55 protein-coding genes (1 of these 55 cut by a window edge) are annotated in these 42,704 nt (G+C 38.4%); 12 read left to right on the forward strand and 43 right to left on the reverse strand.

Annotation, left to right across the window (positions count from 1 at the left end; translation table 11 throughout):
- Both ACFE6N_RS16580 and ACFE6N_RS16585 read right to left on the reverse strand, forming a co-directional pair.
- Window positions 1–804: the 5' portion of an ATP-binding protein gene (locus ACFE6N_RS16580; protein WP_378938261.1), read on the reverse strand. The gene continues 273 nt to the left of window position 1, outside the view; the window shows 804 of its 1,077 coding nt (coding positions 1–804); the start codon lies at window positions 802–804; its stop codon lies off the left edge, out of view.
- Window positions 805–1,130: 326 nt separating this feature from the next.
- Window positions 1,131–2,195, reverse strand: coding sequence for a Gfo/Idh/MocA family protein (locus ACFE6N_RS16585; protein WP_378938263.1), 1,065 nt, complete (start codon window positions 2,193–2,195; stop codon window positions 1,131–1,133).
- Between the two features lie 209 nt (window positions 2,196–2,404).
- On the opposite strand from ACFE6N_RS16585, the gene ACFE6N_RS16590 reads away from it, so the two are divergent.
- The 6 genes from ACFE6N_RS16590 (at window position 2,405) to ACFE6N_RS16615 (ending at window position 9,787) form a co-directional block, all read left to right on the forward strand.
- On the forward strand, window positions 2,405–2,821 hold the full coding sequence (locus ACFE6N_RS16590; protein ID WP_378938265.1) for a DUF1801 domain-containing protein: 417 nt from the start codon (window positions 2,405–2,407) through the stop codon (window positions 2,819–2,821).
- Window positions 2,822–3,076: 255 nt separating this feature from the next.
- Window positions 3,077–5,494 (forward strand): prolyl oligopeptidase family serine peptidase, encoded by a 2,418-nt coding sequence (locus tag ACFE6N_RS16595; protein WP_378938267.1) that lies wholly within the window; start codon window positions 3,077–3,079, stop codon window positions 5,492–5,494.
- A gap of 412 nt (window positions 5,495–5,906) precedes the next feature.
- Complete coding sequence (locus ACFE6N_RS16600; protein ID WP_293744737.1) at window positions 5,907–6,803, forward strand: J domain-containing protein; 897 nt, start codon at window positions 5,907–5,909, stop codon at window positions 6,801–6,803.
- 5 nt (window positions 6,804–6,808) lie between these two features.
- Window positions 6,809–7,114, forward strand: coding sequence for a chaperone modulator CbpM (locus ACFE6N_RS16605; RefSeq protein ID WP_378938269.1), 306 nt, complete (start codon window positions 6,809–6,811; stop codon window positions 7,112–7,114).
- A gap of 95 nt (window positions 7,115–7,209) precedes the next feature.
- Window positions 7,210–8,772 carry a helicase HerA-like domain-containing protein gene (locus tag ACFE6N_RS16610; protein WP_378938271.1) on the forward strand — a complete coding sequence of 521 codons (1,563 nt, stop codon included), beginning with the start codon at window positions 7,210–7,212 and terminating at the stop codon, window positions 8,770–8,772.
- 115 nt (window positions 8,773–8,887) lie between these two features.
- The gene (locus ACFE6N_RS16615; RefSeq protein ID WP_378938273.1) at window positions 8,888–9,787 is read left to right on the forward strand and encodes an NDP-sugar synthase; all 900 of its coding nucleotides are present in this window, start codon (window positions 8,888–8,890) and stop codon (window positions 9,785–9,787) included.
- 555 nt (window positions 9,788–10,342) lie between these two features.
- Here the strand turns inward: ACFE6N_RS16615 and dnaK are convergent.
- Window positions 10,343–12,250: a molecular chaperone DnaK gene (gene dnaK, locus ACFE6N_RS16620; RefSeq protein ID WP_090984225.1), complete on the reverse strand. Its 1,908-nt coding sequence runs from the start codon at window positions 12,248–12,250 to the stop codon at window positions 10,343–10,345.
- Window positions 12,251–12,745: 495 nt separating this feature from the next.
- On the opposite strand from dnaK, the gene ACFE6N_RS16625 reads away from it, so the two are divergent.
- Window positions 12,746–13,105 (forward strand): DUF1304 domain-containing protein, encoded by a 360-nt coding sequence (locus ACFE6N_RS16625; protein WP_378938275.1) that lies wholly within the window; start codon window positions 12,746–12,748, stop codon window positions 13,103–13,105.
- A gap of 372 nt (window positions 13,106–13,477) precedes the next feature.
- Window positions 13,478–14,083: a hypothetical protein gene (locus ACFE6N_RS16630; protein WP_378938277.1), complete on the forward strand. Its 606-nt coding sequence runs from the start codon at window positions 13,478–13,480 to the stop codon at window positions 14,081–14,083.
- Window positions 14,084–14,163: 80 nt separating this feature from the next.
- Here the strand turns inward: ACFE6N_RS16630 and ACFE6N_RS16635 are convergent, their stop codons facing one another.
- Window positions 14,164–15,345, reverse strand: a complete 1,182-nt coding sequence (locus ACFE6N_RS16635) for a class I SAM-dependent methyltransferase (protein WP_378938279.1) — start codon at window positions 15,343–15,345, stop codon at window positions 14,164–14,166.
- A gap of 291 nt (window positions 15,346–15,636) precedes the next feature.
- On the opposite strand from ACFE6N_RS16635, the gene ACFE6N_RS16640 reads away from it, so the two are divergent.
- Together ACFE6N_RS16640 and ACFE6N_RS16645 are read left to right on the forward strand one after the other, a co-directional pair.
- The gene (locus ACFE6N_RS16640) at window positions 15,637–17,373 is read left to right on the forward strand and encodes a GMC family oxidoreductase (protein WP_378938281.1); all 1,737 of its coding nucleotides are present in this window, start codon (window positions 15,637–15,639) and stop codon (window positions 17,371–17,373) included.
- Between the two features lie 10 nt (window positions 17,374–17,383).
- Entirely contained in the window at window positions 17,384–18,016 is a 633-nt protein-coding gene (locus ACFE6N_RS16645) for a gluconate 2-dehydrogenase subunit 3 family protein (protein WP_378938283.1), read from the forward strand.
- A gap of 27 nt (window positions 18,017–18,043) precedes the next feature.
- Here the strand turns inward: ACFE6N_RS16645 and ACFE6N_RS16650 are convergent, their stop codons facing one another.
- The 35 genes from ACFE6N_RS16650 to ACFE6N_RS16820 form a co-directional block, all read right to left on the reverse strand.
- Window positions 18,044–18,862, reverse strand: a complete 819-nt coding sequence (locus ACFE6N_RS16650; protein WP_378938285.1) for a glycoside hydrolase domain-containing protein — start codon at window positions 18,860–18,862, stop codon at window positions 18,044–18,046.
- A 116-nt stretch (window positions 18,863–18,978) separates the two neighbouring features.
- Complete coding sequence (gene rplQ / locus ACFE6N_RS16655; protein ID WP_090984029.1) at window positions 18,979–19,500, reverse strand: 50S ribosomal protein L17; 522 nt, start codon at window positions 19,498–19,500, stop codon at window positions 18,979–18,981.
- 104 nt (window positions 19,501–19,604) lie between these two features.
- Window positions 19,605–20,597 carry a DNA-directed RNA polymerase subunit alpha gene (locus ACFE6N_RS16660; protein ID WP_090984031.1) on the reverse strand — a complete coding sequence of 331 codons (993 nt, stop codon included), beginning with the start codon at window positions 20,595–20,597 and terminating at the stop codon, window positions 19,605–19,607.
- 85 nt (window positions 20,598–20,682) lie between these two features.
- The gene (gene rpsD, locus ACFE6N_RS16665; RefSeq protein WP_090984033.1) at window positions 20,683–21,291 is read right to left on the reverse strand and encodes a 30S ribosomal protein S4; all 609 of its coding nucleotides are present in this window, start codon (window positions 21,289–21,291) and stop codon (window positions 20,683–20,685) included.
- 61 nt (window positions 21,292–21,352) lie between these two features.
- Window positions 21,353–21,742 (reverse strand): 30S ribosomal protein S11, encoded by a 390-nt coding sequence (rpsK, locus tag ACFE6N_RS16670; RefSeq protein WP_039475175.1) that lies wholly within the window; start codon window positions 21,740–21,742, stop codon window positions 21,353–21,355.
- A gap of 155 nt (window positions 21,743–21,897) precedes the next feature.
- Window positions 21,898–22,275 (reverse strand): 30S ribosomal protein S13, encoded by a 378-nt coding sequence (rpsM, locus tag ACFE6N_RS16675; protein WP_010599886.1) that lies wholly within the window; start codon window positions 22,273–22,275, stop codon window positions 21,898–21,900.
- A 70-nt stretch (window positions 22,276–22,345) separates the two neighbouring features.
- Window positions 22,346–22,462 (reverse strand): 50S ribosomal protein L36, encoded by a 117-nt coding sequence (rpmJ, locus tag ACFE6N_RS16680; RefSeq protein WP_010599887.1) that lies wholly within the window; start codon window positions 22,460–22,462, stop codon window positions 22,346–22,348.
- A 1-nt stretch (window position 22,463) separates the two neighbouring features.
- Window positions 22,464–22,682, reverse strand: coding sequence for a translation initiation factor IF-1 (gene infA, locus ACFE6N_RS16685; RefSeq protein ID WP_010599888.1), 219 nt, complete (start codon window positions 22,680–22,682; stop codon window positions 22,464–22,466).
- Window positions 22,683–22,753: 71 nt separating this feature from the next.
- On the reverse strand, window positions 22,754–23,539 hold the full coding sequence (gene map, locus ACFE6N_RS16690; RefSeq protein ID WP_145857021.1) for a type I methionyl aminopeptidase: 786 nt from the start codon (window positions 23,537–23,539) through the stop codon (window positions 22,754–22,756).
- A gap of 8 nt (window positions 23,540–23,547) precedes the next feature.
- Window positions 23,548–24,888 carry a preprotein translocase subunit SecY gene (secY, locus tag ACFE6N_RS16695; RefSeq protein WP_090501111.1) on the reverse strand — a complete coding sequence of 447 codons (1,341 nt, stop codon included), beginning with the start codon at window positions 24,886–24,888 and terminating at the stop codon, window positions 23,548–23,550.
- Between the two features lie 7 nt (window positions 24,889–24,895).
- Window positions 24,896–25,342 carry a 50S ribosomal protein L15 gene (gene rplO / locus ACFE6N_RS16700; protein WP_025145210.1) on the reverse strand — a complete coding sequence of 149 codons (447 nt, stop codon included), beginning with the start codon at window positions 25,340–25,342 and terminating at the stop codon, window positions 24,896–24,898.
- Window positions 25,343–25,446: 104 nt separating this feature from the next.
- Entirely contained in the window at window positions 25,447–25,626 is a 180-nt protein-coding gene (gene rpmD / locus ACFE6N_RS16705; protein WP_090984037.1) for a 50S ribosomal protein L30, read from the reverse strand.
- 4 nt (window positions 25,627–25,630) lie between these two features.
- The gene (rpsE, locus tag ACFE6N_RS16710; RefSeq protein ID WP_010599893.1) at window positions 25,631–26,149 is read right to left on the reverse strand and encodes a 30S ribosomal protein S5; all 519 of its coding nucleotides are present in this window, start codon (window positions 26,147–26,149) and stop codon (window positions 25,631–25,633) included.
- 17 nt (window positions 26,150–26,166) lie between these two features.
- Window positions 26,167–26,520, reverse strand: a complete 354-nt coding sequence (rplR, locus tag ACFE6N_RS16715; RefSeq protein WP_090501109.1) for a 50S ribosomal protein L18 — start codon at window positions 26,518–26,520, stop codon at window positions 26,167–26,169.
- A 5-nt stretch (window positions 26,521–26,525) separates the two neighbouring features.
- Window positions 26,526–27,083 (reverse strand): 50S ribosomal protein L6, encoded by a 558-nt coding sequence (gene rplF / locus ACFE6N_RS16720; protein ID WP_145857023.1) that lies wholly within the window; start codon window positions 27,081–27,083, stop codon window positions 26,526–26,528.
- A 19-nt stretch (window positions 27,084–27,102) separates the two neighbouring features.
- Window positions 27,103–27,504 (reverse strand): 30S ribosomal protein S8, encoded by a 402-nt coding sequence (rpsH, locus tag ACFE6N_RS16725; protein ID WP_244154613.1) that lies wholly within the window; start codon window positions 27,502–27,504, stop codon window positions 27,103–27,105.
- 153 nt (window positions 27,505–27,657) lie between these two features.
- Window positions 27,658–27,927: a 30S ribosomal protein S14 gene (rpsN, locus tag ACFE6N_RS16730; RefSeq protein ID WP_039475193.1), complete on the reverse strand. Its 270-nt coding sequence runs from the start codon at window positions 27,925–27,927 to the stop codon at window positions 27,658–27,660.
- The gene (rplE, locus tag ACFE6N_RS16735; protein ID WP_090984040.1) at window positions 27,927–28,493 is read right to left on the reverse strand and encodes a 50S ribosomal protein L5; all 567 of its coding nucleotides are present in this window, start codon (window positions 28,491–28,493) and stop codon (window positions 27,927–27,929) included. Before rplE ends, rpsN begins: the two co-directional genes overlap by 1 nt.
- A complete protein-coding gene (gene rplX, locus ACFE6N_RS16740; RefSeq protein ID WP_090984042.1) occupies window positions 28,490–28,828 on the reverse strand; it encodes a 50S ribosomal protein L24 in 339 nt (112 codons plus the stop codon). Before rplX ends, rplE begins: the two co-directional genes overlap by 4 nt.
- A gap of 1 nt (window position 28,829) precedes the next feature.
- A complete protein-coding gene (rplN, locus tag ACFE6N_RS16745; protein WP_090886529.1) occupies window positions 28,830–29,198 on the reverse strand; it encodes a 50S ribosomal protein L14 in 369 nt (122 codons plus the stop codon).
- Between the two features lies 1 nt (window position 29,199).
- Complete coding sequence (gene rpsQ / locus ACFE6N_RS16750) at window positions 29,200–29,454, reverse strand: 30S ribosomal protein S17 (RefSeq protein ID WP_010599901.1); 255 nt, start codon at window positions 29,452–29,454, stop codon at window positions 29,200–29,202.
- A gap of 13 nt (window positions 29,455–29,467) precedes the next feature.
- Entirely contained in the window at window positions 29,468–29,680 is a 213-nt protein-coding gene (rpmC, locus tag ACFE6N_RS16755) for a 50S ribosomal protein L29 (RefSeq protein WP_090984044.1), read from the reverse strand.
- 73 nt (window positions 29,681–29,753) lie between these two features.
- On the reverse strand, window positions 29,754–30,176 hold the full coding sequence (gene rplP, locus ACFE6N_RS16760) for a 50S ribosomal protein L16 (protein WP_010599903.1): 423 nt from the start codon (window positions 30,174–30,176) through the stop codon (window positions 29,754–29,756).
- A 40-nt stretch (window positions 30,177–30,216) separates the two neighbouring features.
- A complete protein-coding gene (rpsC, locus tag ACFE6N_RS16765; protein ID WP_090501104.1) occupies window positions 30,217–31,062 on the reverse strand; it encodes a 30S ribosomal protein S3 in 846 nt (281 codons plus the stop codon).
- A 7-nt stretch (window positions 31,063–31,069) separates the two neighbouring features.
- Complete coding sequence (gene rplV, locus ACFE6N_RS16770; protein ID WP_090984046.1) at window positions 31,070–31,432, reverse strand: 50S ribosomal protein L22; 363 nt, start codon at window positions 31,430–31,432, stop codon at window positions 31,070–31,072.
- Window positions 31,433–31,439: 7 nt separating this feature from the next.
- Window positions 31,440–31,706 (reverse strand): 30S ribosomal protein S19, encoded by a 267-nt coding sequence (gene rpsS, locus ACFE6N_RS16775; protein WP_010599906.1) that lies wholly within the window; start codon window positions 31,704–31,706, stop codon window positions 31,440–31,442.
- Complete coding sequence (gene rplB / locus ACFE6N_RS16780; RefSeq protein ID WP_090984048.1) at window positions 31,706–32,530, reverse strand: 50S ribosomal protein L2; 825 nt, start codon at window positions 32,528–32,530, stop codon at window positions 31,706–31,708. Before rplB ends, rpsS begins: the two co-directional genes overlap by 1 nt.
- 20 nt (window positions 32,531–32,550) lie before the next feature.
- Window positions 32,551–32,841: a 50S ribosomal protein L23 gene (gene rplW, locus ACFE6N_RS16785; protein WP_090501098.1), complete on the reverse strand. Its 291-nt coding sequence runs from the start codon at window positions 32,839–32,841 to the stop codon at window positions 32,551–32,553.
- Between the two features lies 1 nt (window position 32,842).
- Window positions 32,843–33,472, reverse strand: a complete 630-nt coding sequence (gene rplD / locus ACFE6N_RS16790; protein WP_090501096.1) for a 50S ribosomal protein L4 — start codon at window positions 33,470–33,472, stop codon at window positions 32,843–32,845.
- A 4-nt stretch (window positions 33,473–33,476) separates the two neighbouring features.
- The gene (gene rplC, locus ACFE6N_RS16795; protein ID WP_090984227.1) at window positions 33,477–34,094 is read right to left on the reverse strand and encodes a 50S ribosomal protein L3; all 618 of its coding nucleotides are present in this window, start codon (window positions 34,092–34,094) and stop codon (window positions 33,477–33,479) included.
- A gap of 279 nt (window positions 34,095–34,373) precedes the next feature.
- Complete coding sequence (locus ACFE6N_RS16800; protein ID WP_378938295.1) at window positions 34,374–35,636, reverse strand: hypothetical protein; 1,263 nt, start codon at window positions 35,634–35,636, stop codon at window positions 34,374–34,376.
- Between the two features lie 64 nt (window positions 35,637–35,700).
- Window positions 35,701–36,096, reverse strand: coding sequence for a DUF1634 domain-containing protein (locus tag ACFE6N_RS16805; RefSeq protein ID WP_378938297.1), 396 nt, complete (start codon window positions 36,094–36,096; stop codon window positions 35,701–35,703).
- Entirely contained in the window at window positions 36,096–36,929 is an 834-nt protein-coding gene (locus tag ACFE6N_RS16810) for a sulfite exporter TauE/SafE family protein (protein ID WP_145857029.1), read from the reverse strand. Before ACFE6N_RS16810 ends, ACFE6N_RS16805 begins: the two co-directional genes overlap by 1 nt.
- Window positions 36,930–37,059: 130 nt before the next feature.
- Window positions 37,060–37,407 (reverse strand): hypothetical protein, encoded by a 348-nt coding sequence (locus ACFE6N_RS16815; RefSeq protein ID WP_378938299.1) that lies wholly within the window; start codon window positions 37,405–37,407, stop codon window positions 37,060–37,062.
- A 54-nt stretch (window positions 37,408–37,461) separates the two neighbouring features.
- Window positions 37,462–38,718, reverse strand: a complete 1,257-nt coding sequence (locus tag ACFE6N_RS16820) for a prephenate dehydrogenase/arogenate dehydrogenase family protein (RefSeq protein ID WP_378938301.1) — start codon at window positions 38,716–38,718, stop codon at window positions 37,462–37,464.
- Between the two features lie 169 nt (window positions 38,719–38,887).
- Between ACFE6N_RS16820 and ACFE6N_RS16825 the strand changes: the two genes are divergently transcribed.
- Window positions 38,888–39,499 (forward strand): hypothetical protein, encoded by a 612-nt coding sequence (locus tag ACFE6N_RS16825; RefSeq protein WP_378938303.1) that lies wholly within the window; start codon window positions 38,888–38,890, stop codon window positions 39,497–39,499.
- A 139-nt stretch (window positions 39,500–39,638) separates the two neighbouring features.
- On the opposite strand, the gene ACFE6N_RS16830 is transcribed toward ACFE6N_RS16825, so the two are convergent.
- Window positions 39,639–40,982, reverse strand: a complete 1,344-nt coding sequence (locus ACFE6N_RS16830) for a deoxyguanosinetriphosphate triphosphohydrolase (protein ID WP_378938305.1) — start codon at window positions 40,980–40,982, stop codon at window positions 39,639–39,641.
- A 160-nt stretch (window positions 40,983–41,142) separates the two neighbouring features.
- On the opposite strand from ACFE6N_RS16830, the gene ACFE6N_RS16835 reads away from it, so the two are divergent.
- Window positions 41,143–41,505 (forward strand): hypothetical protein, encoded by a 363-nt coding sequence (locus ACFE6N_RS16835; protein ID WP_378938308.1) that lies wholly within the window; start codon window positions 41,143–41,145, stop codon window positions 41,503–41,505.
- A gap of 370 nt (window positions 41,506–41,875) precedes the next feature.
- Here the strand turns inward: ACFE6N_RS16835 and ACFE6N_RS16840 are convergent, their stop codons facing one another.
- From ACFE6N_RS16840 to ACFE6N_RS16850, 3 genes are all read right to left on the reverse strand, one after another.
- The gene (locus tag ACFE6N_RS16840) at window positions 41,876–42,148 is read right to left on the reverse strand and encodes a hypothetical protein (RefSeq protein WP_378938310.1); all 273 of its coding nucleotides are present in this window, start codon (window positions 42,146–42,148) and stop codon (window positions 41,876–41,878) included.
- A gap of 118 nt (window positions 42,149–42,266) precedes the next feature.
- The gene (locus ACFE6N_RS16845; RefSeq protein WP_378938312.1) at window positions 42,267–42,512 is read right to left on the reverse strand and encodes a hypothetical protein; all 246 of its coding nucleotides are present in this window, start codon (window positions 42,510–42,512) and stop codon (window positions 42,267–42,269) included.
- A gap of 101 nt (window positions 42,513–42,613) precedes the next feature.
- A complete protein-coding gene (locus ACFE6N_RS16850; protein WP_378938317.1) occupies window positions 42,614–42,697 on the reverse strand; it encodes an IS3 family transposase in 84 nt (27 codons plus the stop codon).
- Window positions 42,698–42,704 lie beyond the last annotated feature (7 nt).

A 42,704-nucleotide genomic window follows, 5' to 3' on the forward strand; every position in this document is an offset into this window, starting at 1 on the left:
AGTAAATTTTATGGAGTTTGAAATGAGGTTATTGATGACCTGTATAAACTTCATACTATCAAGACGCAGATAAATCTGTTCAGCAGAGCTTGTAAATTTAATATGCTTCATTTTGCCCAGCTTCGATCGTTTATAAAAACGAACCACATCTCTCAGTTCCCAAACCAGGTCAGCCCGCTCCTTGCGGATTTCTACGATGGATGATTTTAAGAACTCTTTGTTAACCATGCTACGTACGAGAAGCAGGTTGCGCTCACACATGTCCTGTATAAAAGCCAGCGAGTTGATCATCCGCTCATCGCCAGTTTGCGCAATGCCCTCTTTCATTGATGAAGCAATTAATTTCATCATGCCCAGTGGTTCTTTTAAATCATGCGCCAATACTTCTAAGGTAATATTTTTTCTTGCGTTGATCTGTTCGATATGGATCTGATTGTGGCGCATCACCGTGATGTCTTCTACTGTACCCACTAAAAACTTAAATTCACCATCAGTAACAGCAAATACGGATACCCGAACAAATTTCTCCCTTTCAGGAAACTGTAAACGGAATTCATATTTATTTTCCGTTTCTTCTTTAATGCATTCTTTATAGCAGGCCTCTACATGCGTCAAATCTTCAGGATGAACCCGCTCTATCACTAACTTTGGATCAATAGTCACTTCATCCGAGTCCAGCTCCCATATATTACTTAACGATCTGTTTAGATATGAAAAATTTTGCGCTGCAGCGTTGAAAATAAAATATCCGTCCAAAGAACGGTCACCGAGGTTACAAAAAAGCTCTTTATTTAATTCGACCATGATTAATGTTTGATAATTTGCCAGTAAATAATATAATTATGAATCAGCAGTCAAATCTCAAACAGCATAGGAGTAAAAATGTTTTATACAAAAAAAGCCGTTACCATTTTACCTGCAAACATTTTTTCACAGCGGCTAACTGCGCTGAAGATATTAACATTTTCCACACAGTGTGCAAAATTATTTACGCTATTAAAACCAACTAATGCCTAAATTGTTAATCATAAAAAACAGATAAAAAAGTCCTGTGAGCGGGAGATCCGCGGAGGGCAGGCACAACATAGGGAAGGCACCATTCTTCTTACCAATAGCCATCATAGAGGTGGCTATTTTGTTTTTGATAACTGCCCATTCAACATCACTTTTTTACCGGTCTTAGCCGAAATTTTTGCGGCCTCTAAAATGCGCACTACAATTAAATTATTCTCCAGAGACGAAAGATCATTTTTAGGCTTGATTTCTCCTTTTAAAACTGCCGAAAGATAGTTCAGGTGGTTAGCATAAGCAGGTGCCAAAGTTTTGGGCTGATAGATTTCATAACCTTCTTTATTGCTTTGCCTTGCCCTGATGTTTTTCTCATTAATGGCTTGCATATATCCCTTTTCGCCGAATACTTCCATATCTTTTATACTAAACGGCCAGTTCCATGAGGCTTCAATAATCCCTGTAGCATGTGAGTACTCCAATAAAATAGTTGCATCATCATCTACCTTAGGGTACATCTCCTTCTTTATTTGACGGGTAATGGCTGTAACCGAAATTGGCGCTTTACCATCCATTAACCAAGTCATTAAATTAGCACCATAACAGCCAAAATCAACCAGTGCCCCTGCTCCATTTTTATCAGGGTCGGTCAACCATTCCAAAAATTCTTTACTTACGCCGATTTCTTTCGGTCCCTGGTGTCCATCGTGTACAATCATTTTTCTGATTGCGCCTATGGTATTGCTTTCTTTTACATTTTTGTAAACCTCTTGATTGCTCGGATACCAGGTGGTTTCGTAATTGGTTAGTATATGTACTTTATGCTGTTCAGCCAGTTCTGCCATTCGTGCGGCCTCTTTAACCGATATTGCCAAAGGTTTTTCTACCATAACCGATATGCCAAGCGGAGCGGCAGCCTCTACAACGGCTAAATGATCGCTGATGGCATTATAGGCCAGCACCACATCTGGTTTCTTTTTCTTTAACAGACCAGGAAGGTTATTATAAAATATACTGTCAGGTATTTTATAGCGGGTTCTAAACCGGCTAACCAGTACAGGATTACTTTCTGCAATACCAACCACGTTAACTTCGCCCTTTTCGTAGCTGTTCATAATCAGATAAACATGATCATGGTTTAAGCCAGCTATAGCTACATTTAATTTTTGCTGTGCCTTGGTACTCATAAAACAAAGTAAGAAGACCAAAACCAGAGTATTGAACCGACAAAAATATTTTATTTTATGATGAACTGTTTTCATGCTGTTTTCTAAATTGTTGTTTACAAATTATAAATTTATAAAAGGCTTAAGGCTAACACTTAAAAATATTACAAAGTAAAGGATCGGACTCATTAACCAATGCTACTTTAAACCTTATATTCATTATCAAAAACATGGCGAAGAATAAAACTACAGAAAACGATTTAAGTGTTAACGATTTTCTGAATACGGTAACAGATGAAACGAAACGGAAGGATTGTTTTAATCTTTCGAGTATTATCGCTGAAACAACAGGTTTTAAAGCGAAAATGTGGGGAACAGCTATTGTTGGCTTTGGCAGCTACCATTACAAATATGAAAGCGGTAGAGCAGGTGACGCTCCGCTGGCTGGGTTTTCGCCACGGAAAGATGCAATAGCGCTATATTTATCATTAGGGTTTGAAAAACGTGATGAACTATTGGCTAAATTCGGAAAACACAAGACCGCCAAAGCTTGCATATACGTAAAACACTTAAGCGACATTGACGTGGAGATATTAAAAGAAATGGTCGCCAATTCTGTGGCAAGGATTAAAAGTTTATACCCTTAAAATGAAAAATATAAGGTGGGGATGAAATTAATAGCCAACCCGTTCTTAATAGAGTATCCTGTTAAATCACTGATTTCGGTTAATACATTGATTGCTTTGGAGACATTCTCTGTTTAATTATCAAAAAAAATACCTTCTCCAAGAACGCTGTCAAATTCGGATAAATAGCGAAATACGCCTCACTAAGAAGTTACGCAGCAATAAGTGAAATTTTACAATATTTGATCATTCCTTATTTCGAATAAAAAACCGGAAATGATTAAAAAACTAAGCCTTTATTTATGGATAGCAGGCACTTGCATTTCGCTTAATTCTGCCGCGCAAGATGCAGTGAGCTACCAAACTCCCCCAAAAGAAATTGCAGATTTATTGCTGGCTAAACCAACTCCTGGCGTAAGCATAGATGGCAAAGCTGAATGGATCTTATTCAGCGAGCGTAATTCCTATCCTTCGGTAGCAGAATTGGCCATGCCCGAATACAGAATTGCTGGTTTAAGATTAAACCCGAATAATTACTCGCCCAGCAGACAAACCTATATCAACAATTTCAGTCTCAAAAACATAAAATCAAATCAAAATTTTCAGGTAACCGGCTTGCCAAACCCATTGTATGCTGGCAACGTTAGCTGGAATCCATCCGAAAATAAGATTGCTTTTACACACACCACGCAAAAGGGAGTAGATCTTTACATCATTGATCTGGCTACAAAAAAAGCGACTAAAATCAATAAGGCTTTTTTAAACGTTATTTTAGGGAGTGGTATCACCTGGTTAAATGATCAAACCGTTGTTTACCGTACGGTAACTAAACCTGCCAGTGCTGCACCTACAAAACCATTAATGCCTAAAGGGCCTACCATCCAACAAAATTTAGGAAAAGCTGCACCAAGTGCTACTTTTCAGGACCTGATTAAATCACCGTTTGATGAACAGCTGTTCGAATTTTTTGCCACCTCGCAATTGGTCAAAAATACAGCTGGAGTAGAAGTGCCTATCGGTAAACCAGCTATTTATGGCTCGGTAAGCTTGTCGCCGGATAAGAACTATATGCTGGTCGAAACCATCCGCAAACCATTTTCTTATCTGGTTTCGGCATTTGGTTTTCCATCAACCGTTTCCATCACCGATTTAAAAGGTAAAACGGTTAAGATAATCGCCGAGTTACCATCATCAGAAGGTACGCCATCTGGTTATGATAATACACAAAACGTGCCCCGCGGTTTCGACTGGAGGGATGATGAACCGGCTACACTGGTTTGGAGCAAGCCACTGGATAGTGGTCTAATCAAAAAAAATGTTCCCTATCATGATGCAGTTTATGCGTTAAGTGCGCCTTTTACCGGAACCGAGAAAGAATTGTTTAAAACACAGACCCGTTACCGTGGTGTACAATGGGGCGATGCCAATCTTGCGCTTATTATGGAAGGCCTGCGCAGCAAGCAAACCACTAAAGTAAGCCGTTATAATCCTACAACAGGGGCGGTAGAAGAACTGTACAGCCGTAACCAAACCGATGCATACGGTAACCCAGGTTCTCCGGTTACGATCAAAAATAAATACGGCCGGCAGGTAATCAAAACGGTTGATAATGGCACGAAACTGTTAATGAACAATGTGGTGGGTTCATCCGAAAAAGGGGATTTGCCATTCCTGGCTAAATTCGACTTAGCTACTAAAAAGAACGAAATTATCTGGCGCAGCGCTGAAGGAACGTTTGAATACGTAAGTGATGTCATTAACCCTGATAAACTAGTTTTAATTACCCGTAAAGAAAGCCAGAAATTAGTCCCTAATTATTTCATCAAAAACCTGTTGCTTCGTATTGCCGACCAGCCTGTTACTAATTTCACTAACCCTTATCCTTCTTTAGAAGGCATCAGCAAACAAAAAATTTCTTATAAACGGGCCGACGGAGTGGATTTAACCGGCGATTTGTATTTACCAAAAGGATACAATAAAGATAAAGATGGTCCGCTGCCAACTTTGATCTGGGCTTACCCACGCGAGTTTAATTCTGCTGCTGATGCTGCACAGATCCGCGGATCGAAAGATAAATTCACCGCCATTAGCTGGGCCTCCCCTATTTTCTGGGTAACCCGCGGATATGCAGTTTTGGATAATGCTGAAATGCCAATTGTGGCCAAAGATGGTAAAAAACCGAACGATACCTTTGTAGATCAACTACAGTTAAATGCTGAAGCCGCCATTAATAAACTGGCTGATTTAGGTGTAGGTGATAAAAAACGTATGGCTGTTGGTGGCCACAGTTATGGTGCATTTATGACTGCAAACCTACTGGCGCACACCAATCTTTTTGCCGCAGGTATTGCCCGCAGCGGAGCTTACAACCGTACGCTTACCCCATTTGGTTTTCAGAACGAAGAACGTACGTATTGGCAGGCCCCTCAGTTATATTACGAAATGAGCCCCTTTAGCTATGCTGATCAAATCAAAACTCCATTGTTACTAATCCATGGTGATGCTGACGATAATCCAGGTACTTTCCCCATTAATAGCGAACGCTTGTTCAACGCCATTAAAGGTGCAGGAGGCACAACCCGTTTTGTATTTTTACCCTACGAAGCACATAGTTACCGTGGCAAAGAAAACTTGTTGCACATGTTGTGGGAGCAAGACCAGTGGTTAGAAAAATATGTGAAGAACAAAAAATAATCTTTCTCTACCTATTAATCAAAATGCCCCTACATGGGGCATTTTTTGTTTATCATGCTTCTATGTGGTGTCAGATATTTCTATCTGACACTGATCACACTCTGAAATCCAATATTCAGCGGCTCTCTGTCAGCTGGTAACAGCTGACAGCACATTCAATGGGGCATTTTTTGTTTATCATGCTTCTATATGGTGTCTGATATTTCTACCTGACACTGATCATATTCTGAAATCCAATATTCAGCGGCCATCTGTCAGCTGGTAACAGCTGACAGCACATTCACTCTATGCCCCATTTCTGCTTTGCGCTACACGCTTTGCCACTTGCTCTCCGCCCTATGCCATTTCACGGCAAAACCTTACATTTATACAATAAAATTGAACATTCCCACTACTAATTTGTTAAGCCATTATGGACTACATAGACTATTATAAAATCCTCGATCTAAAAAAAGATGCGACAACAGAGGATATTAAAAAAGCTTATAGAAAATTAGCCCGAAAACACCATCCGGACCTCAATCCCAATAATGAGGAAGCGAATAAAAAGTTTCAGCAGATTAATGAGGCTAACGAAGTTTTAAGCGATCCGGAAAAAAGAAAGAAATACGATAAATATGGTAAAGATTGGCAGCATGCCGATCAGCTGGATGCCCAGCAACAGCAACAGAGGCAATACCAATCACAAGGACAGGCTTATGGTGGCAACAGCTATTCTGGCGGTTTTGGCGGTGAAGACTTTTCTGATTTCTTTTCTTCCATGTTTGGCGGCGGCGGTGGCAGAAGTAGCAGAAATTCGCCATTTAAAGGCCAGGATTACAGTGCCGATTTACAATTGAACCTGCTTGATGCCTATACCACACATAAACAAACCCTAACGGTTAACGGCAAACAGGTACGTATTACCATTCCGGCGGGTGTAGAAAACGGGCAAAAGATCAAACTTCCGGGTTATGGTGCCCCAGGTGTTAATAACGGCCCTCCGGGTGATCTGTATATCAAATTCAATATTAGCGATGATCCCAAATTTAAACGGAAAGGCAATGACATTTACATTCAGGAAGAAATAGATCTATATACAGCCATTTTAGGTGGCGAAAAAATTGTAGAAACCTTAAACGGCAAAGTTAAACTTAAAGTACCGGCAGGCACACAGCCTGATACCACTTTAAGGTTGAAAGGCAAAGGCTTCCCGGTTTACAAAAAAGATAACCAGTTTGGCGATCTGTATATTAAATGGCAGGTTAAGATACCAACCAATTTAAATGCTGAACAAAAAGAATTATTCGAAAAACTTTCCAAATTCTAACCATTATGGAAACTTATCTAATACCAGTAGAAGATATCTGCGCTTATCATCATGTAGAAATTAACTTTATCCATTCTCTGGAAGATTTTGGACTAATCCAGACAACTGTAAAAAAGCAATCTGTCTTTTTGCCCTTGGATGAACTGGGTAAACTGGAGCGGTACCTCCGTTTGGCAAACGATCTTCAGATTAATTTAGAAGGGATTCATGCCGTTTCGCATCTGCTCAATCAATTGCAAAATATGCAACAGGAAATAACAGTGCTCCAGAACGAATTAAATTATTACAGGCAGCTTAACCATCAACAATAAACAACTATTTAGGCCGTATTCTGGATTATATTGCTGAATAAAAAACATAACCTTTCTAAGATATGTTTACTAAATTGCCAGTCTAATTTTAAAAAATGAGCGATCTTTCTTCAAAATTCATCGAAAAAATAAAATCATCTTATGCTCCTTCGGGCTCGTACATTTATTTAGGCGCCGGAATTTTAGATGGACAGGTTTATAGCGAAGCCGAAGTTAATTTGTCATTAAAAATGATGAATAGACACGGTCTGATTGCCGGGGCAACCGGAACCGGCAAAACGCGAACGCTACAGTTATTGGCAGAGCAACTGTCTGACGCTGGTGTACCGGTTTTTATGTTGGATGTTAAGGGCGATTTATCAGGTTTAAACCAATCCGGTTCAGTTAATCCTAAAATAGAAGAAAGGGCACAACAGCTCAATAAAACTTTTTCGCCAACAGGTTTCCCTGTCGAGATTTACTCCCTTTCAGGCAAAATGGGTGCGCAGATGCGCGCAACCGTACTGGAGTTTGGACCTACACTTTTATCAAAGATTTTAGATTTGAACGATACACAGACAGGTGTTTTAGCCGTTATCTTCAAATATGCTGATGATCATAAACTACCGATAATCGATTTAAATGATCTAAAAAAGCTGGTATCCTATCTTTCAGAAGGCGCAGGCGCTGCAGAAATTAAAAGCAGTTATGGCAGTATCTCCAGTGCTACTGCTGGTACCATGCTGAGAAAAATAGTGGCAATTGAACAACAGGGCTTAGGTGGTATGTTTGGCGAAAAATCCTTTGATCCCGGAGATCTTTTCGAACGGATTGATGGCAAAGGAGCCATCAGTTTATTGAACATTTCTGATGTTCAGAACCAGCCTGTATTATATTCTACCTTTTTATTAAGCTTATTGGCCGAATTATTCAATACCATGCCCGAAGTTGGCGATTTAGACAAACCAAAGCTGGTATTCTTTTTTGATGAAGCCCATTTATTGTTCAAAAATTCTTCTAAAGCATTTCTTGAGCAGATTGAAACCATTATCAGGTTAATCCGTTCTAAAGGCATTGGTGTTTTCTTTTGTACGCAGGCACCTACCGATGTTCCGGAAAGCGTTTTGGGCCAGCTAGGCAACCGTGTACAGCATGCACTGAGGGCCTTTACCCCAAATGATGTAGATGCCCTAAAAAAGACGGTTAACACTTATCCAAAGTCGGATTTTTACCAGATTGACCAAATGTTAACCTCATTAGGTACGGGACAAGCGTTGGTGACCGTATTAGATGAGAAAGGCATCCCGACCGAAGTAGCGGCAACGCTGCTTACCCCGCCAAGGGCGTTGATGGGACCACTTACGGCTGCCGATTTCGATCAGCTCGTACGTTCCAGCCCAATGTACGCCAAATATAAAGATCCTATTGATCCTGAAAGTGCATACGACATTTTAACTAAACGTATTAATGAACAAACTGCAGCAGCAGAAAAAGAGAAACAGGAAGCTGAAGCGCAAAAAGAAAGCAAACCAAAACCTGGAGAAAAGAGTTTAGTAGAACAGGTAATGGGTGCTACCATAACCCGGCAGATTGGTAAAGAAATTGTCCGTGGTATATTTGGCATGCTTACCGGTAAAAAAACACGTTCAAAAACCGGTGGCGGACTTTTTGGATTTTAAAAAACTTATTACACAAACAAATTGCTCAAATAACTAATTTCGCAGGTTGAAACTGATGGTGTATTAATTATCCCATATTAAGGTTTCAACCCATAAATAAAATAATAAACAATAAATGAAACCCACCCTATTGATATTGGCAGCTGGTATGGCCAGCCGCTATGGAAGCATGAAACAGATTGATGGTTTTGGTCCCAATGGCGAAACGATTATCGATTATTCAATATACGATGCAATAAATGCCGGTTTTGGTAAAATTGTATTCATCATTAAAGAAGAATTTTTAGATAATTTTAAAGCCATTTTTGACCCCAAACTTGCCGGAAGAATTGAGGTAGATTACGTTTTCCAAAATTTCGATTTAAAACAGTTTGGTATAGAAGAAGAAATTTATAGAGAAAAGCCATGGGGTACTGCGCACGCAATCTTATCGGGCAGAAAAGTAGTTAAAGAGCCATTCTGCGTAATTAACGCTGACGATTATTATGGTTTCGACGCCTTTAAAAAAATGGTTGATTTCTTAACTACAGAAGTAACGGACAGCAACTACTCCATCATCGGTTACCAGATCGGAAAAACTTTATCTGAATTTGGTGCAGTTTCCCGAGGTGTGTGTAAGGTAGATGCGGCGGGCAATCTTGAGGAAATTGTAGAACGTACTAAGGTTTATCCCAAAGATGGCAAGATTTTTTATGAAGAAAATGGAGAAGAATTCCCTTTAGCATACGAAACACCGGTTTCAATGAACTTTTGGGGCTTTACACCAGCTGTTTTTAAAATTACAGAAGAAATGTTTAAAGCGTTTGCAGAAGCCAATAAAGACAAACCTAAAGCAGAATTTTTTATCCCGTTAATCGGCGAAACTTTAGTTAAAAACAATACCGCAACCTTTAAAGTAATACCTACTTCGAACAAATGGTTCGGCGTAACTTATAAAGAGGATAAACCATATGTTCAGGATAGTATTAACCAATTGGTTAAGAATGGAACATACCCGGAAAAACTGTGGGATTAAATTCAGATTCCGAAGCTATACAAGCTTAGGTGTATATCTAAAGAAAATGCCTCAGGTTTTAAAAGCCTGAGGCATTTAAATAAAATAACATAGCAACAAGTCCTCCTCAAGAAGCAAATAGCAGTATTTTTAAACTTAATTCAATTAGTTCTTACATCTTGCGATCAATTTTAGCCTCTTTCTCCAAACGCGATCGTCATGCTGAACTTGTTTAGCATCCTTTCTACCAGGAGAGATTCTGAGCCGAATATCTACTGAATCTTAAAGCCATTTGGTTAAATTAGGTTTTTGAAAATATTAGATAGAATATCAATTAGTTGCATAATATAAAAGATGCTTCGCACCAACCATTGCTAGACTCTAAAATAAGGTCGTCATTGCGAGGAGGAACGACGAAGCAATCTTTTTGATCCTTGCGCTAAAGATTGCTTCGTCGGCTGAAAAAGCCTTCTCGCAATGACGATAAAATAAAAAAGCGTCCCTGAAGTTAATCAGGAACGCTTTCTATATTTAGATCTTCGGACTTTACGGACCTCAGACTTTCCGACTTTAAGACTATTTCTTATCGTCTTCTTTTACTTCTTCAAAATCAACGTCAGTAACGTTATCGCCACCTTGAGCTTGTCCTTCAGCTTGTGGTTGTTCACCACCCTGAGGCTGCTCTCCAGCTTTGTACATTTCTTCTGATGCCACGTTCCAGGCAGCTTGTAATTCAGCCGAAGCTGCGTCAATATCTGCAAAGTTACGTGATGAGTGCGCTGCTTTCAATTTCTCTAAACCAGCTTCAATTGGCGCTTTTTTATCAGCAGATAATTTATCACCAAACTCTTTCAATTGTTTCTCAGTAGAGAAAATTAAAGCATCAGCGCCGTTAATTTTATCAGCCTCTTCTTTTTGCTTCGCATCATCTGCAGCATTAGCTTCAGCTTCTTCTTTCATTTTTTTGATCTCAGCATCAGTTAAACCAGAAGATGCTTCGATACGGATTTTTTGCTCTTTACCAGTAGCTTTATCTTTTGCACTTACGTGTAAGATACCGTTGGCATCAATATCAAATGATACTTCTACCTGAGGCACACCACGAGGTGCTGGTGGAATACCATCTAAAATGAAACGGCCAATTGTACGGTTTTGAGCAGCCATCGGACGCTCACCTTGTAAAATGTGGATTTCTACTGAAGGCTGGTTATCAGCTGCAGTGGAGAAAGTTTCCGATTTTTTAGTTGGGATTGTTGTGTTAGACTCAATTAATTTAGTCATTACACCACCCATAGTCTCAATACCTAATGATAAAGGAGTAACGTCTAATAACAATACATCTTTAACATCACCAGTTAATACACCACCTTGAATAGCAGCACCGATTGCTACAACCTCATCAGGGTTAACACCTTTACTTGGCTCTTTACCGAAGAAAGCTTTAACCGCTTCCTGGATAGCAGGAATACGTGTAGAACCACCTACCAGGATAATTTCGTCGATATCGCCTGTACTTAAACCAGCATTTTTCAAAGCAGATTTACAAGGGTCGATAGTACGTTTGATTAAGCTGTCAGCCAATTGCTCAAACTTAGCACGGGATAAGGTACGTACCAAGTGTTTAGGACCGCTGGCGTCAGCAGTAATATACGGTAAGTTAATTTCAGTAGAAGTTGTGCTAGATAACTCAATTTTAGCTTTTTCAGCAGCTTCTTTTAAACGTTGTAACGCCATTGGATCTTTAGAAAGGTCCATGCTGTTTTCTGATTTAAATTCCTGAGTTAACCAATCGATAATGATGTGGTCAAAGTCATCACCACCTAAGTGAGTATCACCATCGGTAGATTTTACCTCGAAAACGCCATCACCCAATTCCAATACAGACACGTCATGAGTACCACCACCACAGTCAAACACCACAATTTTCATGTCTTTGTGTGCTTTATCCAAGCCATAAGCTAAAGCAGCTGCAGTTGGCTCGTTAATGATACGTTTTACAGATAAACCTGCAATCTCACCAGCTTCTTTAGTCGCCTGGCGCTGTGCATCATTAAAATAAGCAGGTACTGTAATTACTGCTTCTGTAACTTCTTGTCCTAAGAAATCTTCAGCAGTTTTTTTCATTTTCTGCAAAATCATTGCAGAAATCTCTTGTGGAGTGTATTTTCTGTCGTCGATTTCAACACGTGGCGTGTTGTTGTCACCTTTTACAACTTTATAAGGTACGCGTCCAGCCTCTTTCGCACTTTCGTCGTAGCTGCTACCCATAAAGCGTTTAATTGAATATATCGTTTTTGTTGGGTTGGTTATAGCCTGACGTTTAGCAGGCTCGCCAACTTTACGCTCACCGTTTTCTGCAAAAGCAACAATAGACGGTGTAGTACGTTTACCCTCACTGTTTGCGATAACTACAGGCTCATTGCCCTCCATTACGCTCACGCAAGAGTTTGTTGTTCCTAAGTCTATTCCAATAATTTTTCCCATTGTATTTTTATTTTCTCTTTTTAAAGTATTATAATTTCTACTGCTATTAAACAATGCTTGTGCCAATTGGTTTTTGGCAGATAATATAGACAAAAGACTGATAAAATGTAAAAAACGATCCTATTCGATACTGACAGCATGACAGAAAACGATGGAAGATGCGGGATGGAAGATGGATTTAAGGGAGACTAAAGACCAAAGGTGAAAGCAGAAAAACTAAAGCTTAAATAGAAGATATTTTAAGTGATTTGAAAATGAGCGTTCGAATCTCGTCGGGAGCACCTGCCCCGCTAACCGCTTTACTCCGTTGCACTACGTGTTCGCTATTATCGGGTTTATTGAACAGCGTTTTTTGTGCTTCGGTCATAAAAACACAGCTGAAATAGTAAGTGATCATATAAAAGCCCTCAAAGTTTTATATCTTTAAATTACAATCAATCGGTACACTCATTTAAATCTGTGTAATCACCTAAAATCCTTTTAATCACCAAAAAAATGCAAATAGCAGCTCAAATCGTAATTGGCTTAGTCGCCTTCATCCACATTTATATTCTTTGGTTAGAAATGTTTGCGTGGACAACCAAAGCACCACAGGTATTTAAAACCATTCCTAAAGACTTATTCGTACCAACAAAAACATTGGCTGCAAATCAGGGCTTATATAATGGCTTTTTAGCAGCAGGTTTAATCTGGTCGTTATGCATAAATGATCATCAATGGAAAATGTACGTAGCTATATTTTTTCTATGCTGCGTAATTATTGCGGGTATTTATGGTGCCGCAACGGCGAGCAAGAAAATTTTGTATGTGCAATCAATCCCGGCATTGGTAGCGCTTAGCTTATTACATCTATAATTACGAATTCAATATATCGGTCGGCGGCGTACCGACCGAAAACCAATATAGGTAATTAGATTTAGAAATAAGTTACCGTTGACAAACTCTCCATAGAATGGCTTCATTCGGAATATCATCAGGGCTCTTGCCTGAAAAATCGCGATGACGCTCTAAACCTGTATGCGCTCGTATGTCTTATATGGTAAAAAATATTTTGATTATCTGTTTTTTACACAAACATCGTCTGATACAACTATGAAAAGATTAGTTGAGCTGCTTAAAACAGGAAAGAGCCTGTTTTTACTTTGGGAACATGTTTAATCACTTTTAATACATACTCGTTGTGGAAATCTCTTCAGTTCTATATCATTTCACAAACCAAAAATCAAAATGAAGAAATATTTTATCGCAATCGCATTCTTTGGGATCATTCACGTAGCAAAATCTCAGGACACCAAACCTGCCGAAAGTTTTGAAAAAATAATCAGCGACAGTAACCTAATGCTAGATCAACCTGAGGGTTTTGTAAAAACAGAACCTATCAAAAATTCAGCTATGCTATATGAATATGCAGTTATTGATACTTCAAAACACATAGAAATCAGATATGCTATACGTTCTTTAACAGAAAGGGTAAAAGAGTACAAAAAATGGTTGGAAACAAAAAAAGAAGGAGAAATTAGGATAAATCCAAATACTATGTTATCAGCTACACTTATGGCAATAGCAATGAACATAGCCGGCGGATCTAATAAACCGCCTTCGATCCAACAGTTTCCGAATCCAGCTGTAAAAAAGGATTTTAATGCCGACGCAGGATTTTTCACTATAGTTACGCCAACCAAAAATTTCGGCAAAGACTACAAATTCTGCATGGTAGTTGCCATACATAAAGAAGACATTGCTGATGCCTATACGTTTATATTAACTGATGAAATGGAAAATCTTAAAAAATATATCACCCCTACTATTTTTAACGCTTTAAGATTTAAATAATTCCAGCTGCTATGTATACCAAGGATGGCTCGTATTCTTTATGAGCCATTCAATAAAAAATCCGTGTCCTTGCGATTAAACTACAATGCCAACAATCGCTCCAAATGATGATAACCAATTCCAAAGTATTCCTTACTCGCTTTAATTTTCCCTAAAACTTCCGCTTTCCGCTCTGCGCTTAACGCTTTGCCCTTCATCCCAACCACAAGCACATTTTTAGGCGTATGCGCATCAGAAATAAATTCGAATACCTTCGTTTTATAGCCAAAATATTCTAAAATCAGCGCACGTATGCCATCAGTAACCATTTCGGCCTGACGTTCTAAAAAAATTCCATATTTTGTTAAAAAAGAAACATCGTTTTTCACTTTGCTCTTCTCTATTTCCCTGCGAATCTGTTTATGGCAACACGGCGCAACCACAATCAGTTCGGCATTGGCTTTAATTCCTTTATAAATGGCATCATCAGTTGCGGTATCACAGGCATGTAATGCAATTAACAGGTTTACATCCTCAGCTTGATAATCTTCAATAGTTCCCTGTACAAAATTCAATTTATCGAAAGCAGATTTAACAGCCACCTGGTTACATAAGTCAACCATATCCTGACGGTACTCTACTCCTATCACCTCGCTTTCTAAGTTTAAAACAGAATGCAGGTAATCATATAGTGCAAAGGTTAAATAACCTTTACCCGAGCCCATATCCGCCACTTTTTTAATCGTCCCTTCCGGCAGTTCTTTTATCAGCGTGCTTAAAATTTCAATGTAATGGTTAATCTGCCTGAATTTATCCTGTGCATTTTTAAAAACCTTACCTTCTGCATCGGTAATCTTTAATTCAGTTAAGTAAGATTTTGAAGCAGGTTTGATCAACCTGGCTTTTTCTTTGTCATGACTGGCAGACGGCACTTCCACACTCGAAGCTTTACCTTTACGTAATACCACTTTTCCATTGTTCAGCTCTTCTAAGATCAGGTCGTTTTCGGTGGTAAACAGGGTAGCTATTTTAAATCCGGTCGTCAGGTAACCCTTAATTAAATCAATAGCCTCATCGATAGCATAGTTTTTTACCACGTCGCGTGTTTTGTAACGATAGGTAACAGCCAGTTTACCTTCACGCTTGATGATCACCTTACGGATCAGCAATTGTTTTAAGGCTTCCTCTTCCCCTTTATAGTTCCCTAAGGAAATTTTCACAAAACTTCCTTCTTCTAAGCTGGCCTTTAAAGCGGCAATAAATGAGTTGATATTTGCTAACACTTAAATGGATTTGAGATGCAAAGATAATCAAGTTTATCCGGAGCTGAACACATAATGAATAATGTAACAATAGAGCGACCATATTAAAAAGATGGAAGAGGTAAAATGTAATATGGACTGTCATCTTCAACCATAAAAATCGATGATATTGATTTAAATAAACGAATCACATAATACGATTTAGGAACAAGCCACAACATCATTATCTATATTGATTCCAAAGTAGCGGAACACTTTTTTTTCAAAAAATTAAACTTTAGATTAGGGTATTTAAATAGCAAATCACAATACATGAGTGACTTTCAGATAAAAAAATCGCCAACCGTGTACGATGCCATTATTGTTGGATCAGGTGCAGGTGGCGGGATGGCGGCCTATGTGCTGGCGCATGCCGGTCAAAAGGTTTTAATGCTCGAGGCTGGTCAAAATTTTGATCCGCGATTAGATTCACATCAATTAAAATGGCCATGGGAATCACCACGTCGTGGTGCAGGAACCGTTCGTCCATTTGGTGATTTTGACGCATCATATGGTGGTTGGGAATTAGAAGGCGAGCCTTATACCCAAAAGAACAAAAGTGAATTCGAATGGTTCCGTTCGCGCATGCTCGGTGGCCGTACCAACCACTGGGGCAGGATTTCTTTACGGATGGGTCCCGACGATTTTAAGCCTAAAGATGGTTTAACTGATGCATGGCCGATAACCTATGCTGATGTAAAACCCTTTTATGATAAAGTTGACCGAATGATCGGTATTTATGGAACAGCAGAAGGCTTAGAAAATGAACCTGACGGCATTTTTATGAAACCGCCTAAACCAAGGTTAAACGAACTTTTTATCAAAAAAGGAGCAGAAAAAGCCGGTGTCAGGGTAATTACCGGTCGCGGGTCTGTATTAACAGAAGCTTTACCCAACAACAATGATCGCGCACCTTGTTTTTACTGTGGGCAATGTGGCAGAAGCTGTAAAGTTTACGGCGATTTTTCATCCTCATCATGCTTGGTAAACCCAGCGGTGAAAACCGGAAACCTGACCGTGATTACCGATGCAATGGTACGTGAAGTGATTACGGATAAGGATGGTACCGCAAAAGGTGTTTCTTATGTAAACCGCAAGGATTTACAGGAATATCAGGTAAATGGCAAACTGGTTATTTTAGGTGCCAGCGCCTGCGAGTCAGCCCGTATATTATTGAATTCAAAATCAACTTCACACCCGAATGGCCTGGCCAACAGCAGTGGTGTAGTGGGTAAATACCTGCACGATTCTACAGGGGCGAGTGTTTCGGGCTTTCTGCCGCAGTTAATGGATCGGAAACGTTATAATGAAGATGGTGTAGGAAGTGTACATATTTATTCGCCATGGTGGTTGGATAATCGTAAACTTAACTTCCCACGTGGTTATCACATTGAATATTGGGGAGGAATGGGCATGCCTGCCTATGGTTTTGGTGGCGGTGTGGCTCAAATGAATGGCATGGTACCTGGCAGAGATGGTAAAATGAAAGAAGCCGGAGGTTACGGAAAATCATTAAAAGATGATTATCGCAGGTTTTATGGCACTGGTGTTGGAATGGCTGGTCGTGGTACCGCAATTGCCAGAGAAAGCAACTACTGCGAAATAGATCCCAATACGGTAGATAAATATGGAATTCCGGTTTTAAGGTTTAACTACAAATGGGATAAAGATGAAATTCTACAGGCAAAACACATGCAGGAAACCTTTCTTTCGATTATGAAGGAAATGGGTGCAGTGGTCACCTCCGAGATCCATGGTGCAGATACCAATTATGGTTTACTCAATCCTGGAAAAATCATCCACGAGGTAGGTACCATACGCATGGGTGATGATCCTAAAAAGTCGGCACTGAACAAATATTGCCAGGCACATGATTGTAAAAATTTGTTTGTGGTAGATGCGGGACCGTTTGTACAGCAAGGTGACAAAAATGCAACCTGGACCATATTAGCACTATCTATGCGCACTGCAGAATATATTTTAGCTCAAAAGAAAAAACAGAACATTTAAGCCTTACCATATGAACAGACGTGATTCACTAAAAGCACTAGGTTTAACCGCCATTAGTACAACTGTACTGCTTGAGGCTTGTAAACAGCCTGAAGCAAAAACAGACGTTGCTGCACCTGGGGAAAGTACGAAAGAAGCAGGCAGGGAACAATGGGAGTTAGACCGTGATAAAAATCTGAAATCAGAGACTTTTTTCACTAAACATGAAATGGCTACAATCACCGTTCTGGCCGATATCATTATTCCCAAAGATGAAGTTTCGGGCAGCGCTTCTGATGCAAAAGTACCAGAGTTTATCGAATTTATAGTAAAAGATATTCCTGAACATAAAATACCTATGCGTGGCGGCCTGAAATGGCTGGATGTGTACAGCTTTAATAAATTTCAAAAACCTTTTATTGAAGCCTCTGCAGATCAGCAGATCTCTATTGTTGATGAAATTGCCTACCCTAAAAAAGCCAGGCCAGAAATGCAGGCAGGCGTAGCCTTTTTCAACAGAATGAGAAATTTAACGGCCTCCGGTTTTTACACGACAGAAATGGGCGTAAAAGACATTGGTTATGTAGGCAATGCACCAAACCAATGGGCTGGTGTTCCTGCCGATGTACTCAAACAGTATGGGATGGAGAATGTAAAGATTTGAATTAAAGGAGCGATCATTCGCTCCTTTTTATTTTGTATGCAAATCTAAATATAATAACTGCTTAAATTTCTTCTTTGAATTAACCGGTAGTTTCAGATTACCGCGTTCAGAAATTACGATAGTATAACTGAAAGTTAGTTCTTGTCCTGAAGCTAACGCGATACTGCCGGTAGTAAAATCCGAAAGCATAGAACTCCCTTTAACATTAATCTGAAAACCCTCGCTTTTCTCATTTGACCAACCATTTACAAAATTATTATTGTTGCTATTAGGCTCGTCATCCAATCTTAAATAAAGTCCGCGCCACTCATTGCCTACCCAAAAGGCTGGTTTTATCTTCGAATAATTACGTAAATTCCATTTTACCGTATCTCGACGTATATTGCTCTTTTGACCTAATCCACCAAGATATTTCGAATTGGCAATATTGAAAGGAATATGAAAATTGATATTATTAAATTTGAGCTGTGCGCCCGAAACATGCACTTTAAACCGAATAACACCATTAGCATAGGCCTTGCCAAAAACATCCTGCTTCAAGCCCTCAGCTGTACTTTGCGCCCACCAGGTAACAGAGTCTTTTCCGACGGTTAAGAACCTGAATGCAGTTGGAGAAAATTTAAGCTGTTTTTTCGCATCAATATAATAATGAAAATGAACAGGCTCATAAAGTATTTGATGGAGTTTAGCGGTACTATCAGAAAAACCACCAACGCCGACCTGTTTTAAAAGGCCATCCGCATTGACCTCAATTTTGCGCTCTCTGAGCAATAAGGTTTGACCGATAACTTTCAGTGAATAATAACTGTCTGGTTGCTGGGCATAAACAGAAAATTGATTAATCATGAAGATGAGCAGTAGGCTGGCAACGACTTTCATAAGTGTTATATTTTTTTGCTTCAAGGTAAAAAAAAAGTCCTGCTCTTTCGAACAAGACTTTAATATCCTTAAGTTGAATAAAATTATTCTCCTTTTGGTTCTTCAGTAGCGGGAGCTTCTTCAGCAGGAGCAACTTCTTCAGCAGTTTCAGCTTTTGCTTCAGCAGCTTTAGGCGCAGCAGCTTTACTTCTACCACGACGAGTTGTTTTCTTCTCTTCTTTAACCTCTACATCTTTACCGTAAACTGTATTGTAATCTACCAATTCAATTAAAGCCATCTCGGCGTTATCACCCTGACGATTGTTTAATTTAATGATACGAGTATAACCACCTGGACGGTTAGCTACTTTCTCAGCCACTTCGCGGAACAAAATAGTGATTACTTCTTTATCTTGTAGATAAGAGAAAACTGTACGACGTGAGTGAGTAGTGTCATTTTTCGCTTTCGTGATTAATGGCTCAACATAAGTACGTAAAGCTTTAGCTTTAGCTAAAGTTGTAGTAATTCTTTTTGCTTTAATTAGTGATGTAGCCATGTTAGCTAACATCGCTTTTCTGTGGCTGTCGGTTCTACCTAAGTGGTTTACTTTTTTACCGTGTCTCATTGTTTTTTGATTAAGTGTATACCGTCTCTGTCTCAGAGGGAATTATACACTGTGAACTAATAGTTAATTCAACGCTTTGCGCTAAGCGCATGGCGCCATGCGTATTACTCTTCGTCTAATTTAAATTTAGACAGGTTCATACCAAATGATAAACCTTTTGATTTTACTAATTCCTGGATCTCAGTTAAAGATTTCTTACCGAAGTTTCTGAATTTCAACATATCAGCAACGTCATAAGAAACTAAATCAGCCAAAGTACGGATATCAGCAGCTTTTAAGCAGTTTAATGCCCTAACTGAAAGATCCATATCTACCAATTCAGTTTTAAGGATTTTACGCATGTGTAAAATTTCCTCGTCAACTTCTTTGGTTTCTTCTTTTGCCTGAGATTCTAATACCAAATTCTCATCTGAGAATAACATAAAGTGTTGGATAAGGATCTTAGCCGCTTCCTTTAATGCTTCTTCCGGATGAATTGAACCGTCAGTAGAGATATCTAAAACCAATTTTTCATAATCCGTTTTTTGCTCAACACGAAAGTTTTCAATCGTGTATTTTACATTTTTCATCGGAGTATAAATCGAATCGATTGCGATTACACCTACAACAGCATCAGCAACTTTATTTTCTTCAGCAGGTACATAACCACGTCCTTTATTGATGGTTAATTCCACCTCCAAAGTAACAGATTTATCCATATTGCAAATAACATGCTCAGGGTTTAAAACTGTAAAGTTGTTAGAGAATTTAGTGATATCACCAGCTTTAAACTGATCTTGACCATTAACGATGATGAAAACTTTTTCAGAATCACCTGAATCACCTGTTTTCTTAAAACGAACTTGTTTTAAGTTTAAGATGATATCAGTTAAATCTTCTACAACACCTTTTATGGTAGAAAACTCGTGAGAAACGCCTGAAAAACGAATAGTAGTAATAGCATAACCTTCTAATGAAGAAAGTAAAATTCTTCTTAAGGCATTACCAATTGTTACACCGAAACCGGGCTCTAAAGGACGAAATTCAAATGTGCCATCGAAATCGGTTGATTTCTGCATGATCACTTTGTCTGGTTTCTGAAATGCTAAAATTGCCATTTATATTTTTTTAAATTCGTTATTGAATATATAGTAACATGAAAAAAGTTAATTACCCTTTTGAGGTAATTAACTAGCTCATTGATTACTTTGAGTACAACTCGATGATTAAGTTTTCCTTGATGTTTTCAGGAATTTCATCACGTTGAGGGTAGGTTAAGAATTTACCAGTTAATTCACTGGCGTTCCACTCTAACCATGCGAACTTGTTAATTGTTCTGCCTGCAACTGAGTTACTAATTGATTCTAAAGATTTAGATTTTTCACGAACAGCAACCACATCACCAGCTTTTAACTGATATGAAGGAATATTTACAACTTCACCATTCACGGTTACGTGTTTATGGCTAACTAACTGGCGTGCACCAGAACGGGTTGTTGAAATACCTAAACGGTAAACTGTATTATCTAAACGTGCTTCTAACAATTGAAGTAAGTTATCACCAGTGATACCTGCACGTGAAGATGCTTTTTTAAACAAGTTACTGAATTGTTTTTCTAATACACCGTAAGTGTATTTTACTTTTTGTTTCTCCATTAACTGGATAGCATATTCAGATTGTTTTCCTCTTCTTTTTGAAACGCCATGTTGGCCGGGAGGATAATTTTTTCTGTCTAACACTTTATCAGGACCGAAAATTGGTTCTCTGAATTTACGTGCGATTTTTGATTTTGGGCCTGTATATCTTGCCATTTTTTTCTGTTTTTAAAGTATCATCCAACCTGTAGCTGGAGATTCTTAGCTTTAAAATTAATTAAACTCTTCTCTTTTTAGGAGGACGACATCCGTTGTGAGGAAGTGGAGTAATATCTTTGATAGATGTTACTTCAAGACCTGCTACCTGTAAAGTTCTGATTGCAGATTCGCGACCTGAACCCGGACCTTTTACAAATACTTCAACTTTACGTAAACCTAAATCAAACGCAACCTTACCGCAATCTGAAGCTGCTTGACCAGCTGCATAAGGCGTGTTCTTTTTAGAACCTTTGAAGCCCATTTTACCTGCAGAAGACCATGAAATAGTCTGTCCGTTGTTGTTTGTTAAGGTAACGATGATGTTGTTAAAAGTAGCATTGATATGCGCCTGACCAACAGGCTCGATTACAACGATACGTTTTTTTGTTACTTTTTTACTTTTAGCCATTTTATCTTTTAGATATGAGATGTGAGAATTGAGATGTGAGATATTAACACAAGCCCGGCACTCGCCACCTTATTTTTTAATCCTGATATTCCAAATTTGAGTGCAGATGAAGTTTTTCTCTTATCTCACATCTATTATCTCAAATCTATCAATTATTATTTAGTAGCTTTTTTCTTGTTAGCAACTGTTTTTCTCTTACCCTTACGAGTACGTGAGTTGTTTTTAGTACGCTGACCACGAGAAGGTAAACCTTTTCTGTGACGTAAACCACGGTAACAACCAATATCCATTAAACGTTTGATGTTTAACTGAACTTCTGAGCGTAAAGCACCTTCTACTTTAATCTCATCGTTGATCATTGTACGGATTGCTGATAACTCATCATCAGACCAGTCTTGTACTTTTTTGTTTAAATCGATACCTGCCGTAGTTAAAATACGTTGAGCAGTTGTTCTACCGATACCATAGATATAGGTTAAACCGATCTCTCCTCTTTTGTTTCTTGGTAAATCAATACCTGAAATCCTTGCCATATTTATTATTGTTTTGCTGTAATTCCGAACGGCGGGCCACCGTTGTACGGTAAATTACACTATTTTCTAATTACCCTTGACGTTGCTTGTATTTAGGATTCTTCTTGTTGATAACGTAAAGTTTTCCTTTACGGCGAATAATCTTGCAATCAGCGCTACGTTTTTTAATTGATGATCTAACTTTCATTTTATTTGTATCTATAAGTAATGCGTCCTTTTGTTAAATCATAAGGAGACATTTCCAATTTAACTTTATCCCCAGGAAGAATTTTGATGTAGTGCATCCGCATCTTTCCTGAAATGTGCGCAATAATCTCATGCCCGTTCTCGAGTTCTACCCGGAACATCGCATTAGATAATGCTTCTCTTATTACTCCGTCTTGTTCAATTGAGGCTTGTTTAGCCATATTTTATTGATTGTTACTTAATTAGCTGCTTCTAAACAGGGTTGCAAAATTAAATAAAAAATTTTAATAATTTATTTTTTTTGTTGTAAAACTTCTTCTATAATAGAAAACGTTGATAAAACATCTGCTTTGCCCTTTTTGATAGCTACTGTGTGTTCAAAATGTGCCGATGGTTTATTGTCTTTACTCGTTACCGTCCATCCATCGTTATGGAATTTAACACCGGCTACGCCTGCATTGATCATGGGTTCTATTGCAATAACCATCCCTTCTTCTAGTTTTGGTCCTGCACCACGTTTCCCATAATTCGGAACCTCTGGTTTCTCATGAAGTTTTACACCAACACCATGCCCTACAAGTTCTCTTACTACACCAAATCCATTGGCTTCTGCGTATTGCTGAACAGCAAAACCGATATCACCGGTACGCATTCCAACAACAGCTTTTTCTATACCCAGTTCAAGGCAGCGTTGAGTAACCGTAAGCAACTTCTGTTTTTCGGCGTCTATCTCCCCTATCGGAAAAGTATAGGCCGAATCACCAAAATAATTGTTTTTAATCACTCCACAATCAACCGAAATAAGATCACCTTCTTGAATTACATATTCGCCCGGGAAACCATGAACAACCTGTTCATTTGGCGAAATACACAATGAGTAAGGAAAACCATTATAGTTTAAAAATGCAGGAATCGCTCCGTGGTCACTAATAAACTCATAGGCTAACTTATCTAACTGGATAGTAGTCATGCCTGCTTTTATTACCTTGGCCACCTCGGCCAGCGTTTTAGAAACAAGCATGGAACTTTCTCTTATTAACTCGATCTCCTCAAGAGACTTGTAATAAATTTTAGACATCCTTTACACTACAGTGCTGCGTTGCTACTTGCAGCAGGAACACCTGTTCTGCCGGTAACTCTACCTGTTTTCATCAGACCATCATAATGGCGCATCAATAAATAACTTTCGATCTGTTGCAATGTATCCAATACAACACCTACTAAAATCAATAAAGAAGTACCACCAAAGAAGTGTGCAAATTCTTGTTTAATACCAAACTTAACCGCAATTGAAGGCAGGATAGCAATAATCGCTAAAAATACCGCACCTGGGAAAGTGATTTTTGATATCACATCATCAATAAAAGTTGATGTTGCAAAGCCAGGTTTAATACCTGGAATAAAACCACCATTTTTCTTCATATCATCGCTCATTTGGGTTGGATTAACCGTAATGGCAGTATAGAAGAAAGTAAATGCGATAATTAAAAATGCGAATGTTAAGCTATAAGCCAACGAAGTGGTATTGCTGAACTGGATTAACCAGGAACCTTGTAACGAAGGAACAAACTGCATTAAAGCACCTGGAATAAACATTAACGCCTGGGCAAAAATGATTGGCATAACACCAGCAGCATTAACCTTTAAAGGAATATACTGACGAACACCACCAAACTGGCGGTTACCAACAATTTTTTTAGCGTATTGTACAGGTACTTTACGTACACCTTGAACAATTAAAATGGTAAACATCACCACTGCAAATAAGGCAACGATCTCCAAAACCAATGCAACTGGGCCTCCACCTTCACTGGCCGAACCCACACGTGCACTAAACTCTTGAGAAATTGCTACCGGTAAACGGGCTATAATACCAACCATAATGATTAGTGATGTACCGTTACCAATACCTTTATCTGTAATTTTTTCACCCAACCACATTACGAATAACGTACCTGCCGTTAATACAAACGTAGATAACACTAAAAATAAAGTATTTGGTAATAAAATAGCTTCTGCAGGAACTTGCGTTTTAACGTAACCAACAGACTGAACGATTGTGATCGCTACCGTTAGGTAACGGGTAATCTGGTTCATTTTCTTTCTACCACTTTCGCCCTCTTTCTGCATTTTTTGGAAAGAAGGAACAGCAATACCCAATAGCTGCACCACAATCGATGCAGAAATGTAAGGCATTACCCCCAACGCCAAAATAGACACACGAGAGAAAGAACCGCCGGCAAACATATCCAGTAAGCCTAAAATTCCCGATTTCTCGTTGTTGCCTAAAGCAGTTGGATCTACACCTGGTAAAACCACGTGAGATACGAAACGGTATACCAAAAGAATTAAGAGCGTAAACAATATACGCTCTTTTAATTCCTGAATTTTCCAGATATTACTTAAAGTAGTAAATAGCTTCTTCATTTAATAATTACAATTTTACAATAGAACCACCTGCAGCTTCAATAGCTTTTTGTGCGGTTGCAGAGAACGCATGTGCTGTAATTTCTAGCTTTGCTTTAACTTCACCACGACCTAAAATTTTAACCAAGTCGTTTTTTGAAGCTAAACCATGTGCTTGTAAAGCAGCAAAATCGATAGTTGTTAAGCTATGTTTTTCAGCTAATGCTTGTAAAACGTCTAAGTTTACACCAACATACTCCGTACGGTTGATTGGTTTGAAACCAACTTTAGGTACACGACGTTGTAAAGGCATTTGACCACCTTCGAAACCGATTTTGGTTTTGTGACCTGAACGAGAACCCGCACCCTTGTGACCACGAGTTGAAGTACCGCCACGACCAGAACCTGTACCACGACCAATTCTCTTACTGTTTTTTGTAGAACCTACTGCAGGTTTTAAATTACTTAAATTCATTTTTTTGAATTTGTGTTGCCCTTCGCTTTCACTAAACAGGTACAACGATTAAACATATATAAAGGTAGTACCGGATTTTTCCAATACTACCTTTAAAACTTTTACTAGATTGCTTCGATTGCTACCAAATGGTTCACTTTACGAACCATACCGATAATCTGTGGAGTAGCTTCAACCTCTACACTTTGGTTCAATTTAGATAAACCCAAAGCCTGAACGGTTCTCTTTTGGCGCTCGCTTCTGTCGATAACGCTTTTTACTTGTGTTATTTTGATCTTAGCCATGATATTATCCGTTAAATACTTTGTTTAAATCAATACCACGGGTTTGAGCTACTGTATAAGCATCACGCATTTTAGTTAATGCATCAACAGTTGCTTTTACCACGTTGTGTGGGTTAGATGAACCTTTAGATTTTGCCAATACGTTATGTACACCGGCACTCTCTAATACAGCACGCATCGCACCACCGGCAATTACTCCTGTACCTACTGCAGCGGGTTTGATTAAAACAAAACCACCTGAGAATTTACCGATTTGCTCATGAGGAACAGTACCGTTTAAAATCGGAACTTTTACCAGATTCTTTTTGGCATCATCCACACCTTTGGCAATTGCTTCAGTTACCTCTTTCGCTTTACCTAAACCGAAACCAACAACACCGTTCTCATCGCCTACAACAACAATTGCTGAGAAGCTGAAAGTACGGCCACCTTTGGTTACTTTGGCAACACGTTGTATACTAACCAAACGATCCTTTAATTCGATATCGGTGGTTTTTACTCTTTTTATATTAATAGTTGACATCTTACTTTTTCTTCAGATTAAAATACTAAACCAGCTTCGCGGGCACCCTCTGCCAACGATTTTACGCGACCGTGGTATAAATAGCCATTTCTATCGAAAACAACTTCTTTAACACCTGCAGCAATTGCTTTTTCGGCTACTAATTTGCCTACTGCAACTGACTGATCGCTTTTGTTTCCAGTACCAGTAAAATCTTTCGATAATGATGATGCTGACGCTATTGTTGTACCGGTTACATCGTTAATTACCTGCGCATAAATCCCTTTATTGCTTCTATATACAGATAACCTTGGACGTTCTTCCGAACCGGTAAGTCTTTTTCTGATCCCTTTTTTAATACGATCTCTTCTTGATAATTTTTTACCTGCCATGATTACTATTTTTTAGATGCTGATTTACCTGCTTTTCTTCTTAACACTTCACCTACAAACTTGATACCTTTACCTTTATATGGTTCCGGTGCACGTAACGAACGGATTTTCGCTGCTACCTGGCCAATCAATTGTTTGTCAATACTCTCTAAAATAATTTTAGGAGTCTGACCTTTTTCTGATTGTGTAGTTACTTTAATCTCTGCTGGCAACTGGAATACATAGTGGTGAGAATAACCCAAAACAAGGTCTAATGTGTTGCCTTGGTTTGTAGCACGGTAACCAACACCTACCAACTCTTGAGTTAATGTATAACCTTCTGTAACACCAACAACCATGTTGTTAAGCAAAGAGCGGTATAAACCGTGTAATGCTTTGTGTTTCTTTTGATCTGATGGACGTTGAACTGTTAAAATTCCATCTTCCTGACTTACAGTGATATCTTTATCAACTGTTTGTGATAATTCACCTTTAGGGCCTTTTACAGTTACCACGTTATCGTTAGATACGGTAATGGTTACACCTGAAGGGATTGTAATTGGGGCTTTTCCTATTCTTGACATTGTGTAGTTCTCCTAAATATTAATAAACGTGACACAATACCTCACCACCAATGTTTAATTTGGCTGCTTCTTTATCGGTCATTACACCTTTAGAAGTAGATAAGATTGCGATACCTAAACCGTTTAATACTCTTGGCATATTTTCAACGCCTGCATACTGTCTCAAACCTGGTTTACTTACTCGCACTAATGTACGAATAGCAGGAACTTTAGTAATCGGATTGTATTTCAAAGCAATTTTAATAGTGCCTTGAACTGTAGTATCTTCAAACTTATAGTTCGCGATGTAACCTTTATCAAAAAGTACTTTAGTGATTTCCTTTTTAAGGTTTGATGCAGGAATTTCTACAACTCTGTGGTTGGCCTTAATGGCATTCCTTACTCTTGTTAAATAATCTGCTATTGGATCTGTATTCATTATTTATTGTTTTTGATAGTGGTTTCCTTTCCTGATTTCACATCGGGACGGGACCTGCTATCGGTTAAAATTCTTTTTCTAGTAAATAGACATAAGTATCAAGTATCAAGAAACCAAATGGTCTCGATACTTGATACTCAGTACTAGCTACTTATATTACCAAGATGCTTTTTTAACACCTGGTATTTTACCGTCTAGTGCCATTTCGCGGAATGTTACCCTTGAAATGCCAAAGGTACGCATATATCCACGAGGACGACCAGTTAATTTACAACGGTTGTGTAAACGTACCGGAGATGAGTTTTTAGGTAATTTATCTAAACCCTCGAAATCTCCCGCAGCTTTTAATGCTGCACGTTTTTCAGCGTATCTAGCTACCAATTTTTGGCGCTTAACTTCGCGTGCTTTTACACCTTCTTTTGCCATTATTCTGCTGTTTTTTGATTTTTAAATGGTAATCCGAATTGTTTCAATAACTCAAGTGCTTCAACATCAGATTTTGCCGAAGTTACGAAAGTTATATCCATCCCTAAAATTTTATTGATTTTATCTATATTAATCTCTGGGAAGATGATTTGCTCGGTAACACCTAATGTGTAGTTACCTTTTCCATCGAAACCTTTATCGTTAATACCTTTGAAATCACGGATACGTGGTAAAGCTACTGAAATCAAACGATCCAAGAACTCATACATGTTGTTATCACGTAATGTTACACGCACACCTACCGGCATACCCTTACGTAATTTAAAGTTAGAGATATCTTTTTTAGATTGTGCTGCAACCGCCTGCTGACCAGTAATGGTAGTCAATTCTACGATTGTAGTATCCATAATCTTTTTATCAGTAACAGAAAAACGACCAACACCCTGATTGATACAGATTTTTTCCAATTTAGGAACCTGCATTACAGTTTTATACTGAAATTTTTCTTTTAATGCATTTACAACTTCTTCTTTGTATTTGCTTTTTAATCTAGGTGTAGCCATTATTTAATTTCCTCCCCTGAAATTTTAGCAACTCTAACAATTTTACCATCTGCGTTTACTTTACGGCCAACGCGGGTAGCTTTACCAGATTTTGGATCAACCAACATCAGGTTAGAAACGTGAAGAGCAGCTTCTTTTTTAATAATACCACCGTTCGGATTTGCAGCATTTGGCTTAGTATGTTTAGATACTAAATTGATGCCTTCTACAATGGCTCTGTTTTTATCTTTTTGTACTGAAAGTACTTTTCCTTGTTGACCTTTTGAATCGCCAGCAATTACTTTAACTAAATCTCCTGTACGGATTTTAAGTTTTGGTGTATTTACTTTGTTTCCCATTTTATAATACCTCCGGTGCTAATGATACGATTTTCATGAATTGTTTTTCACGTAGTTCTCTCGCAACCGGGCCAAAGATACGTGTACCTCTTGGCTCATCCTGTGCGTTCAATAATACAGCAGCATTATCGTCAAAACGGATATAAGAACCATCTTTACGACGGATTTCTTTTTTAGTTCTTACAACAACTGCTTTTGAAACTGTACCTTTTTTAACATTACCTGATGGTAATGCGCTTTTAACGGTAACAACTACCTTATCACCAATTGAAGCATAACGTTTGCCGGTTCCACCTAACACACGAATTACCAATACTTCTTTTGCGCCGCTGTTATCAGCAACGTTTAATCTCGATTCCTGTTGTACCATCTTATTTAGCTCTTTCTAAAATTTGTACCAATCTCCAGTTCTTGTTTTTACTCAAAGGACGAGTTTCCATAATTAATACAGTATCACCGATACCGCACTCATTTTTCTCATCGTGAGCCATAAATTTGGTAGTTTTCTTTACGAACTTACCGTAAATCGGGTGTTTTACTTTACGCTCCACGCTCACTACAACAGATTTATCCATCTTGTTGCTTACCACTAACCCGGTTCTTGTTTTTCTTAATTGTCTTTCCATGTCGACTCTCAAATTATTTAGTTTCAGTAGCTGACTCCGTGTTTTTCACTTTAGTCAACTGAGTGTTTAAACGGGCTATGTCTTTCCTTACTTTTGCAATACGCGAAGGATTTTCGATAGCTGAAATAGTGTGAGCGAACTTTAATTTTGATAAGTTCTCTTTTTCTTCCGCAATCTTAGCTACTAATTCTTCTTTTGAAAGCCCTGTGATTTCTGAATTTTTCATTTTTCTTTTTCTTTTACGTTGAGTGTAGCGGTTATAATAAACAAGTATTTACAACATTCATCTCAACACTTTACTATGCTTCTACGTAATCTCTACGTACTACGAATTTGGTTTGGATCGGTAATTTCTGAGCGGCTAAACGCAATGCTTCTTTAGCAACTTCCAAAGGCACACCTTCAGCTTCGAAAATTACACGTCCAGGTCTTACAACTGCTACCCAATACTCAGGAGCACCTTTACCTTTACCCATACGTACCTCAGCAGGTTTTTTAGTTACCGGTTTGTCCGGGAAAATTCTGATCCATACTTGGCCTTCACGTTTCATGAAACGGGTTACGGCGATACGGGCAGCCTCTATCTGGCGACTTGTGATCCAAGTAGCTTCTAAAGATTTGATACCGAAAGATCCGAATGCTAATTCAGCTCCACGTGAAGCTAAACCCTTCATTCTGCCTTTTTGCATCTTCCTGAACTTCGTTCTTTTTGGCTGTAACATTTTATTTTGTTCTAATCGTTAAACGATGTTAATAAATCAATTATTTACGAGGACCTCTGTTAGCGCCTGCGCCACCACCTCTGTTTGCACCACCCTGGCCTGGACCACGACCACCGCCTTGGTTTCCACCACGTCTGTCGTTACCACCGCCACGGTTATCTCTTCCACCACCACGGTTATCTCTTCCACCGAAAGCTGGCTTATCTGATGCGCCTTTTGGACCGTTGTTTGTTGCACCAATGTTTGGAGACAAATCACGTTTTCCATAAACCTCACCTTTACAGATCCAAACTTTAACACCTATTTTACCATAAGTAGTTAAGGCTTCAGCTAAAGCGTAGTCGATATCAGCACGGAATGTATGCAAAGGCACTCTTCCTTCTTTGTACTGCTCAGTACGTGCCATCTCAGCACCACCTAAACGACCAGAAGTCATAATTTTGATACCTTCAGCACCCATACGCATGGTTGATGCGATAGAAGATTTCATTGCTCTACGGAATGAGATCCTTGCTTCTAATTGTTTTGCAACACCTTCTGCAACTAATTGTGCATCAAGTTCAGGGCGTTTAATTTCAAAGATGTTAATTTGAATTTCCTTTTTAGTCAATTTCTTTAACTCTTCTTTGATTTTATCAACCTCAGCACCTGCTTTACCGATTACGATACCTGGACGAGCTGTGTGGATAGTTACCGTGATACGTTTTAACGTACGCTCGATTACTACTTTTGCAACACCGCCTTTAGCGATACGGGCAGAAAGATATTTTCTTATTTTCTCATCTTCAACTAATTTATCGGAGTAGTTGTTGCCACCGAACCAGTTAGAATCCCATCCTTTGATAATTCCTAATCTGGCACCTATTGGATTTGCTTTTTGTCCCATTTCCTAATTAGTTTTGAGTTGTTTCTGTATTTTTACTATCTACAATCAGCGTTACGTGGTTAGAACGTTTACGAATTCTATATCCACGGCCTTGAGGAGCTGGACGTAAGCGTTTTAACTGACGGCCACCATCAACCATTACTGTTTTAACAAAAAGTTGGTTTTCTTCAGGGCGGGCACCTTCATTTTTAGTTTCCCAGTTTTTGATAGCAGATAATAATAATTTCTCAACTTTTATTGCTGCTTCTTTATTGGTAAACTTTAAAATGCTTAATGCTTTTTCTACACGTTCACCTCTGATAAGATCTACAACCAAACGCATCTTACGCGGTGAGGTTGGACAATTGTTTAATTTTGCTACTGCTTCCATTGTCTAATTATTTTTTCTTTTCAGCGTGTCCTCTGAATGTTCTGGTTGGAGCAAATTCTCCCAACTTGTGACCAACCATGTTTTCTGTAACGTACACAGGTATAAATTTATTTCCATTGTGTACAGCAAATGTATGATTCACGAAGTCTGGTGATATCATTGATCTGCGAGACCAAGTTTTGATTACAGACTTTTTGCCTGAATCATTCATAGAGTTTACTTTTTTCTCTACGTTATGGTCAATATAAGGTCCTTTTTTTATCGAACGAGCCATTATTTCTTCCTTCTCTCTATGATGTAACGATTAGAATATTTTTTAAGTTCTCTGGTTTTGTAGCCTTTAGCTAAAACACCTTTTCTTGAACGTGGGTGACCACCTGATGATCTACCTTCACCACCACCCATTGGGTGATCTACCGGGTTCATCGCTACCGGTCTGGTTCTCGGACGACGGCCCAACCAACGTTTACGACCTGCTTTACCCAATACTTCGTTTGCGTGATCTGAGTTAGATACTGCACCGATAGTAGCCAGACAAGTAGTCAAAATTAAACGGGTTTCGCCTGAAGGCATTTTTAAAGTAGCATATTTACCATCGCGGGCAGCTAATTGTGCATAAGCACCTGCACTACGAGCCAATTGTGCTCCTTTTCCAGGGTGGATCTCCACGTTGTGGATGATAGAACCTAATGGAATGTTCGATAATTTTAAAGTGTTACCTACTTCTGGTGCTGCTTTATCGCCCGATAATAATACCGAACCAACTTGCAATCCTTCAGGAGCAATGATATAACGCTTCTCGCCATCTGCATAATGTAATAATGCGATGCGGGCAGTACGGTTTGGATCGTATTCAACAGTAGCTACTGTTGCAGGAATATCGAATTTATCGCGTTTGAAGTCGATTAAACGATACGATTTTTTATGACCACCACCCATGTAGCGCATAGTCATTTTACCTGTATTGTTACGTCCACCAGACTTTTTTGATGATACAACCAATGATTTTTCGGGCTTGGTTGCTGTAATCTCCGTAAAACTAGCACCAACTCTGAAGCGGGTACCTGGAGTAACTGGTTTAAATTTTCTTAAGCCCATAGTTATAATGAATGATTAAATTAAAGGGTTGCGTAATAATCTATTGTTTCGCCGTCTTTTAACGTTACGATTGCTTTTTTGTATTTCGGGCTACGGCCTGATACAAAACCTGCTTTAGTGTAACGAGATTTAGCTTTTCCATCAACAACCATTGTGTTAACTGCAACGATGGTTACACCGTACAATTTCTCAATAGCAGCTTTGATTTGGATTTTGTTAGCCTTGTGGTTAACACTGAACGTGAAACGGTTAGATTTCTCAGATAAAGCTGAAGCTTTTTCGGTTAATATTGGTTTTTTTAAAATTTCCATATTACTTGGCAAACGCCTCCTCCAAAGTTTTAACAGAATCAGCAGTTAACACAAGTACACCAGCGTTCAACACATCATAAGTGTTTAAATCTGCTGCAGAGATTACTTTTGTTTTCTGAACGTTTCTGCTTGATAAATAGATATTATTATTTTGTGCAGGTAAAACCAACAAAGTTTTTTGATCATCCACTTTTAAAGCAGCTAATAAACTTGTGTAGTTTTTAGTTTTAATCGTATCGAAGTTGAAATCTTCTAAAACTACCACGTTGTTGTCTTTTGCTTTATAAGCTAAAGCCGATTTACGTGCTAATGATTTTAATTTCTTGTTCAATTTAAAACTGTAATCACGCGGCTGAGGACCGAAAACACGACCACCACCGTTAAATAACGGAGATTTAATGCTACCGGCACGGGCACCACCTGTACCTTTTTGTTTGTATAGTTTACGGGTTGAACCAGCAATCTCGTTACGTTGTTTAGATTTGTGAGTACCCTGACGTTGGTTAGCCAAATACTGCTTAACATCTAAATAAATCGCGTGGTCGTTAGGCTCGATACCAAATACCGATTCAGGAAGTTGCACCTTGGCACCTGTTTCTTTACCTGAAATGTTTAATACTTTAACTTCCATCTGATTATTTGTCTAAGATTACGTAAGAACCTTTAGCTCCTGGAATGGAACCACTAACTACTAATAAGTTTTGCTCAGCATAAACTTTCAAAACCTGTAAGTTCTGAATTTTTACTCTGTCTCCACCTGTTCTTCCTGCCATGCGCATTCCTTTGAATACACGTGAAGGAAATGACGATGCTCCCAATGAACCCGGGGCACGTAAACGGTTATGCTGACCGTGAGTCTGCATACCAACACCGGCAAATCCGTGGCGTTTTACAACACCCTGAAAACCTTTACCTTTTGAGGTACCTACAACATCAACAAAATCGCCTTCTGCAAATGCATCTACAGTTACAACATCACCTAAATTAAGTTCAGTTGTAAATGAGTTGAATTCTACCAGCTTGCGTTTTGGAGTTGTGTTTGCTTTCGCGAAATGGCCTTTTAACGGTTGAGATGTGTTTTTCTCTTTTTTCTCATCGTATCCTAGCTGAACAGCTGAATACCCGTCTTTTTCTTCGGTCTTTACTTGTGTAACTACACAAGGCCCAGCTTCGATTACAGTACAAGGAATATTTCTTCCTTCTGCATCGAAAATACTGGTCATTCCTACTTTTTTTCCAATAATTCCTGACATTTTATCTTTTCTTTTTAACACCCATCGAAGCAGTAGGGCTTCGTTCAAGGTGGTTGTACATCCCCCGAAAGGGACGGCAAAGATAGGCAAGAATTATTAATTTTCAAATAGTTAGCTAAATATTTTTTCAAATAAATTGCTGATATGATGGGATTTAGCCTTAAAAGGCTTAGTAAAGTCATATAAAGACTTAAAATACCTATCTACTTACTTGATATTTAACCTATTAATTTCTTAATACACTAAAAAACAGCATTTAATAATTGAAAAGAGTCGTCTTTAATTACGCCCTTCTATTCTATTTTTAACAGCCTCCATTACACCAAGTACCGCATTTTCATTACATTCGTACTTATATATGTTATTTACTAATATTGCACTACAAACAATTGCATCTTCAAGATTATCTTTTCCTAAAAAGTACTGACATAATGCAGCGTAAAAAAACATAAACTCTCCCTCCGAAAAAGAGGTGCGTTGTGGGAAAGCCTGATTTAGATAATACTGGCTATTTAATAGCTCAAATCCTTTTTCTAGCTCCTGATCGATGATAGCTGCATGCGCAACAAAAATTCTGAGGTATAAAAAATCGGGGAAAAGGGTTAATCCTTTTTGAGCTATTTCATTGGCCTTATAGTTGAGATTAGCCAGCTTATAATGCAGAAACAATTCAATATAAAAATAAGGATTATCTGGGTTCTTAACCAAAAGCTTTTGTATCTGGCTTAAACTCTCATTACTTTGTTCTTCAAATATATGTTGATTTAAATCTATACATTCTATTATTTCATTATCCAAATCCTCATTAGCGCTGTAAAAAGTGGTGTCAACCATATTATTAAGAACTTCCACAATCAGGTCATTGTCTAAATTAGTTGCGTTATTAAACCTTACATCGTTGTAATAGTCATTTATTAAATCAAAATATATTTGCTTAAAATCAGATATTTCCTCATTGCCAAATCCATTTAATTCTCCCTCTTCAAACTCATCATTTTCATAAAACAGGTAATTACCCGCTCCAACATTTTTATCCAGAGTAGCCAAGATCTGCTTTATTTTAGCAGGATTATCATTTGGTCCAATGTAATATGCAGGCACACCCGCTTCTCCAAATTCGATATCAATTAACGGGATGTGATCATCATCTTCTTCCAAGATATATTGGGCAACCGACCAATCTTTATGCGGTTTAAAGCCACAATCATTAGCAAAAGCTTCTGCACCGTAAATGATGTTATGCGCATGATCGTATTCAATTTCTTCCCCGTTAATATAATCTACCAGGTCGAACATTTCATCTTCAGACACACTAAACTTAAAAAAGGCATCCTTAATCCCCAAGCATTTCAAATCCACAAGGTAAAAACCGAGGGTAACATTCCCATTAGTATGCTTCCGACTCACCAATATATTAGCCATACCCGCCCCAATCCAATCGCGACTAATGAAGCAACTACCTAGTTGCAATCCCCTAGCCCGGGTTTTAATAAAATTTTCTGGTTTTTGGAATAATTGAACAGTTTTACCTGATTTAGCCATTGGATGTGGTCTTTATAAGTCTTTGAAAAACAATTTTAATTGTTTACTTTTAATATCTGAAAAATTAATGCGCAATTCCGCCGTTTAGGCTAATGGTTATAATAGCCAAAATAATAAATCCTATCAGCACATATAAGTAATCGCGCTCAATCAAAAAGCTAAAAATTGCGAATACGATTCGTGCAATCGGCGTAAAAATAAGCATCAGTATGCCAAACTGTACAATAGCATCGCCCTGAAAACTGGCTACTCCCCTAAATATGCCCGTAATGGAAGAAAACTTGCTGAGTTCTGGCGTAAAAACTTTATAATTGGTAATGGCTCCTTTGTTGTGGATGAGGAAAATAGCACCGCCGATTAATACAATTGACATCGAAATGATTACGCCTGCACGTAAAAGTGTTCCAAGAATTAACTGAATATCCTTATCGTTCAGATTTTCTTTTTTTCCTGCATCCATTATAATCCACTTATTCCTTTATAAATCATCTGCAATGCCAAAAAAGCAACAACAATGGCAAACACAATTTTAAGTTTATCGGTTTTGGCCTTTACCAATACTTTCGAGCCCACGGTTGCCCCTGTTAAAACACCAATGCAAACGGGCATGGCAATACCAGGATCAATCTGGCCACGGTGCAGATAAACTACAGCACTGGCTGCTGCTGTAACACCCATCATAAAATTACTGGTTGTTGTTGATACCTTAAAGGGCAAACGCATAATATTATCCATTGCAATTACCTTTAGGGCTCCACTCCCAATACCCAGCAAACCAGATAAGGTTCCGGCAAAAAGCATCATTAAAAAACCTCCCGGTACATTTTTCACTGCGTATGGCTGGTTTATACCTTTATCAGGGTAAGAGCCGTTGAGTTTAAAAAACCTGGCCCATTTATCTGTATTTTCCGAAATAGTATGATCTACTTTTTTCTTTAAAGTCATAATTGCCGAAAAGATTAAAATACAACCAAATAGGATAGCAATATAATTTGCATTGAGGTAAACGGCTACAATTGCACCGCAAATAGCACCTATAGTAGTGGCAATTTCTAAAAACATCCCGATACGGATATTCGTGATGCCTTCTTTTACATAAGCAGCAGCCGAGCCTGAAGAAGTAGCGATAACCGAAACAATGGATGCACCAATAGCATAATGGATATCAACACCTAAAGCCAGTGTAAGTAAGGGAATAATGATAACCCCACCGCCTAAACCGGTTAGCGAGCCCAATAATCCAGCTAAAAAAGCGCCTAATAAAACGATAATGGTAAACAGCAATACCGACATGCAGGCAAATATAATGTACTGTTTTTGGGTAAACGAAGGATATTGGGAATAAAATAAAGTCTATATGTTATATGGAATAGGTAAAATGGATGAGGGAAAAATGGATGAAGAATAATAAAATGGATATACATCACAGCTCATCATATGCACTTTCGAGTTCTGTTAAAATAAATTGAGGTTTAGTAACAGCATATTTGATTTTTATGGAATCGCCTACCTGTAAACCCTTCGGATTGATATCCCAGCTTCCATCAAATGAATAATCAATATGATTTACCTGATATTTTACTTTAATGGAATGCCCTTTATAATGTTTAATCCTTACAATCAATCCCTTTCCATAATCATATCTACCCTTAACAAAATTAATACGCTCTTGATGATCTTTCTTTGAAGATCTGTTTATCATAAATAAACCTAAAAGTACCAGGATTGCTATAACAACGAGCGTTATGGCTGCTTTAAGCTTATCACTCATCTGTTTTCCTCATAAACTTTAAACCATCATCCATTTTACATTACACATCTTACATCATTTCCCAAGCCTTTTAATCATTTCCGCACTTAAATCCCTGCCATCATTCAGCCGGTTGGCAAAAAATGATTTGGCTGCTTCGAAATGTTCTTTATACCCCTTTAAGTCGCCATAACCGATAATGGATGCCCATTCATGCACCGCAGTATGGAATTCCAGATCGTCCCCACGGATTGATTTATCATATAATGCCGTGTTGATCGACTCTTCCAACATGACTTCGTTTTTAAAAAGGTATTCGGCAATACCCAGCCTCAATTTAAAGGGAGGTGTTTGGCAGATCAGGTTATCGTAAGGATTTACCCCCATTTTATACCAGGCGTATACCATACTCAATAAACTAAGATGCGAATTGGGTTTCTGTTTATGGTCCGCATCAGATAGGCTAAACTCTTTCATGATGTTATCATCCAGCAATAAAAGTGAGCGGCTCTCATGAAAAACGAAATCGCGGGCCGCGTAAATTTTCTCTCTAAACTCCGTTTCATTTTCACAGATCATCAGCTTAAACAGTTCAGACTCTGCCTGGGCATAATATTTAACCTGTTTTTGCGCGTAGGGATTTAGGATAGCCAGACCTGCGTAGATGTGTGATTTATAACTAAAAATCCTTAGCGTGGTTAAAATCTTTACATTATCGATTCCACCTGCATAAGCAGGATTATCCCAGGGGAAAAAGCCGGCATTTTTCCAGGCAGAACCCATGCTCTCAAAACCCATGTGCGTAACCGCTTGCGTATCGGCCACAATGCGGTCGTGCTCGCGGTAATCGTCCATTTCAATAATGTTCGATTTTAAAGATTGGTAAACTTCCAATGCCTGTGAATAAATCTCGTCGGTAGCCCGGTGACGAACCACTACAAGCGTTTGCCCTTCAGGACTAAAAGCCGGACCATGCAAAGAATGGCAGGTTACAATCTGGGTATCTATCGGAAGGTGTTTTTCAAAAGCAGCAATTTCAGGATGTTTTACTGAGGTTTGGCCTGAAACAATTGCTCCATATTTGGTTGAGCGTGCAAAAGTAGCCACCACTTCATCAATTTTCTCGGCTTCAACGCAGTAAATAATAAAATCAGATTTACGCGCCACTTCATGGCCATCGGTTAAAACCTCTACTCCTTTAGACTCAAGCTCATTTTTTAACTCCGTAAAACGTAAAGGCATATCTGCCCCACATACCTTATAACCTGCATTTACAAACGACAAAGCGTACAATTTGCCCATATCGCCCATCCCAATAATTCCTATTTGCATGAAACAAATTTAACCTATCGTAAACAATTTTATAATAAAACTTAAATAAAATTGTTATTTAGAATGTTAAACCAAAATAATTTTATCGATTTGCCAAAACCCGAAACAATTTTATTAAACACAAATTAGATAAAATGCAGTTTTACACACTAATACCTATATTTAAACTATGCAGAAAATTAAACTAACCTTATTGTTTTTAAGCGCGATGCTATTTTTAAACGTTGCATTTGCCCAAACCGCTCCTGATACCACTAAAAACACTGATCCATCTTTAAACGGCCAGTATCAGTTTATGTTGAAAAAATCTAAAAGTTTGTATGGTGCCAGACTGATCAATCCAAGCCGATTATCCGCTTTATGGAAAAGTGTTAACGACACATTGAAAAAGGAACGCAAACAACTGCAGGAAGCCAGGCAGCAAATTAAGGCACAAGCCGACAATATTTCGAGTTTAAAAGGAGAGGTTACCGGAAAAGAAAGTTCGCTTGCTACTGCCAATGCATCTGTTAACGAAATTAAATTTTTAGGAATTTCCTTTAATAAGGGCACTTATAATACCATTGTTTGGACGATTATTATCGTGCTGGGCATTGGTTTGGCTTTTGTTATTTTCCAATCTGGCAAATTAAGGCATGAAGCTAAATACAGGACTGAACTTTACCAGGAAGTGGCCGATGAATTTCAGGCGCATAAGGTAAAGGCAAAAGATAAAGAAATGAAACTGGCCCGTGAACTACAGGATGAAAGAAATAAATGGGACGAAGGTAGAGGAAGATAAACGCTAGCCACAAATCAATCTGGATTTTTTATTTTCGGAACCATACTAAGAAGATTTAAATTAGTGTCAGATGGTAACATCTGACACCACAGATAAAAAATAATGATTTGAAAACCGGATCATTATTAAGTTAAAATAACTACGTTTCTGAAGGAAAAGATATACCCTTGATATTCCTGTATAAATCTACCGCATACAAGTCTGTCATGCCAGAAACAAAGTCCAGCACACTCTGTATTATAGAATAAATATCGGTCAGATCGGTGTGATATTGCTTTGGAATGAGTTTAACCAGTTTTTTATAATAATGTGTATTGTTATGAATAAGTGCAGGAACAAACTCTTCTAATAAACCGGCCATAATTTTATAACCTGCTACCTCTTTCTGTATAACAGATGAGAAATTGTATATACGCTCCACAGAAATCTTTTCAACAGCTTTCCAGGCAGCGATATACGGTTCAGGAAGTAAATCGGTTAAGCTATGGTTAAGCTCACCCTTTAATAGTTTTTCCTGCTCTCTAAAAAATATGGCCGCGCATTGATTTGTTAAAGTGTTAATGGCTTTAGCGCGAAGCAGACCAATTTTGGCATCATCATCTTCATAATCGTTTTTTAAGCGTTCTTCAATTGTTGTTGAATTGGCAAAAGGCAGAAGGTAAGCCTTCACCTCTTCGTAAGAAAGTATCTTAAGGCGGTGCGCATCTTCCAGATCGATAATGCTGTAACAGATATCATCTGCAGCTTCTACCAAGTAAACCAAAGGATGGCGTTTGTAGATAAGGTACTCATTATCTTCTTGTGCCAGGTGAAGTTCGGCAGCAATCTTTCTAAAACTTTCCTCTTCTGATTGGAAGAAACCGTATTTTTTGCGATGCAGCAGGCCTTTCTGTTTACCTGCAATGGAAGCGCATGGATATTTGGCTATAGAAGCCAAAGTAGAATAGGTGAGCGCATAAGCATCATTTCCCTTTCCCTTTAGTGGATGGGTGAGTATACGAATGGCATTGGCATTTCCTTCGAAATTAATTAAATCGTGCCATTGCGATTCGCTCATTTCGTTCTGGTAAACTTTACCATCTCCATCAGTAAAATAACGCGAAATAGCTGCTTCGCCCGAATGTCCAAATGCCGGGTTGCCCAAATCATGTGCCAGCGCGGCGGCGGCAACAATATTGCCAACTTCATTAATTAAAGGAACTTCTTTAATAAGTTGTGACTGGCGTTCTTCTACACTTTTTAAGAATATATTGGCCATGGAACGGGCTACACTCGCCACTTCTAAACTATGTGTTAAACGATTGTGCACAAAAACACTTCCAGGCAATGGAAAAACCTGGGTTTTATTCTGAAGCCTTCTAAATGGAGACGAAAAAATCAACCGGTCGTAGTCACGCTGAAAATCTGAACGCGCCCGATCTGTGCTGGCACCATATTGCTCTTGTCCGTATCTTTTATTCGAAAGTAAATATTTCCACTCCATTTATCCCGTTGGCCTTTAAAATTTGGCGCAAGTTAAACAAAACGAGAAAATGGTAAAGCATAAAGCTTGAGGTAAAATTTATCAACAAACTTACTGTTCTTGATTTATCCTGATTCAAACTATTTGAATTCCTACCTGTTTATTGATAAAACGATACAACATGAAAACAAGCATATATAACAAAAAAGAACATATTGAGGGCTATGTAGGATCAGGTGATGAAGAATCAGAAAAATCAGATGTGCAAAAAGCTTTTGAAGAGGGTAATGATACTGATGTAGTAACCAGTTATGGAAAAGAGCCCGATGAGTTGATTAAAGGAAATCCTTTAGCAAAAGACGGCAGAGACAACTCTGGCACACAGGGTAAAGATTCACTTAGTGACGACGCCTTCAACAGCACGGATAAAAATCCTACGTTAAAAAGTGCGGAAAGTCATACCGGAAGTTCTTCTGAAGATTTTAAATCGAATGCTGATATTAATGAAGAAGATGAAAACCATGCATTAAATACGGGCATTTAAGGAAATATTATAGGTTTGCCAATCTCCAAAAAAAGCGCCTTTATGATATAAATAACAATTATAGGCCAAACCTGTAACGGCACACTATCACATCAACGAATACGTTATTCAAAGTACAACTGAGGAAAAAATTGACATATATCAATGTATTAAAACCATATTTTTTGTGAATTGATTTTTAGTTTTCGAGATTTGCATTGTTGTAGGATTCGCGACAAAAATTAAACAAAATCATTGACTAAATATTTAAGGGCATTCGCTGCTTAATTAGCGTATTACAGTTGTCGAATCCTAAATAATTTGCATCTACCGGAAAATGCATAAGCATTATAAAGGGATTATTCTGTGGGGATAATCTCTTTATAATAAATCATAAGTCCTCACCTCTCAACCCCTTATCATCATTCTTATTCCTGCTTCCTATATCTTCACCCTGGCTTAAATTTGAATTATTCAAACTTTCATTAATATTTTGGGAAGTATCATTTACAGTTGATGGCAAACGGGAAGCCTCCGGTTCATCCTTACGTTTAAAATCAGCTCTCTTATGTCCGTACGTAGCTTCTCCGTTATCCCAATCTATCTGATCATCACGATTAATGTCTTCGTTAGAATCGCTATTTTTATTATCATTATTTTCCATGGTGATTTATTTTGGTAGATACTCCCTATAAGAACAACAGATTAAGGAAAAAAGTTTAACCTCGATGTAATTATGTATGATCAGCGTTTCGCCAGATGCTATCCTGTTAACCGACCAATTAATTTACGCCTTTACTTTGGTCTATCTTTGTGCTACTATCCACGTCATCTTTAGTTGAACCATTTTCATCACGGTGCTGTGGCGGATTTTCCATCCTGCTTTCTTCCAGGTCAGAGAAATCACTGCCTTGTTGATTAGCTACTTCGCCATGTGAAGAAGGTTTATCTTTCCCTTCTTCTTTAGGATCAGCAAAATCCTGCCCTTCAACAGATGATGCCTTTTGTTCTTTATCATTACTTATCATATCAATATAACCAGCCGGCTCAGGTTTTGTTTTTGAAACTGAGCTATACAAAAAAAGGCCCCGATTTGAACTGAACCCGAAAAGTTGGACAAAGTTAAAAATTAATTAATATGATGAGCCCGGTATTTTATCGGGCTCATTCCGTTTAGGTTGAGTTTGATCCTATCGTTGTTGTAGTAGGTTATATATTCT

It is taken from the genome of Pedobacter sp. BG31, from assembly GCF_042464845.1.
Taxonomy (GTDB): Bacteria; Bacteroidota; Bacteroidia; order Sphingobacteriales; family Sphingobacteriaceae; genus Pedobacter; species Pedobacter suwonensis.

What these genes read in the sequence shown, in the direction of transcription:
- ACFE6N_RS16585 (WP_378938263.1), bottom strand. Translation starts at nt 2,195, where the DNA reads ATGAGTACCAAGGCACAGCAAAAATTAAATGTAGCTATAGCTGGCTTA.
- ACFE6N_RS16590 (WP_378938265.1), top strand. Translation starts at nt 2,405, where the DNA reads ATGGCGAAGAATAAAACTACAGAAAACGATTTAAGTGTTAACGATTTT.
- ACFE6N_RS16595 (WP_378938267.1), top strand. Translation starts at nt 3,077, where the DNA reads ATGATTAAAAAACTAAGCCTTTATTTATGGATAGCAGGCACTTGCATT.
- ACFE6N_RS16600 (WP_293744737.1), top strand. Translation starts at nt 5,907, where the DNA reads ATGGACTACATAGACTATTATAAAATCCTCGATCTAAAAAAAGATGCG.
- ACFE6N_RS16605 (WP_378938269.1), top strand. Translation starts at nt 6,809, where the DNA reads ATGGAAACTTATCTAATACCAGTAGAAGATATCTGCGCTTATCATCAT.
- ACFE6N_RS16610 (WP_378938271.1), top strand. Translation starts at nt 7,210, where the DNA reads ATGAGCGATCTTTCTTCAAAATTCATCGAAAAAATAAAATCATCTTAT.
- ACFE6N_RS16615 (WP_378938273.1), top strand. Translation starts at nt 8,888, where the DNA reads ATGAAACCCACCCTATTGATATTGGCAGCTGGTATGGCCAGCCGCTAT.
- dnaK (WP_090984225.1), bottom strand. Translation starts at nt 12,250, where the DNA reads ATGGGAAAAATTATTGGAATAGACTTAGGAACAACAAACTCTTGCGTG.
- ACFE6N_RS16625 (WP_378938275.1), top strand. Translation starts at nt 12,746, where the DNA reads ATGCAAATAGCAGCTCAAATCGTAATTGGCTTAGTCGCCTTCATCCAC.
- ACFE6N_RS16630 (WP_378938277.1), top strand. Translation starts at nt 13,478, where the DNA reads ATGAAGAAATATTTTATCGCAATCGCATTCTTTGGGATCATTCACGTA.
- ACFE6N_RS16640 (WP_378938281.1), top strand. Translation starts at nt 15,637, where the DNA reads ATGAGTGACTTTCAGATAAAAAAATCGCCAACCGTGTACGATGCCATT.
- ACFE6N_RS16645 (WP_378938283.1), top strand. Translation starts at nt 17,384, where the DNA reads ATGAACAGACGTGATTCACTAAAAGCACTAGGTTTAACCGCCATTAGT.
- ACFE6N_RS16650 (WP_378938285.1), bottom strand. Translation starts at nt 18,862, where the DNA reads ATGATTAATCAATTTTCTGTTTATGCCCAGCAACCAGACAGTTATTAT.
- rplQ (WP_090984029.1), bottom strand. Translation starts at nt 19,500, where the DNA reads ATGAGACACGGTAAAAAAGTAAACCACTTAGGTAGAACCGACAGCCAC.
- ACFE6N_RS16660 (WP_090984031.1), bottom strand. Translation starts at nt 20,597, where the DNA reads ATGGCAATTTTAGCATTTCAGAAACCAGACAAAGTGATCATGCAGAAA.
- rpsD (WP_090984033.1), bottom strand. Translation starts at nt 21,291, where the DNA reads ATGGCAAGATATACAGGCCCAAAATCAAAAATCGCACGTAAATTCAGA.
- rpsK (WP_039475175.1), bottom strand. Translation starts at nt 21,742, where the DNA reads ATGGCTAAAAGTAAAAAAGTAACAAAAAAACGTATCGTTGTAATCGAG.
- rpsM (WP_010599886.1), bottom strand. Translation starts at nt 22,275, where the DNA reads ATGGCAAGGATTTCAGGTATTGATTTACCAAGAAACAAAAGAGGAGAG.
- rpmJ (WP_010599887.1), bottom strand. Translation starts at nt 22,462, where the DNA reads ATGAAAGTTAGATCATCAATTAAAAAACGTAGCGCTGATTGCAAGATT.
- infA (WP_010599888.1), bottom strand. Translation starts at nt 22,682, where the DNA reads ATGGCTAAACAAGCCTCAATTGAACAAGACGGAGTAATAAGAGAAGCA.
- map (WP_145857021.1), bottom strand. Translation starts at nt 23,539, where the DNA reads ATGTCTAAAATTTATTACAAGTCTCTTGAGGAGATCGAGTTAATAAGA.
- secY (WP_090501111.1), bottom strand. Translation starts at nt 24,888, where the DNA reads ATGAAGAAGCTATTTACTACTTTAAGTAATATCTGGAAAATTCAGGAA.
- rplO (WP_025145210.1), bottom strand. Translation starts at nt 25,342, where the DNA reads ATGAATTTAAGTAATTTAAAACCTGCAGTAGGTTCTACAAAAAACAGT.
- rpmD (WP_090984037.1), bottom strand. Translation starts at nt 25,626, where the DNA reads ATGGCTAAGATCAAAATAACACAAGTAAAAAGCGTTATCGACAGAAGC.
- rpsE (WP_010599893.1), bottom strand. Translation starts at nt 26,149, where the DNA reads ATGTCAACTATTAATATAAAAAGAGTAAAAACCACCGATATCGAATTA.
- rplR (WP_090501109.1), bottom strand. Translation starts at nt 26,520, where the DNA reads ATGGCAGGTAAAAAATTATCAAGAAGAGATCGTATTAAAAAAGGGATC.
- rplF (WP_145857023.1), bottom strand. Translation starts at nt 27,083, where the DNA reads ATGTCAAGAATAGGAAAAGCCCCAATTACAATCCCTTCAGGTGTAACC.
- rpsN (WP_039475193.1), bottom strand. Translation starts at nt 27,927, where the DNA reads ATGGCAAAAGAAGGTGTAAAAGCACGCGAAGTTAAGCGCCAAAAATTG.
- rplX (WP_090984042.1), bottom strand. Translation starts at nt 28,828, where the DNA reads ATGGGAAACAAAGTAAATACACCAAAACTTAAAATCCGTACAGGAGAT.
- rplN (WP_090886529.1), bottom strand. Translation starts at nt 29,198, where the DNA reads ATGGTACAACAGGAATCGAGATTAAACGTTGCTGATAACAGCGGCGCA.
- rpsQ (WP_010599901.1), bottom strand. Translation starts at nt 29,454, where the DNA reads ATGGAAAGACAATTAAGAAAAACAAGAACCGGGTTAGTGGTAAGCAAC.
- rpmC (WP_090984044.1), bottom strand. Translation starts at nt 29,680, where the DNA reads ATGAAAAATTCAGAAATCACAGGGCTTTCAAAAGAAGAATTAGTAGCT.
- rplP (WP_010599903.1), bottom strand. Translation starts at nt 30,176, where the DNA reads ATGTTACAGCCAAAAAGAACGAAGTTCAGGAAGATGCAAAAAGGCAGA.
- rpsC (WP_090501104.1), bottom strand. Translation starts at nt 31,062, where the DNA reads ATGGGACAAAAAGCAAATCCAATAGGTGCCAGATTAGGAATTATCAAA.
- rplV (WP_090984046.1), bottom strand. Translation starts at nt 31,432, where the DNA reads ATGGAAGCAGTAGCAAAATTAAACAATTGTCCAACCTCACCGCGTAAG.
- rpsS (WP_010599906.1), bottom strand. Translation starts at nt 31,706, where the DNA reads ATGGCTCGTTCGATAAAAAAAGGACCTTATATTGACCATAACGTAGAG.
- rplB (WP_090984048.1), bottom strand. Translation starts at nt 32,530, where the DNA reads ATGGGCTTAAGAAAATTTAAACCAGTTACTCCAGGTACCCGCTTCAGA.
- rplW (WP_090501098.1), bottom strand. Translation starts at nt 32,841, where the DNA reads ATGGAAATTTTAAAAAAACCAATATTAACCGAAAAAGCTTCAGCTTTA.
- rplD (WP_090501096.1), bottom strand. Translation starts at nt 33,472, where the DNA reads ATGGAAGTTAAAGTATTAAACATTTCAGGTAAAGAAACAGGTGCCAAG.
- rplC (WP_090984227.1), bottom strand. Translation starts at nt 34,094, where the DNA reads ATGTCAGGAATTATTGGAAAAAAAGTAGGAATGACCAGTATTTTCGAT.
- ACFE6N_RS16800 (WP_378938295.1), bottom strand. Translation starts at nt 35,636, where the DNA reads ATGGCTAAATCAGGTAAAACTGTTCAATTATTCCAAAAACCAGAAAAT.
- ACFE6N_RS16805 (WP_378938297.1), bottom strand. Translation starts at nt 36,096, where the DNA reads ATGGATGCAGGAAAAAAAGAAAATCTGAACGATAAGGATATTCAGTTA.
- ACFE6N_RS16810 (WP_145857029.1), bottom strand. Translation starts at nt 36,929, where the DNA reads ATGTCGGTATTGCTGTTTACCATTATCGTTTTATTAGGCGCTTTTTTA.
- ACFE6N_RS16815 (WP_378938299.1), bottom strand. Translation starts at nt 37,407, where the DNA reads ATGAGTGATAAGCTTAAAGCAGCCATAACGCTCGTTGTTATAGCAATC.
- ACFE6N_RS16820 (WP_378938301.1), bottom strand. Translation starts at nt 38,718, where the DNA reads ATGCAAATAGGAATTATTGGGATGGGCGATATGGGCAAATTGTACGCT.
- ACFE6N_RS16825 (WP_378938303.1), top strand. Translation starts at nt 38,888, where the DNA reads ATGCAGAAAATTAAACTAACCTTATTGTTTTTAAGCGCGATGCTATTT.
- ACFE6N_RS16830 (WP_378938305.1), bottom strand. Translation starts at nt 40,982, where the DNA reads ATGGAGTGGAAATATTTACTTTCGAATAAAAGATACGGACAAGAGCAA.
- ACFE6N_RS16835 (WP_378938308.1), top strand. Translation starts at nt 41,143, where the DNA reads ATGAAAACAAGCATATATAACAAAAAAGAACATATTGAGGGCTATGTA.
- ACFE6N_RS16840 (WP_378938310.1), bottom strand. Translation starts at nt 42,148, where the DNA reads ATGGAAAATAATGATAATAAAAATAGCGATTCTAACGAAGACATTAAT.
- ACFE6N_RS16845 (WP_378938312.1), bottom strand. Translation starts at nt 42,512, where the DNA reads ATGATAAGTAATGATAAAGAACAAAAGGCATCATCTGTTGAAGGGCAG.